Origin of the sequence: Kribbella sp. NBC_00889 (assembly GCF_045207705.1) — a bacterium.
GTDB lineage: Bacteria > Actinomycetota > Actinomycetes > Propionibacteriales > Kribbellaceae > Kribbella.
In genome coordinates this window covers 1,079,209-1,135,879 of record NZ_CP108783.1, presented here as the reverse complement: position 1 = coordinate 1,135,879, position 56,671 = coordinate 1,079,209, and the positions used below count along the sequence as shown (strand labels likewise).

The 56,671-nt window shown below is 68.8% G+C and carries 56 protein-coding genes (2 of these 56 running past the window's edge); 31 read left to right on the top strand and 25 right to left on the bottom strand.

Translation table 11 applies throughout. The features are described 5' to 3' along the window. Nucleotides 1-901: the 3' portion of an AI-2E family transporter gene (locus OG817_RS05615; protein ID WP_406052602.1), read on the top strand. The gene continues 506 nt to the left of window position 1, outside the view; 901 of the gene's 1,407 nt are visible here — the last part of the coding sequence; its start codon lies off the left edge, out of view; the stop codon is at nt 899-901. Here the strand turns inward: OG817_RS05615 and OG817_RS05610 are convergent. Then, entirely contained in the window at nt 898-1,818 is a 921-nt protein-coding gene (locus tag OG817_RS05610; RefSeq protein ID WP_406052600.1) for an alpha/beta fold hydrolase, read from the bottom strand. The genes OG817_RS05615 and OG817_RS05610 overlap by 4 nt on opposite strands. A 78-nt stretch (nt 1,819-1,896) precedes the next feature. Between OG817_RS05610 and OG817_RS05605 the strand changes: the two genes are divergently transcribed. From OG817_RS05605 to OG817_RS05595, 3 genes are read left to right on the top strand one after another with little or no spacing between them, the layout of a single operon-like run. Continuing rightward, nucleotides 1,897-2,415, top strand: a complete 519-nt coding sequence (locus OG817_RS05605) for a PadR family transcriptional regulator (protein ID WP_360440415.1) — start codon at nt 1,897-1,899, stop codon at nt 2,413-2,415. After that, nucleotides 2,412-3,143 (top strand): ABC transporter ATP-binding protein, encoded by a 732-nt coding sequence (locus tag OG817_RS05600; RefSeq protein WP_406052598.1) that lies wholly within the window; start codon nt 2,412-2,414, stop codon nt 3,141-3,143. Before OG817_RS05605 ends, OG817_RS05600 begins: the two co-directional genes overlap by 4 nt. Continuing rightward, complete coding sequence (locus tag OG817_RS05595) at nt 3,140-4,888, top strand: FtsX-like permease family protein (protein ID WP_406052596.1); 1,749 nt, start codon at nt 3,140-3,142, stop codon at nt 4,886-4,888. The genes OG817_RS05600 and OG817_RS05595 overlap by 4 nt, the downstream gene beginning before the upstream one ends. A 3-nt stretch (nt 4,889-4,891) precedes the next feature. Here the strand turns inward: OG817_RS05595 and OG817_RS05590 are convergent, their stop codons facing one another. The 10 genes from OG817_RS05590 to OG817_RS05545 form a co-directional block, all read right to left on the bottom strand. After that, nucleotides 4,892-5,623 (bottom strand): PIG-L deacetylase family protein, encoded by a 732-nt coding sequence (locus tag OG817_RS05590; protein ID WP_406052594.1) that lies wholly within the window; start codon nt 5,621-5,623, stop codon nt 4,892-4,894. A 10-nt stretch (nt 5,624-5,633) separates the two neighbouring features. Next, nucleotides 5,634-6,506, bottom strand: a complete 873-nt coding sequence (locus OG817_RS05585; protein WP_396393886.1) for a carbohydrate ABC transporter permease — start codon at nt 6,504-6,506, stop codon at nt 5,634-5,636. Then, a complete protein-coding gene (locus tag OG817_RS05580; protein ID WP_406052593.1) occupies nt 6,503-7,438 on the bottom strand; it encodes a carbohydrate ABC transporter permease in 936 nt (311 codons plus the stop codon). The genes OG817_RS05585 and OG817_RS05580 overlap by 4 nt, the downstream gene beginning before the upstream one ends. Further along, the gene (locus OG817_RS05575; RefSeq protein WP_406052591.1) at nt 7,435-8,712 is read right to left on the bottom strand and encodes an extracellular solute-binding protein; all 1,278 of its coding nucleotides are present in this window, start codon (nt 8,710-8,712) and stop codon (nt 7,435-7,437) included. The genes OG817_RS05580 and OG817_RS05575 overlap by 4 nt, the downstream gene beginning before the upstream one ends. Nucleotide 8,713: 1 nt before the next feature. After that, nucleotides 8,714-9,700, bottom strand: a complete 987-nt coding sequence (locus tag OG817_RS05570; protein ID WP_406052589.1) for a GNAT family N-acetyltransferase — start codon at nt 9,698-9,700, stop codon at nt 8,714-8,716. A gap of 106 nt (nt 9,701-9,806) precedes the next feature. Further along, entirely contained in the window at nt 9,807-10,934 is a 1,128-nt protein-coding gene (locus OG817_RS05565; RefSeq protein ID WP_406052588.1) for an exo-beta-N-acetylmuramidase NamZ domain-containing protein, read from the bottom strand. 96 nt (nt 10,935-11,030) lie between these two features. Next, complete coding sequence (locus OG817_RS05560) at nt 11,031-11,798, bottom strand: alpha/beta fold hydrolase (RefSeq protein ID WP_406052586.1); 768 nt, start codon at nt 11,796-11,798, stop codon at nt 11,031-11,033. A gap of 11 nt (nt 11,799-11,809) precedes the next feature. Next, the gene (locus OG817_RS05555; RefSeq protein WP_406052584.1) at nt 11,810-12,109 is read right to left on the bottom strand and encodes a hypothetical protein; all 300 of its coding nucleotides are present in this window, start codon (nt 12,107-12,109) and stop codon (nt 11,810-11,812) included. 50 nt (nt 12,110-12,159) lie between these two features. Continuing rightward, nucleotides 12,160-13,551: a M28 family metallopeptidase gene (locus tag OG817_RS05550; RefSeq protein ID WP_406052582.1), complete on the bottom strand. Its 1,392-nt coding sequence runs from the start codon at nt 13,549-13,551 to the stop codon at nt 12,160-12,162. A gap of 113 nt (nt 13,552-13,664) precedes the next feature. Then, nucleotides 13,665-14,696, bottom strand: a complete 1,032-nt coding sequence (locus tag OG817_RS05545; RefSeq protein ID WP_406052581.1) for a fatty acid desaturase family protein — start codon at nt 14,694-14,696, stop codon at nt 13,665-13,667. A 189-nt stretch (nt 14,697-14,885) separates the two neighbouring features. Here OG817_RS05545 and OG817_RS05540 point away from each other — a divergent pair, with 189 nt between their 5' ends. After that, nucleotides 14,886-16,181 carry a sensor histidine kinase gene (locus OG817_RS05540; protein ID WP_406052580.1) on the top strand — a complete coding sequence of 432 codons (1,296 nt, stop codon included), beginning with the start codon at nt 14,886-14,888 and terminating at the stop codon, nt 16,179-16,181. After that, a complete protein-coding gene (locus OG817_RS05535) occupies nt 16,133-16,780 on the top strand; it encodes a response regulator transcription factor (protein ID WP_131355762.1) in 648 nt (215 codons plus the stop codon). Before OG817_RS05540 ends, OG817_RS05535 begins: the two co-directional genes overlap by 49 nt. Here the strand turns inward: OG817_RS05535 and OG817_RS05530 are convergent. After that, on the bottom strand, nt 16,762-17,583 hold the full coding sequence (locus OG817_RS05530; protein ID WP_406052579.1) for a helix-turn-helix domain-containing protein: 822 nt from the start codon (nt 17,581-17,583) through the stop codon (nt 16,762-16,764). The two genes, OG817_RS05535 and OG817_RS05530, sit on opposite strands and share 19 nt — an antisense overlap. A gap of 50 nt (nt 17,584-17,633) precedes the next feature. Here OG817_RS05530 and OG817_RS05525 point away from each other — a divergent pair, with 50 nt between their 5' ends. The 3 genes from OG817_RS05525 to OG817_RS05515 all read left to right on the top strand — a co-directional run bounded on the left by OG817_RS05525 (nt 17,634) and on the right by OG817_RS05515 (nt 20,612). After that, complete coding sequence (locus OG817_RS05525; protein ID WP_406052577.1) at nt 17,634-18,422, top strand: phytanoyl-CoA dioxygenase family protein; 789 nt, start codon at nt 17,634-17,636, stop codon at nt 18,420-18,422. Between the two features lie 76 nt (nt 18,423-18,498). Then, nucleotides 18,499-19,701, top strand: a complete 1,203-nt coding sequence (locus OG817_RS05520; protein ID WP_406052575.1) for an NAD(P)/FAD-dependent oxidoreductase — start codon at nt 18,499-18,501, stop codon at nt 19,699-19,701. Between the two features lie 14 nt (nt 19,702-19,715). Further along, the gene (locus OG817_RS05515) at nt 19,716-20,612 is read left to right on the top strand and encodes an RNA polymerase sigma-70 factor (RefSeq protein WP_406052573.1); all 897 of its coding nucleotides are present in this window, start codon (nt 19,716-19,718) and stop codon (nt 20,610-20,612) included. Between the two features lie 498 nt (nt 20,613-21,110). On the opposite strand, the gene OG817_RS05510 is transcribed toward OG817_RS05515, so the two are convergent. From OG817_RS05510 to OG817_RS05495, 4 genes are all read right to left on the bottom strand, one after another. Next, the gene (locus OG817_RS05510) at nt 21,111-22,889 is read right to left on the bottom strand and encodes a 3-hydroxyacyl-CoA dehydrogenase family protein (protein WP_406052572.1); all 1,779 of its coding nucleotides are present in this window, start codon (nt 22,887-22,889) and stop codon (nt 21,111-21,113) included. Between the two features lie 64 nt (nt 22,890-22,953). Further along, entirely contained in the window at nt 22,954-23,406 is a 453-nt protein-coding gene (locus OG817_RS05505; protein WP_396393871.1) for an NUDIX domain-containing protein, read from the bottom strand. Next, entirely contained in the window at nt 23,403-24,239 is an 837-nt protein-coding gene (locus OG817_RS05500) for a class I SAM-dependent methyltransferase (RefSeq protein ID WP_406052570.1), read from the bottom strand. Before OG817_RS05500 ends, OG817_RS05505 begins: the two co-directional genes overlap by 4 nt. A gap of 116 nt (nt 24,240-24,355) precedes the next feature. Continuing rightward, complete coding sequence (locus OG817_RS05495) at nt 24,356-24,604, bottom strand: hypothetical protein (protein ID WP_406052569.1); 249 nt, start codon at nt 24,602-24,604, stop codon at nt 24,356-24,358. Nucleotides 24,605-24,677: 73 nt separating this feature from the next. Between OG817_RS05495 and nucS the strand changes: the two genes are divergently transcribed. The 12 genes from nucS to mmuM all read left to right on the top strand — a co-directional run bounded on the left by nucS (nt 24,678) and on the right by mmuM (nt 35,600). After that, the gene (nucS, locus tag OG817_RS05490; RefSeq protein ID WP_360440355.1) at nt 24,678-25,337 is read left to right on the top strand and encodes an endonuclease NucS; all 660 of its coding nucleotides are present in this window, start codon (nt 24,678-24,680) and stop codon (nt 25,335-25,337) included. A gap of 50 nt (nt 25,338-25,387) precedes the next feature. Then, a complete protein-coding gene (locus tag OG817_RS05485) occupies nt 25,388-25,717 on the top strand; it encodes a hypothetical protein (RefSeq protein ID WP_406052567.1) in 330 nt (109 codons plus the stop codon). Next, nucleotides 25,714-26,022: a metalloregulator ArsR/SmtB family transcription factor gene (locus OG817_RS05480; protein ID WP_396393866.1), complete on the top strand. Its 309-nt coding sequence runs from the start codon at nt 25,714-25,716 to the stop codon at nt 26,020-26,022. Before OG817_RS05485 ends, OG817_RS05480 begins: the two co-directional genes overlap by 4 nt. A 74-nt stretch (nt 26,023-26,096) precedes the next feature. Beyond that, the gene (locus OG817_RS05475) at nt 26,097-26,375 is read left to right on the top strand and encodes a hypothetical protein (protein WP_396394165.1); all 279 of its coding nucleotides are present in this window, start codon (nt 26,097-26,099) and stop codon (nt 26,373-26,375) included. 35 nt (nt 26,376-26,410) lie between these two features. After that, nucleotides 26,411-28,231, top strand: coding sequence for a glutamine--fructose-6-phosphate transaminase (isomerizing) (gene glmS, locus OG817_RS05470; protein WP_406052565.1), 1,821 nt, complete (start codon nt 26,411-26,413; stop codon nt 28,229-28,231). A gap of 22 nt (nt 28,232-28,253) precedes the next feature. Further along, complete coding sequence (locus OG817_RS05465; protein WP_406052563.1) at nt 28,254-29,381, top strand: mandelate racemase/muconate lactonizing enzyme family protein; 1,128 nt, start codon at nt 28,254-28,256, stop codon at nt 29,379-29,381. Between the two features lie 68 nt (nt 29,382-29,449). Continuing rightward, a complete protein-coding gene (locus tag OG817_RS05460) occupies nt 29,450-30,328 on the top strand; it encodes a LysR family transcriptional regulator (RefSeq protein WP_406052561.1) in 879 nt (292 codons plus the stop codon). 52 nt (nt 30,329-30,380) lie between these two features. Beyond that, complete coding sequence (kdgD, locus tag OG817_RS05455) at nt 30,381-31,286, top strand: 5-dehydro-4-deoxyglucarate dehydratase (RefSeq protein WP_406052559.1); 906 nt, start codon at nt 30,381-30,383, stop codon at nt 31,284-31,286. Further along, nucleotides 31,283-32,602 carry an enolase C-terminal domain-like protein gene (locus tag OG817_RS05450; protein ID WP_406052558.1) on the top strand — a complete coding sequence of 440 codons (1,320 nt, stop codon included), beginning with the start codon at nt 31,283-31,285 and terminating at the stop codon, nt 32,600-32,602. The genes kdgD and OG817_RS05450 overlap by 4 nt, the downstream gene beginning before the upstream one ends. Nucleotides 32,603-32,667: 65 nt before the next feature. Continuing rightward, nucleotides 32,668-33,762: an esterase-like activity of phytase family protein gene (locus OG817_RS05445; protein ID WP_406052557.1), complete on the top strand. Its 1,095-nt coding sequence runs from the start codon at nt 32,668-32,670 to the stop codon at nt 33,760-33,762. A 52-nt stretch (nt 33,763-33,814) separates the two neighbouring features. Beyond that, a complete protein-coding gene (locus OG817_RS05440; protein ID WP_406052555.1) occupies nt 33,815-34,738 on the top strand; it encodes an FAD-dependent oxidoreductase in 924 nt (307 codons plus the stop codon). Next, nucleotides 34,722-35,600 carry a homocysteine S-methyltransferase gene (mmuM, locus tag OG817_RS05435; protein ID WP_406052553.1) on the top strand — a complete coding sequence of 293 codons (879 nt, stop codon included), beginning with the start codon at nt 34,722-34,724 and terminating at the stop codon, nt 35,598-35,600. The genes OG817_RS05440 and mmuM overlap by 17 nt, the downstream gene beginning before the upstream one ends. On the opposite strand, the gene OG817_RS05430 is transcribed toward mmuM, so the two are convergent. Continuing rightward, nucleotides 35,589-36,965: a PLP-dependent aminotransferase family protein gene (locus OG817_RS05430; RefSeq protein WP_406052552.1), complete on the bottom strand. Its 1,377-nt coding sequence runs from the start codon at nt 36,963-36,965 to the stop codon at nt 35,589-35,591. The two genes, mmuM and OG817_RS05430, sit on opposite strands and share 12 nt — an antisense overlap. 145 nt (nt 36,966-37,110) lie before the next feature. Between OG817_RS05430 and OG817_RS05425 the strand changes: the two genes are divergently transcribed. From OG817_RS05425 to OG817_RS05415, 3 genes are read left to right on the top strand one after another with little or no spacing between them, the layout of a single operon-like run. Continuing rightward, complete coding sequence (locus OG817_RS05425) at nt 37,111-37,434, top strand: hypothetical protein (protein WP_406052551.1); 324 nt, start codon at nt 37,111-37,113, stop codon at nt 37,432-37,434. Then, entirely contained in the window at nt 37,431-39,686 is a 2,256-nt protein-coding gene (locus tag OG817_RS05420) for a TOMM precursor leader peptide-binding protein (protein WP_406052549.1), read from the top strand. The genes OG817_RS05425 and OG817_RS05420 overlap by 4 nt, the downstream gene beginning before the upstream one ends. A gap of 11 nt (nt 39,687-39,697) precedes the next feature. Then, on the top strand, nt 39,698-40,483 hold the full coding sequence (locus OG817_RS05415; RefSeq protein ID WP_406052548.1) for a SagB/ThcOx family dehydrogenase: 786 nt from the start codon (nt 39,698-39,700) through the stop codon (nt 40,481-40,483). On the opposite strand, the gene OG817_RS05410 is transcribed toward OG817_RS05415, so the two are convergent. The 3 genes from OG817_RS05410 to OG817_RS05400 form a co-directional block, all read right to left on the bottom strand. After that, nucleotides 40,480-43,467, bottom strand: coding sequence for an AAA family ATPase (locus tag OG817_RS05410; RefSeq protein ID WP_406052546.1), 2,988 nt, complete (start codon nt 43,465-43,467; stop codon nt 40,480-40,482). The genes OG817_RS05415 and OG817_RS05410 overlap by 4 nt on opposite strands. 86 nt (nt 43,468-43,553) lie before the next feature. Continuing rightward, entirely contained in the window at nt 43,554-43,913 is a 360-nt protein-coding gene (locus tag OG817_RS05405; RefSeq protein ID WP_360440306.1) for a hypothetical protein, read from the bottom strand. A 37-nt stretch (nt 43,914-43,950) separates the two neighbouring features. Beyond that, complete coding sequence (locus tag OG817_RS05400; protein ID WP_396393851.1) at nt 43,951-44,325, bottom strand: hypothetical protein; 375 nt, start codon at nt 44,323-44,325, stop codon at nt 43,951-43,953. Nucleotides 44,326-44,548: 223 nt separating this feature from the next. Here OG817_RS05400 and OG817_RS05395 point away from each other — a divergent pair, with 223 nt between their 5' ends. Together OG817_RS05395 and OG817_RS05390 are read left to right on the top strand one after the other, a co-directional pair. After that, the gene (locus OG817_RS05395) at nt 44,549-45,010 is read left to right on the top strand and encodes a carboxymuconolactone decarboxylase family protein (RefSeq protein WP_360440300.1); all 462 of its coding nucleotides are present in this window, start codon (nt 44,549-44,551) and stop codon (nt 45,008-45,010) included. An 8-nt stretch (nt 45,011-45,018) separates the two neighbouring features. Next, nucleotides 45,019-45,726: an isocitrate lyase/phosphoenolpyruvate mutase family protein gene (locus OG817_RS05390; RefSeq protein ID WP_406052544.1), complete on the top strand. Its 708-nt coding sequence runs from the start codon at nt 45,019-45,021 to the stop codon at nt 45,724-45,726. Here OG817_RS05390 and OG817_RS05385 read toward each other — a convergent pair. After that, nucleotides 45,715-47,598 (bottom strand): hypothetical protein, encoded by a 1,884-nt coding sequence (locus tag OG817_RS05385; protein WP_406052543.1) that lies wholly within the window; start codon nt 47,596-47,598, stop codon nt 45,715-45,717. The genes OG817_RS05390 and OG817_RS05385 overlap by 12 nt on opposite strands. Nucleotides 47,599-47,683: 85 nt before the next feature. Between OG817_RS05385 and OG817_RS05380 the strand changes: the two genes are divergently transcribed. Next, nucleotides 47,684-48,172, top strand: a complete 489-nt coding sequence (locus tag OG817_RS05380) for a pyridoxamine 5'-phosphate oxidase family protein (protein ID WP_360440291.1) — start codon at nt 47,684-47,686, stop codon at nt 48,170-48,172. Nucleotides 48,173-48,414: 242 nt separating this feature from the next. Here OG817_RS05380 and OG817_RS05375 read toward each other — a convergent pair whose 3' ends face one another. From OG817_RS05375 to OG817_RS05360, 4 genes are all read right to left on the bottom strand, one after another. Beyond that, a complete protein-coding gene (locus OG817_RS05375; RefSeq protein ID WP_406052541.1) occupies nt 48,415-49,233 on the bottom strand; it encodes a M55 family metallopeptidase in 819 nt (272 codons plus the stop codon). Nucleotides 49,234-49,242: 9 nt separating this feature from the next. Beyond that, nucleotides 49,243-50,067, bottom strand: a complete 825-nt coding sequence (locus OG817_RS05370) for an aldo/keto reductase (RefSeq protein WP_406052540.1) — start codon at nt 50,065-50,067, stop codon at nt 49,243-49,245. An 18-nt stretch (nt 50,068-50,085) separates the two neighbouring features. Further along, nucleotides 50,086-52,065, bottom strand: coding sequence for a protein meaA (locus OG817_RS05365; RefSeq protein ID WP_406052539.1), 1,980 nt, complete (start codon nt 52,063-52,065; stop codon nt 50,086-50,088). A gap of 75 nt (nt 52,066-52,140) precedes the next feature. Then, nucleotides 52,141-52,455 (bottom strand): STAS domain-containing protein, encoded by a 315-nt coding sequence (locus tag OG817_RS05360; RefSeq protein WP_360440276.1) that lies wholly within the window; start codon nt 52,453-52,455, stop codon nt 52,141-52,143. A gap of 133 nt (nt 52,456-52,588) precedes the next feature. Here OG817_RS05360 and OG817_RS05355 point away from each other — a divergent pair, with 133 nt between their 5' ends. The 4 genes from OG817_RS05355 to sppA all read left to right on the top strand — a co-directional run. Further along, a complete protein-coding gene (locus tag OG817_RS05355) occupies nt 52,589-52,921 on the top strand; it encodes a hypothetical protein (RefSeq protein WP_396393845.1) in 333 nt (110 codons plus the stop codon). Between the two features lie 152 nt (nt 52,922-53,073). Further along, nucleotides 53,074-53,703 (top strand): RNA polymerase sigma factor, encoded by a 630-nt coding sequence (locus tag OG817_RS05350; protein ID WP_406052536.1) that lies wholly within the window; start codon nt 53,074-53,076, stop codon nt 53,701-53,703. Beyond that, the gene (locus tag OG817_RS05345; RefSeq protein WP_406052534.1) at nt 53,703-54,815 is read left to right on the top strand and encodes a CU044_5270 family protein; all 1,113 of its coding nucleotides are present in this window, start codon (nt 53,703-53,705) and stop codon (nt 54,813-54,815) included. The genes OG817_RS05350 and OG817_RS05345 overlap by 1 nt, the downstream gene beginning before the upstream one ends. 205 nt (nt 54,816-55,020) lie before the next feature. Next, on the top strand, nt 55,021-56,671 hold the 5' portion of the coding sequence (gene sppA, locus OG817_RS05340; protein WP_396393842.1) for a signal peptide peptidase SppA. It continues 2 nt past the right edge of the window; only the first 1,651 of its 1,653 coding nucleotides appear in the window; the start codon lies at nt 55,021-55,023; its stop codon straddles the right edge of the window (only 1 of its three bases is visible, at nt 56,671).

The window sequence follows — 56,671 nt, the reverse complement described above, 5'->3', positions numbered from 1 at the left end:
CGCCGTCGGGCTGAACCCGCTGGTCGAGTGGTTCATGCGCCGCGGCCTGAAGCGCGGTCTGTCCGTCGCCGTCGTGTTCCTGCTGATGATCCTCGCGGTCGCCGGCGTCGGGTTCGCGATCGTGCCGGTGGTCACCGACCAGATCGACAGCCTGATCAGGAACGCACCCCAGTGGCTCGACCTGGTGCAGAAGTCGAAGACGCTGGACGAACTCGACAACCGCTACCACTACGTCCAGAAGGCCAAGGACTACATCCAGGACCCGGCCCTGGCGCAGCGCGCGTTCGGCGGCATCCTCGGTGTCGGCAAGGTGGTCGCGAACGCGCTGTTCAACACGTTCACGATCCTGATCCTGACGCTGTACTTCCTCGCCTCGCTCCCGTCGGTCAAGCGCGCGGCGTACAGCCTGGTCCCGCGGACCCGGCGTACTCGCGTCTCGATCCTCGGCGACGAGGTGCTGGCCCGGGTCGGCGGCTACGTCAGCGGCCAGTTCACGGTCGCCCTCTGCGCGGGCTTCTGCATGTTCGTGTTCCTGGAGATCGTCGGTCTGCGCGAGTACGCCGTGGCGCTGGCGATCGTGGTCATGTTCACCGCGTTCATCCCGATGGTCGGCGGCCTGATCGGCGTCGTCCTCGTCTCCCTGATCGGCTTCACCGACAGCCTGTGGACCGGCGTCGCCTGTCTCGCGTACGGGATCATCTACCAGCAGATCGAGAACTACGTCATCGCCCCGCGCATCATGCGCCGAGCCGTCGACATCCCCGGCGCCGTCACCGTCATCGCCGCCCTCATCGGCGGCGCCCTCCTAGGCGTAGTGGGCGCCCTCCTGGCCATCCCCTCCGCCGCCGCCATCCTCCTCATCATCCGAGAGGTCTGGGTCCGCAAGGCCGACGATTCCTAAGCGCCGGAGGTTACGTCTCTGACCGCCTGTACGACGAGGTCCGGGCGGTCGAGGTGAATGTAGTGGCCGGAGTCGGGGACCACGGTGTGGCGACCGTTGACTGCGGCAACCAGATCGTCCAGGACCGTGGTGACTTGCTCGGTGCTGTCCGGGGGTCTGCCCTTGGTGGCCGTGAGCACCACAACCGGTAGCTCCGGCCAGACACCCTGCATACGGCGGGCGGCCAGGTCGTCGACGTGGTCGAGGATCATCGGGAACTCGTCGAGGTACGTGAACAGCTGCTCGTCCGTCTCCAGGTAGGACAGGCACGCCTCGATCAGCAGACCCTGGAGGCGCTCATCGCCTCCGACGCTACGGGCGACGTCACTGGCCAGTTCGCGACCGAACTTCAGCACATCCGCACTGCGCGGATCCTCACTCACCGACACGGTCCGGCTCGGGTGCCGGCCTACCTCCGCGCGACCGTCTCCACCGAGGAGCTCCGACCAGAAGGTCTCGTGTGACGGGTCGAGCAGCACCAGGCCGCCGACCAGTTCGGGCCGCGCCCAGGTGGCCAGTTGTGCCAACAGACCACCCCAGCTGTGCCCGACGACAACGCCCGGGCCAACCGCCTCGAGCACGACCAGCAGATCACCAAGCTGCAGATCCAGGCTGAGCGGCGCCGGACCACTGGCGCCGTACCCGGCTCGGTCGTAGACGATCACCCGATAGTCAGGAGCGAGCGCGTTGAAGACCGCCGCGAACCCAGCTGCCGGCGACATCGCGCCGGCCTCGAACAAGACAGTCGGCCCGTCACCCGCCTCGAGCCACCGCAGCACCCGACCGCCCCGGTCGAGCTCACGCCGCTCACATTCCCCGTCGACGAGTGCCTCGAACGCAACCGCCACCTTGTCCGACGTACCCAACGATCCCTCCACAGCTCGATCAACCTGTCGGAATGTAGTCCACGAGCGGGGTCTGGACAGATAGGTAGCGGGTATATATTCTTGCTATCTATGCGGTCGTTGTTTCTTGCGTTGCTGGCTGACGAGAGCCGGTACGGGTACGAGATCAAGCAAGCCCTCGAGCAGGAGTTCGGGGAGCTGCTGCCCGCGCTGAACGCCGGGCAGATCTACTCGACGCTGGCGCGGCTCGAGCGGGATGGGCTGGTGGTCGGGCAGAGCATCGAAGGCGACAACCGGCGCAAGCGGGTGTACGAGCTCACCGCGGCCGGGCGGGCGGCGCTGACGGGATGGATCGAGACCCCGGTGCCGGGCACGCGGCTGAAGGACGAGTTCTTCATGAAGCTGGTGATTCTCGCGTCCGCGGGTCTGGCCGAGCCGAAGGCGCTGATCGCCGGGCAGCGGCGCGAGTACCTGCAGTCCCTGCGCGACCTCGACGCGATGGTGGCGGCCGACGGGTCCCGGCCCGCGGCCGAGCTCCTGGCCGAGGGCGCGATCCTGCACCTGAAGGCCGACCTGGAGTGGCTCGACCTGATCGAGCAGCGACTGCCGATGCAACGGGAGCCGGCATGACACCGGTGCTGGAGACACGAAGGCTCGCGAAGACGTACGACACCGGGGGCACCCAGGTCCTGGCCGTCCGCGGTATCGATCTCACGATCAGCAGCGGCGAGTTCGTCGCGATCGTGGGACCGAGTGGGTGCGGGAAGTCGACACTGCTCAACATGCTGGCCGGACTCGATCGGGTCACCGCCGGGGAGGTCTGGCTCGGCGGTGAGCGGATCGACCAGTTGAGCGAGACTGCGCTGGCGCGGATGCGCCGACAGAAGGTCGGATTCGTGTTCCAGTTCTTCAACCTGATGCCGACCCTGTCCGCCATCGAGAACGTCGAACTGCCCCTCCTCCTGGTCGGACGGCACCGGAAGGAAGCCCGAGACACCGCGAGCAGACTGCTCGACGACCTCGGCCTCGAGGACAAGTACGACGCCGCGCCGTCCCAGCTGTCCGGCGGAGAGCAACAGCGGGTCGCCCTCGCCCGTGCCTTGGCGAACACGCCGGACATCCTGCTCGGCGACGAGCCGACCGGGAACCTCGACTCGGTCTCGTCCCGCGAGGTGCTTGCCCTGCTCCGCGCCGCCCGCGACCGGGGCCAGACGCTGCTGCTGGTGACCCATGACACCCGCGTCGCCGCCGCCGCGGATCGGGTCATCACCCTTCGCGACGGGCTGGTGAACGACGACACCGAGCTGCAATCGGCCCGACCGGTTACGCTCCCCTTCGACGCCGGCGGACCGGTATGACGCTCACCCTGGTCAGGCTCGCGTTCGCGGGACTCCGCTCCCGGCTACTCGCGAGCGCGCTGACGATTCTGCTCTGCACCGCCGCGGCCGCGACCATCGTGCTCGCGCTCGAGGTCGGGTCGACTGTCCGCGATCCGTGGCAGCGGACCTTCGCCGAGGCCAACGGCGCCCACGTCCTCGCGAACGTCGCCTCGGAGGCGGATGCGGACAAGATCGCGAGCCTCCCCGGCGTCGCCGAACGAGACGAGCCCATCCCGAACGCCAACGCCGCCGTGCTTGGCACGACCGACCGATTGCAACTCGCCGGCCAGGCGTCCGCGCCACACGTGAACACAGCAATCCCGATCGACGGTGCAGGCCGACCCGCTGATGGGATCGTGCTCGAGCGCAGCTTCGCCGACGCCCTCGGTCTCACCGTCGGTACGACGTTGCGCCTGGCAACGACCGGTGACCCGGTAGCGCTGACCGTCGTCGGTACTGCGGTGTCGCCGAGCCAGCCGCGCTATCCCCGCCGGAATCCCGGGCTCGCCTGGGTATCACGCGCCACGCTGGAGCGGGTCCAGCCGGACACCGGTCGCTGGCGCTGGACCGAGGCCGTCCGTCTGTCCGATCCGGCTGCCGCACCGGACTTCGCCGTACGGGCTGCTGGAGCCGTGCCGCCGAGCACCGCCGCCTTCGAAACATGGCAGGACCAGCGCGACAGTGCATTGCAAGAGGCAGCGCCCACTCGGCTCGTGCTGACGACGTACACCATCGTCTTGCTCGCCGTGGTCTTCGCGGTGGTGGCGATCCTGGTTACGGCTCGCGCCGGCGCGCAGCACCGCGAGATCGGACTACTAAAGGCTGTCGGCGTCACTCCGCGCCAGATCACCGTGGTGTTCGCGCTCGAGTCCGCCGTACTCGGGCTGGTCGCGGTGGTGCTCGGCTTCGCGATCGGGGTACTGCTTGCGCCACGGCTGGCCGCGTCGAGTGTCGCGACAATGGTGGGGTCGCCAACGATCGCGATGAACCCGTGGCATCTCCTCGTCGCGGCCTGCCCTGTGCTGATCGTGCTGATCGGCAGCGCCGCCTCGTCGGCCCGGCGTGGCACAGGGTTCACTGTTCTGCAGGCGATCCAGTCCGGTTCGGCGGCACCGGCGTCGCGATCACGCCTCGGGCGTTTGGTCGGCCGGGCGACCCTTCCGGTCGTGTTGTCGCTCGGTCTCAAGGACCTTGTCACCAGGCGACACCGAGCCACGCGGCTGGCCGGTGCGATTGTCGTCACCGGCGCGGCCGTGGTCTTCGCGCTCTCGATGCAGGCGAACCTCGACGCCCGCGCCGCCGGCGAGGTCAGCGACGTACCGCGTGAGCTGCCCGTCCTCGTCTACACCCTCGACGCCGTACTCCTCCTGATCACCGTCACGACGCTGATCGCGGTCGCCCTCCTCTCGGTGCGCGAGCGCGTCCGCGAGTACGGCGTACTGAAGTCCGTCGGCCTGACACCCCGGCAGATCGCGTCGAGTCTGATCAGCGCCCACGTCGCGCTCGCCGTCGTCGCGGTCATCGTGTCGATCCCGGTGGGCATCGCGCTCTACATCACCGTGTACGGAATCGCCGGCGGAAGCAGCGAGGACCGGGTGATCGCCTCCTGGTGGTCACTCGCCCTCGTCCCGATCGGAACCATCCTCCTGGTCGCCCTCGCCACGAGCCTCCCCGCCAGCCTCGCCACCCGCATCCCCGCCGCCGAGGCCCTCCGCTACGAGTGACGTCTACGGGCCGGCGAGTTTGGTGATCTCCGGAGTGGGATTGGTGTGGAAGGCGCAGGCTCGGGGATAGCCGGCCAGGCAGCCTCGGGTGGTCATGAGCGCGGTGTAGTAGTCGATGTAGCGGAAGCCGTAGGTCTCGCCGCGGGCGAAGGCCTGATGGCGGATGGCGGAGACCCAGAGGTAGAAGGCCTCGTCGGGGATAGGGACGTACATCGACGGCTGGAAGCCTTCCATGTCCTCCCAGTTCTCTGCGTGCAGGACCGTGCGGACGCCGTGCCGCGGGAGCGCGGCGAGCTTGCCCACGGCGCCTTCCATGCCGTCGAGCTCCTGGTCCGACGGGAGGCCGGCCAGGAACCGGGCCCGTTCGGCCAGGCTCGACGCATGTTCGTGGTCGCGGTGGATGCTGTGTTTCCAGTGCGCGATGAGCGTGTCTGGCTGCCTGTCGCGGATGATCGTGGCGAGTTCGAGCGCGACGTCGTCGGAGTCGGGGAGGAAGCCGTCACTGTGGTCGAGGACCAGGAAGTCGGCGCCGATCGCGGCGGCGAAAGCCTCGCCCTCGGCGATCTTCTGCTTCTTGTACTCCGACGGGGTCATCCGCGGGTGACCGCGCTCCCCCGGGGTGAGCGCGACGATCGTAGCGCTCGCGCCCTCCAGGACCAGCTTCGCCAGGGTCGGACCGGCGGTCAGGTCCATGTCGCCGATGTGCGCCCCGACGGCGAGCACTGTTTTGGTCACAAGGGTCTCCTCACTTCAGGCCACTCAGTACGACGCCTCGCACGTAGTACTTCTGGAACAGCAGGAACACGACGAGCACCGGCAGGGTGCTGAGCACCAGGCCGGCCATCACGATCGGCATCGTGCGGTCGGGGTCGAGGAAGCTCTGCAGCAACTGGATCCCGACCGGGAGGGTCTGCAGGGACGGGTCGGACGACGAGATCAACAGCGTCCAGATGTACTCGTTCCACTGGCCGATGAACGTGATCAGGCCGAGCGTGATCGCGACCGGCTTGGTCTGCGGCAGCACGATCAGGCGCCAGGTCTGCCACTGGTTCGCCCCGTCGATCTTGGCCGCCTCGAGCATCTCGTCCGGCAGCGACACCATGAACTGGCGCATCAGGAAGATGCCGAACCCGCTCACCGTGAACGGCAGGATCAGCGCGATCAGGCTGGTGGTCAGACCGCCGTCGCCGCCGCGGCCGAGGAGGTCGTTGCCGCCGGCCAACGGCCAGTTCAGCATGATCAGGAACGTCGGGATCAGCAGCAGGAACGGCGGCAGCATCATCGTGGCCAGGATGAACCGGAAGATCACCGCGCGGCCGCGGAATCGCAACTTGGCCAGTGCGTAGCCCGCCATCGACGACGTGACCAGGACGCTCACGGTCACGCTGACCGTGACGATCACGCTGTTGCGGAACAGCCGCCCGAGCTCGAGCTGGTCGAACGCCGCTTGGTAGTTCTCCAGCCCGAAGGATTTGGGCAGGAACTGGTACGGGATCACGCCGTACTCCCCCGCACCCTTGAACGAGCTCATCAGCATGTCGAGGAACGGCATCACCATCGCGACGCCGCCCAGGATCACCACCAGGTACGAGAACCACGGGAACCGCCGGCGCCTCATGACGTCTCCTCCCCGCGCCGCCGGGCGATCCACAGCTGCACCAGCGTGATCACGAAGATGACCACGAACAGCACCATCGCCATCGCGCTCGCCGTCCCCCAGGCGCCGAACTTGAACGCCTGCTGGTACATCTCGAACGCCGCCACGTTGGTCGCATTGACCGGTCCACCGTCACCCGTCATGACAATGATCAATGCGAACGACTGCAGGCCGGCAATGAACTGTGTGATCAACACGAACAACAGTGAGGGCCGCAGCAACGGCAGCGTGATCTGCCAGAACATGTGCCAACTGTTCGCCCCGTCCACCTCGGCGGCCTCGTAGTACATGCCCGGGATCGCCTTCAGCCCCGCGGTGAGGATCAGTACGGCGCCCCCGATCGAGGCCCAGGCGTGGACGACCGTCACCGACGGCAACGCGTACGACGCGTCTGACAGGAAGCCGATGCTGTTGACGCCGAGCTTGTTCAGGATGCCGTTGATCAGACCGGCCGGCTGGTACATCATCTTCCACACGTTGCCGATGGCCACCACTGTCGCAACGACCGGCAGGAAGTACAGCACACGCCAGAACCCCTGGAAGCTGAGCCGGTCGATGCAGTAGGCAACCAGCACCGAGCCGACCGTGGCCATCACCACGGACCCGAAGGCGAACAGCAGCGTGTTCACCAGGATCGGCTTCACGAACGTGCCGTCGAAGCTCAGCACGTCGGAGAAGTTCTTGATCCCGGCGAACTTGATCGTGCCGAGGTCGAACCCGCCCCAGTCGGAGAACGCGAGCACGACGGCGAAGATGAACGGCAGGATCAGGAACACGCAGAAGAACAGCAGCGACGGCGCGAGGAACAGGTACGCCGCCCGTCCCTCGCGATGCAGGGCAGGTCGCTTGGCCACGGTCACCGTGGCCGTGCGGACCTGAACAGCGGTCGTCATTGCGGCTTGACTGCCTTGGCCGCCTGCGCCAGCGCCTCGTCAGGACTCTTGCCATTGGCAAGCACGGTCATGATCGCATTGTGCAAAGCGGTCTTCGCTTCGTAGGCACCAGCCTGGTTCGGCTCCGGCATCGCGTACTCCGCCGCCGCGTAGATCGGCTTGAAGTTCGGGTCGGTCAGAGTCTTCTGGTACGTCGTTGCGTCCGCGGCGCGCGGCGGGATCAGGCCCTGGTCGGCCAGCCACTTGCCCATCTCGGTGACGCCGCCCTCGGTCTGGTGCTCGTTCAGCCAGCTGAGGAACTTCCACGCCTCGTCGGAGTGCTTGCTGCGCTGGTTCACGCCCATGAAGAAGCCGTACGCGAGTGATCCCTTGCTGCCCGCGGTCGGTCCCGGGATCGGGGCGACACCGACGTCGGAGTACTTGTCCTTCATCTGGGTCTTCAGGCTGCCCAGCCACCAGCCGGCCTGGATCGCCATCGCGACGCCACCGCTGCGGAACTGCTTGGTCGGCGAGATCGACGGGTTGGTCGCCTTCGCCGCGGCCAGGTCGGCCTCGAGTTGCAGTGCGGACTTGCCGGCGTCGTCGTTGAACTGCGGTGAGCCGTCCTTGCCGAGGAACGTTCCGCCGGCCGAGTCGAGCAGGGACAGGAACGGGTGCGCCGACTTGTTGTCGCCGTCCTGGATCAGGCTGAGACCCTCGACCTGGACGTTGCCGTTGGCATCGCGCTTGACGACCTTCTTCGCCACGTCCTCGAGCTCGGCCCAGGTCGCCGGCGGCTTACTGACGCCGGCCGCGGCGAGGACCTTCTTGTTGTAGAACAGCGCGTACGTGTTGAACTCGGTCGGGTACCCCAGAAGCGTGTCCCCGGTCGTGACCGCGCCGAGGGCAGCCGGGCTGTAGCTCGCCTTGATCTTCTGGGCGATCTCGTCGGGCACCTTCGCCACCACGTTCGCCTTCTCCAACTGGCCGCCCCACAGCCCGTAGGCGCTGACGATGTCCGCACCGCGGCCGCCAGTCTGCCGGACCGTGAGCGTGGTCAGGAGATCGTCGAACTTGACCACCTCGGACTTCACCTGGATGTCCGGATTCTCCTTGTTCCACTGCGCGATCATCTTGTCCAGCCCACTCTTGGCCGGATCCGATGCGTAGTGGCTGAGCAGCGTGAGCTGCACCTTGCCACCACCGCCCGATCCGTCCCCGCCGCCGCAGGCAGCGCCGGTGGCCATGAGTCCGAGTGCCGCGATCAGGGCCGGGATGCCCTTTCTGATACGCATATCAGTCCTTCCCGTCGGACCGGACCAGACAAGCCCGGAGAATGGTGAACGTGCGGGTGATGGTGAAGCCGGTCTTCAGATAGAGCTGCCCGGCCGCGGACTTCTCGCCGGTCCACAGGAACCACGCGCTGTGCGCGCCGAGGCCGGCCATCCGCTCCAGCGTCAGATGCAGGAGCACCTTGCCGAGCCCGGTGCCACGGCTGTCCGGGAGTACGCCGAACGGCCCGAAGCGATCGATCACACCTTCGTAGGTGCCGTGCATCGCCCAGCCGAGGATCCCGCCACCGGGATCGCGCGCGACCACGATCCGGTCCAGCGGCATGCCCGCCACCACGGCCTCACGGATCGCTCGCGCCCAGTCCGGATTGAAATCAACCCCGGCAATGTTGATCAATGTGGTCAACTCATCACCGGTCGGCGTTCCGAACGTGTATCCATCATTGATCAACATGTTGATCCGGTCGCGGACCTCGGCGGGGATCTCGTACCCGACCAGGCTCCGGTCCATCGCGACCGCGTCGTACTGCCGCTCGAACCCGAGCGCCGCGGTCAGCCGCTGAGCGGCTGGATAGCGGGACACGTCGAGGCCGGGCAGGAAGTAGTTCGGGGTGTACGACGAGAAGAAGACCTCCGACCGCCCCTGGTCGCGCAGCCAGTCCATGGCCGCCGTCAGCAGCTCCCGGCCGAGACCCCGGCCCCGATGGTCCGGGTGCACGAAGAAGAACGGGATCCATCCGCTCGCCGGTTCGAGGTCGTCACCTGCCGCCGCGATCAGCCGCCGTACGGCGTAGGCCGCGCCGACCACCTGGTCGTTGTGCACGGCAACCTTGAGGCCGGCGGGGTCGAAGTTGCGGTCCAGCAGGAACTGGTCGAGGAACCGCGGGTAGCCGATCGGGTCCGCCGGCGCCGCGGCGGTCCACACAGAGGCGAGCGCCGGACCGTCACCGACTTCGAACGAGCGGATCATCAGGCCATCACCGACTTCCAACGAGCGATCATCAGGCCATCACCGACTTCCAACGAGCGATCATCAGGCCATCACCGACTTCCAACGAGCGATCATCAGGCCGTCACCGACTTCCAACGAGCGATCATCAGGTCGTCCCTTCGTAGAGCAGCGCATCCGGCCGCGCCCAGCTCAGAGTTGTCGAGGGCAGCAGGGCTACCGGGTCCGCTCCCGCCTCGAGCGACTTGCGCAGCGAGTCGGAGCCCCAGAGCTTGTCGAGCGAGGGCAGCAGACCGAAGTCGGTGGGGTAGAGCTCGTTCAAGACCCGGAGCATGGCCAGCGCGGTCCGCACCGGCTGGTACGCCGCCCGGTCCACGACATGCAACTGGACCCCAGGCACCGCCTGACCGGCGTACTTGCTGAAGACCGGTTCGAACCAGGTACGGCGGAACACGACGCCGGGCAGCTCGCACTCGCGCAACGCCGGGACGAACCGGGCGTCGACGAAGGGCGCGCCGATGGTCTCGAACGGCCGCGTGGTGCCGCGGCCCTCGCTGAGGTTCGTGCCCTCGAAGAGCCCGGTGCCGGGGTAGACGAGGGCGGTGTCGAGGGTCGGCATGTTCGGCGACGGCGGCACCCAGGTCATCCCGGTCCCCCACGAGTCGCGGCTCCAGCCGTCCATCGTGATGACTGTTGCCTCACCCAACTGACGGGCCAGCTCGCCGACGGTCAGGCCGTGCCGGAGCGGGATCGGGGCGCGGCCGACGAAGCTCTCGAAGCCCGGCTGGAGCGCTGGGCCCTCCACCTGCACGCCGCCGAGCGGGTTCGGCCGGTCGAGGACGACGAACGGCTTGCCCAGGCGTTCGGCCGCCTTCAGGCAGTCGTACATCGTCCAGATGTAGGTGTAGAACCGGGTGCCGATGTCCTGGATGTCGAACAGGAGCACGTCGACGCCGGAGAAGAGATCGTCCAAGGAACGACCGTGCCGGCGGTAGGTGTCGAAGACGGGCAGCCCGGTGTCCGGGTCGACGCCTTCCACCTCGCTCTCGCCGGCTTGCGCCGTACCGCGCAGACCGTGCTCGGGACCGAAGAGCGCGGTCAGGGGAAGACCGGCCTCCAGCAGCGCGACCGAGGTCGGTCGCAGATCCGGCAGCACGCCGGTGAAATTCGTGATCAATCCGAGGCGGCCGTCGTCCACCAGCCCCGGTTCCCCGGCCAGACGCTCCGCGCCGGTCCGGACCGCCATCGCCAACCACCAACCCAGATCGTGGATCATGCAGGAACTGGGTTGAAAACTTACCGATGCCTTCAGGTGAAGGTCAATAGATTACGGACAACCGTTTGCCTGAACACTACCGAGCATGCGGACTCCTCAGGGCAGGAAGGGTGTCAGCGCCGCGAGGAAGTCGTCCAGGCGCTCGGCGTGGACCCAGTGACCGGCCTCGGGAACCTCGGCGTACTGGACCTGGGGGAAGTACGACGCGATCGTCGCGCGGTGGTCGTGCTGGACGTACTCCGACCTGCCGCCGTAGATGAACAGCGTCGGGCCGTCGTAGTGCAGGCCCTCGACGTCAGCCGGCCAACCGGAGATCGCCGGCAGCGCCGCCTCGATCACCGGGAGGTTCGGCCGCCAGCGGGCACCGGCGTCGTCGAGGATCAGGTTCTGCAGCAGGAACGCGCGGGTCCCAGGAGTCGGTACGGCGTCCACCAACTGGGCGTCGACGTCAGCCCGGCGCTGGACGGACGAGAGATCGGCGTTGCGCATCGCCTGGGCGTACTCGACGAAGGCCGGCGGATAGGCGACCGGCGCGGCGTCGACCACGACCAGGCGCTCGACGACCTGGGGGTACCGCAGCGCGGTGAGCATCGCGGTCTTGCCACCCATCGAGTGCCCGACCAGCGCGACCGGCCCGGCCCCGAGGGACTCGATCGTCTCCCGGACGTCGTCGGCCATCTCCGGGTAGCTCATCGTGTCGGTGTGCGGTGAGGTGCCGTGGTTGCGCAGGTCGAACGCGAACACCCGGTGCGCACTCGCGAGGCGCCGAGCCGCGGTCATCCAGTTCCGGCCGGACCCGAACAGTCCGTGCATGACCACGACCGGCGTACCGGAGTCGCCGTACGACGCAACCGGAAGTTTCATGCAGGAGCCTTTCAGCGATGGCGCTGCCAGCAGGCGGTGTGCCAGTGGCGGCGTTCGTCGAGGGACTGGGCGCCGCCGATCGCGGCGAGCAGGCTGGGGTTCTCCGGCCACACCACGACGTGCGGCGTGCCGGGCGCGATCTGCTGGTCGCACCCCGGGCAGCGGTAGGACTTCCCGGACGTGGAACCGGACACCCGGCGGACGATCCACCCGCCGTCGGCGCGCTCTTCCCGGAGTTGGCTGCCACCGAGCAACGGCCGGTCGCTGACGGGCCGCTGCCACTTCGACGGTTTCCTGTTCCGGGGTGACATAGCCCTGCAAGGCTATCCGTATGAGCCACGTCACCCCGGCGCAGGCAGGCTCAGCTCCGGGCGACGGCGTATGCCGCGCAGCCGATCAGCTCCATCGAGACCTGGAGACGCTCGAGGCTGACGTTCTTCGCGATGGTGTCCTCGGGCGAGTGGTACGGCGGCTCGAGGAACGCCGGTGAGATCTCACCACGCCAGGAGAAGTTGGCGGCCGCGATCCCGACCTCCTGGAACGACTGGTGGTCGGACGCACCACGTTGCACCGGCCCGACCAGCTGCGGGTCGTACCCGAGCCGCTGACCGGCCGCCCGGACCGCGTCCGTCGCGGTGTTCGCCAGGCCGGTGAAGGACAGCAGCCAGTAGGTGATCGCCGGGTCCCAACTGGTCGCGACCATGTCGTTCTGGAACACCGCCCGATGCCGGTCGCGCTGATCCTGCGCCAGCTGCGCGACGTGGTACCGCGACCCGATCAGCCCTTGCTCCTCCGACCCCCACAGCGCGAACCGCAGCGTCGCGTTGGTGGAGATCCGGCTGAACACCTTGGCCAGCTCCATCGTGAGCACGGTCCCGGAGCCGTCGTCGTTGGCTCCCGGCGCACCGATCACGGAGTCGTAGTGACCGCAGACCATCACGATCGGCGAGTTCGCGCCACCGCGGCCACGGCGTTCACCGATCACGTTGTTCGACACCAAGCCACGATGGGCGGTCGTACTGATCCGCAGCGGCAGCGAGTTCACCACCGCGAGCGCTTCCCGGATCAGCCGCTTCTGCACCTGAGCCACCCCGAGCACCGGGATCGGCGCGTCGGTCAGACCGCTCGGCGAGAACGCCGACGCGCGACGCGGGAACACCTGGTCGGCGGGCAGCAGGATCACACCCACTGCTCCGCGTGCCGCCGCCTCCGCAACAAGAGCCGGACGCGCGGCCGTGGTGTCATCCGCGATCACGATCGACCCCGCAACGTCGGCCGGCCAGACCGGAGCCGTCGCAGCGCCGACGTCGCGGACCGGTCCTTCGACCGTGACGTCCAACTTGCCGCCGGGCGCTGCACCGGCCTGCCAGCTCAGGTCATCGGGCAGGATGCCCCGGACATCGAAGACCTGGGCGGTGAACTTGTCGGCGACCGGGAACGGCTCGAGCCGGGTCTGGTAGCCGAAGTCGTCGAGTTGGCCCGCGATGTAGTCGGCCGCGCGCTTCTCGCTCGTGGTCCCGCCGATCCGCGGGCCGATGTGTTCGGACAACACCTGCAGGTGGCGCAGCGCACGCTCCGAGGACAGGCCGGACACGATCTGACGGTCGTACTTGTCCAGCGTCGGGCGGTTCACCGCACCGGGTCGCTGGTCGTCCGCAGCCCAGGCGGGGGCGGCGGGAAGAGCCGTTGCGGCGGTGACTCCGGCGACGGCGCCGAGCAGGCCGCGACGACTCAAACCGGACGATTCGGTCATACAAGGTCTCCTCACAAGGTGGGCGGCCCCGAGACCAGTGACCGTAACCGATCTGCGACTGGGTCGCTCCCCCTCGTGACGGATTTTCTTGCAGGACAGGGAAATCCCGCGGGTCAGGCCTGCTGTTCGCGGAGTTCGCGGCCCACTTCGTGCAGATGGCGCAACCCCATCCGGTACGAATCGATCAGGCCTGTGCTCACGTACGGCATCCCGATGCGTTCGCAGTACTCCCGCACGATCGGCTGGGCGAAGCGGAGGTTGGCGCGCGGCATGCTCGGGAACAAGTGGTGCTCGATCTGGTAGTTCAGGCCGCCCATCATCCAGTCGGTCACCAGGCCGCCGTTGACATTGCGGGACGTCAGCACCTGCTTCTCCAGGTGGCCCCACTGGGTGTCGCCGTCAGGCATCTCCATGCCCTTGTGGTTCGGCGCGAACACGCTGCCGAGGTGCAGCCCGAACACCATGTGGTGGATCAGCGCGAACAGCACCGCCTGGCCGGGCGACATGATCAGGAACAGCGCGCCGAAGTACAGGACCAGGTGCGCGGCCATCAGGCCGAGCTCCAGCCGGGCCTCGCGGCGCGGGCGGCCGAGCAGGAAGCGGATGCTGGAGACCTTGAGGTTGAAGCCCTCCAGGGTCAGCAGCGGGAAGAAGATCAGCGCCTGGTTGCGGGACAGCCAGCCGTGCAGGCCGGTGCGGCCCTCGGCCTGCTCGAGCGTCCAGACCAGCACGCCCTCGCCGACATCGGGGTCCTTGTCGGTGTGGTTGGGATTCGCGTGGTGCCGGTTGTGCTTGTCGTTCCACCAGCCGTAGCTCATCCCGAGCAGCAGGTTGCCGTGCACCAGGCCGATCCAGTCGTGCAGCCGGCGGGATCCGGCGATCTGCTGATGCCCGGCGTCGTGCCCGAAGAACGCCGCCCGGGTGGTCACGATGCCCAGCGGAATCGCGAGCAGCAGCACCCACCAGGTGCTACCGAGAATCGCTGCTCCCGCCCAGATCAGGCCCATCAGCACCACGTTGATCCCGATCGCCATCGCGTACGCCGCGGTCCGGCGTTCGAGCAGGCCGGCCGACTTGATCTCGCGGAGCAGCGGGGAGAATTCACTGCCGCGGGTAGCAGGGGACAACGCGGTTGGCTGAGCCATTAGGTCCTCGTCTCGGAAGCGGGGGGAGGCCTAGGCGTACAGCCGCGGCCAGCGTACGTCATCAAGCCTCATCGCCCTAACGGCCGAGCACACGAGTGCTACGACCCGGATGCCCGGGGGAGGCAGCGCCAGCGCGGAAGTGGACCTAACACCCCTGAGCGGGCCCGCACGCTCAGTCATGATGGGTGCATGACCACCATCGCCACCCAGGCGCCGCCGATGCGGTACCCCAAGATCGCCCAGCCGTGGATCGCGCTGGCCCTGTCGATCCTGGCCGAGCTCGGGATCGCGTTGTTCGTGCTCAACGTGGTGGCCGTGCCGCTGATCGCGGTCTGGGTCGGGATCCCGCTGCTACTCGCGTTCGTGCCGGCCACGCGGTGGTTCGCGAACTGCCACCGCACGATGCTGGCGGGCTTCCTGGGTGAGCGCATCCCCCGCCCGTACAAGAAGCCCCCGATGCCCGGCATCCTGATGTGGCTGCGGACCACGCTGACCGACCCGGCCACCTGGCGCGACATCATCTGGCTGCTGGTGAACGCGGTGATCGGCTTCACTCTGTGTCTGCTCAGCGCCGTTCTGTTCCTGGCGTCGCTGTTCTACCTGGTCTACCCACTGCTCGTCGGCGTCACCCCCGAGGGCGTCTTCACCGAGCCGTTCGGCGGCCTGGTCACGGTCAACTTCTGGACCAGCTTCCTGGTGACGCCGGCCGCCCTGGTCGCCTTCATGATCTGGTACGCCGCCGGCGAGCGGCTGCTGAAGGCGAACGCGTTCATGGCCCGTTCCCTGCTCGGCCCGACCGAGAGCGCCAAGCTGGCCCTTCGGGTCCGGGAGCTGGCCGAGTCCCGGGCCGAGACCGTCGACACCCAGGCGGCCGAGCTGCGCCGGATCGAGCGGGACCTGCACGACGGCGCCCAGGCGCGGTTGGCCGCGCTCAGCATGAACCTGGGCATGGCCGAGGAGATGGTCGCCCGCGATCCGGCCCAGGCGGCGGCGCTGCTCACCGAGGCCCGGGAATCCGCCAGTACGGCGCTGTCCGAACTGCGCGACCTGGTGCGCGGGATCCACCCGCCGGTGCTGGCCGACCGTGGCCTGGACGGCGCGGTCAGGGCACTCGCCCTGTCCTGCCCGTTCAAGGTGGACGTCACCTTCGACGTCCCCGGCCGGCCGGCCGCGCCGGTCGAGTCGGCGGCGTACTTCGCGGTGGCCGAATGCCTCGCGAACGCGGTCAAGTACTCGGCCGCGACGACAGCCTGGATCCAGATCACGCACGAGGACGAGAAGCTGCACATGATCGTCGGTGACGACGGCGTCGGAGGTGCGGTGATCCGGCCCGGAGGTGGTCTGTACGGTATCGAACGGCGGCTGGCCGCCTTCGACGGTACGTTGACCGTGGTGAGCCCGAGCGCCGGGCCGACCACCGTGATCATGGAGCTGCCTTGCGAGTCCTCATCGCTGAAGACCACGCCCTCCTCCGGGACGGCCTGATCCGCCTGCTGGAGGCGCACGACTTCGAGGTCGTCGAGGCAGTCGACAACGGTCCGCGGCTTGTGCCCGCCCTGGTGGAGCACCGGCCGGACGTGGCCGTTGTCGACGTACGACTCCCACCCACCTTCACCGACGAGGGCCTGAAGGCCGCGATCGAAGCCCGCCGCCAGGTCCCCGGCTTGCCGATCCTGGTCCTGTCGCAGTACGTCGAGCAGCTGTACGCGCGGGAGCTGTTGACCGGCGGCGGAGGCGCGGTCGGCTACCTGCTCAAGGACCGGGTCTCGAACGTGGCCGAGTTCCTCGATTCGGTACGACGGGTGGCGGCCGGAGGGACCGCGATGGACCCGGACGTGATCGGGCAGCTGCTGGCCCGCAACACGCGCGACGAACCGATCGGCCGGCTGACGCCACGCGAGGCCGAGGTGCTCGGCCTGATGGCGGAGGGCCGCTCGAATGCCGCCATCGCCGGCGCCCTCTTCGTCACCGAGAAGGCCGTCAGCAAGCACACGAACAACATCTTCTCCAAGCTCGACCTCCCACCCTCGGAGGACGACAACCGCCGAGTGATGGCAGTCCTCACCTACCTGTCGTCGCGCTGACGGTACGTCGTAGGGCTGCTGCCGGTGTGGTGGCGGAAGCGGGTGGAGAAGTACAGGGGATCGAGATAGCCGACCTGCGCGGCCACCGAGGCGACCGACCGGCTGGTCAGCTCGAGGAGGTTGCGGGCCGCGTCGAGGCGGCGGTGTTCGACGAACTGCTGCGGGCTGACGCCGAGCTGCGCGCGGAACAGGTGCGCGAACCGGGACACCGAGAGATTCGCCGCGCGGGCCAGCCGGGGTACGTCGAGGTTCGCGGTCAGATCCTGGTCGATCAGCTCGATGGCGCGCAGGAGACGGTCGTCGATCTGCACCGCCGTCGGGTTCTGGGTGTCGCACCACAGCAGGGCGGCCTCGAGCGAGTTGGCGCTCAGCTGTTCGGCCTGTGGAAGGACGCTGCTCTGGTGCCGGACGGCGTCACGCAGGTGGTCCGCGATCCGGTCGGCGGTCGGCCCGGCGGGGCGGAGCTGAACGATGCCCGGGGCAACTTCCGGCCAGTCCAGCAGTGGGAGCCAGTCCGGTTTCGGGTTGAGGTGGGCGTAGAGGAAGTGCCACCGCTCCCCCACGGTGCCGTAGTCGTGCAGTGTGCCCGGGCGGACGAGGGTCACCGTGCCAGGGTCGGCCGCCACGTCGCCGGTCGGCGCGCCGAAGCGGCCCCGGCCGTCCAGCGTCTGCACCAACAGCCAGTCCGTCGTGCCACGCCTGCGGAAGGTCGCGTAGTCGGAATCCTCGTCGAACTCACCGGTGAGCAGTCGCCGGACGACAGGGGTCGGCGAATCCCGGATAGCAGGATCTCGAAGGTTCACAGCTCGATAGGCTATCGTCCCGGCTGCCCGTCGCCGCCGATCCTGGATGCATGACCGACGTATTGGCCGAGATCTATCGCGACGAGGGGATCGTCCAGGTCCCGCAGGTGCTCACCACCGCCGAGGTCGAGCGGATCAGGGCCGTGTTCATGGAGCAGGTTGCCGCCGACCACTCCCTCGCGATCGACGACGGCGTACCGGACGACGATCCGCTGGCGCAGTATCCGCGGTTCGTGCATCCGCACCGGCGACCGGATGCCGAAGCCGGCAAGATCTCGCTGGAGCTGATGCTGGACAGCCGGATCCTCGATGTCGTGACCACCCTGATCGGGCCCGCGCTTGGCGCCCAGTCGATGTTCTACTTCAAGCCGCCGGGTGCGCGCGGCCAGGCGATGCACCAGGACAACACGTTCCTGCGGGCCGATCCGGAGACCTGCCTGGCGGTCTGGATCGCGATCGACGACGTGGACGCGGACAACGGCGGGCTCGCGGTGGTCCCCGGTTCGCACAAGACCGAGCTGGTCTGTCCCGAGCCGGCCGACCTGGCGGAGTCGTTCACCAACGCGGAGGTCCCGATCCCGGAAGGTCTGCGGAAGGTGCAGACGAAGATGAAGGCCGGTGACGTGCTGTTCTTCCACGGCAGCGTCGTCCACGGCTCCCGCCCGAACTCGAGCGCGGACCGCTTCCGGCGCGCACTGATCTTCCACTACGTCCCGGAGGACAGCAGGGAGATCGCTGCCTTCTACAACCCGCTGGTCCGGCCGGACCGGCGTACGGCGGTCCTGCCCGAAGCCATCGGCGGCGGTCCCTGCGGCGACTACGCCGACGCCGAGCCCTGAGTGATCTGACTCGCTGGTGTCACATCCGCCGGGGGTGCGGTGTCTTTAAGGCCATCTCTGAGACGAAGGAGTGGCCATGACCGAGAAAACCGATGTCATCGTGATCGGCGGCGGATACGCCGGCGTGATGGCTGCCAACCGCCTGACGCAGCGTGACGACGTACACGTGACCCTGATCAACCCACGTCCGGCCTTTGTCGAACGGATCCGGCTGCACCAGCTCGTCGGTGGGTCGGACGACGCGCTGGTGGACTACCAGAGCATCCTGGCCGGCGGCGTCGAACTCGCGGTCGACACTGTCACCCAGATCGACGCGGCCGGACGCCGGGTGATCCTGGTGAGCGGCGGCGCCCTCGACTACGACTACCTGGTCTACGCGGTGGGCAGCGGCAGCGGGGACCCCAGCGTCAGCGGCGCGGCGGAGTACGCCTACCCGATCTCCACCCTGGAACAGGCACGGCGACTCCAGCCGGTCGTCGACGCCGCGCCGGCATCGGCCGCGCTGACGGTGGTGGGCGCCGGACCGACCGGCCTGGAAACTGCGTCCGAACTGGCGGAGCAGGGCCGTACAGTGACTCTGGTCTGCGGAAAGGTGCTCGGGCCGTACCTGCATCCGCGGGCCCGGCGCTCGGTCGCCCGGCGGCTCGCCAAGCTCGGTGTGACCGTGCTCGAAGGCGACGGCGCGACGGTGACGGGCGTGACAGCTGACGCGGTCCAGCTCAGCGACGGCCGCGAGCTGCACAGCGACGTGACGATCTGGACCGCGGGGTTCAGCGTGCCGGATCTGGCCACCCGCAGCGGGCTGAGCACGGATTCCCTCGGGCGGCTGCTCACCGACGAGACCCTCACCAGCGTGGACGACGTACGCATCATCGCGGCCGGGGACTCGGGAGCACCATCGGACCTGCCGGTGCGGATGAGTTGCCAGTCCGCGATGCAGCTTGGCCCGCAGGCCGCCGAGACGGTGCTGAACCGGATCGCCGGCCGGGAGCCCGCCGGCTTCGATGTCGGGTTCTTCGGCGAGTGCATCAGCCTGGGACGTCGCGCCGGTGTGGTCCAGTACGCGAAGCGGGACGACACCCCGACCGGCGTGTTCCATCTGGGCAACCGATCCATGGCGATGCTCAAGGAAGGTGTCTGCAAGAGCACCATCTGGCAGCTCAGGCAGGAGGCGCGCCGACCCGGCAAACTCGATCTGTGGTTCAAGGATCGCCGACGCCGGAAGGTACTGCAGGCCAAGGCCGCAAAGGCGCCCGCGGACGCAGGCCGCCCGGCCTGAGGAGAGCTGCCGAGATGAGCGACCTGTCCAGTGACCCCGCGACCGACGCCTTCGTCGCCCACCGGAACCTGCTGTTCACCGTCGCCTACGAGATCCTCGGATCGGCGGTCGACGCGGAGGACGTGCCGCAGGAGACCTGGCTGCGGTGGAGCAAGGTCGATCTGGATCAGGTCCGCGATCAGCGCGCCTACCTGATCCGGATCACCACCCGCCAGTCGCTCAACCGCCTACGCACGATGCAGCGGCGCCGGGAGGCGTACGTCGGTCCCTGGCTGCCCGAACCGCTGCTCACCGCTCCGGACGCGGCCGAGGACGTCGAGCTGGCCGAGAGCGTGTCGATGGCGATGATGCTGGTCCTGGAAACGCTGACTCCGACCGAGCGGGCCGTCTTCGTCTTGCGCGAGGCGTTCGGTGTCAGCTACGACGACATCGCGGCGGCCGTCGACAAGAACCCGGCGGCCGTCCGCCAGATCGCGCACCGCGCCCGGCAGCACGTCGAAGCCCGCCGCCCCCGCAGTGTGGTCTCCCCGAACGAAGGACGGGCGGCCTTCGAGGCCTTCCAGCGCGCGGTCGAGGCCAGCGACCTGAAGGCCCTGCTGGACGTCCTCGCGCCCGACGTGGTCCTGGTCAGCGACGGTGGCGGCCTCAAACTCACCGCACTGCGTCCGATCGTCGGCGCGGAGAAGGCGATCCGCATGTTCGTCGGCAGCGTGCAGAAGGTCGGCGGCACGCTCACCACCGAGCCGACCGTGGTCAACGGCAACCCGGCGCTGCTGTTCCGCTGCGACGGGAAGCTCGACGGCGTCGTCGCGCTGCGGATCGAGGACGCCCACGTCACCGGCATGCACTACGTCCGCAACCCCGACAAGCTGTCCCGCCTCGAGTCGGAAACCGCCCTCACCCTGCGCTGAGGCGGACACCAGGCACTCACCAACTGCGCACCACCGAGGCGGATCACGCTCGGTCGGTCGCTGGGCACCGGCGGCCGCGAGGGTTGGTGAGTGGTGCAGGTCCGGACCGCCACGCCATCACAATCGCGGCGCTCCGGCGTCGGCAGGCGGGGCCCGCAGCGGAGTCGTCGGTTGTGATGGCCTGGGCGTCCGCCATCTAGTTCCGGATGCGGCGGAGGAACTCCTGGGTGCGGGGCTGGCTTGGGTTGTCGAGGACGTCCGCGGGTGGGCCGCTCTCGACCAGGCGGCCGGGTGGTGGAGGAAGCAGACCTGGTCGGCGATCTCGCGGGCGAAGGCCATCTCGTGGGTGCAGATCAGTATCGTCATCCCCTCCGACCGCAGGTCGCGGAGCAGATCGAGAACCTCACCGACCAACTCGGGGTCGAGAGCCGAGGTGTGATCTCGTCGAGCAAACCGCCGTCACCGCATGAGATCTCATGCGCAAAGGCGTAGGGCACGTCAGTTGCTGTAGTCGCGGAATCCCCGGCCGGTCTTGCGGCCCAGGTAGCCGGCGGTGACCAGGTGCTCGAGCAGCGGGGCCGGGGCGAATCCGGGCTCGCGGAACTCGAGGTAGAGGGTCCGCTGGATGGCCAGCGAGACGTCCAGACCGACCACGTCCAGCAGCTCGAACGGACCCATCGGCAGCCGGCAGCCGAGCTTCATCGCGGCGTCGATGTCTTCGACCCCGGCGTAGTGCGCCTCGAGCATCCGGACCGAGTCGTTCAGGTACGGGAACAGCAGCGCGTTCACGATGAAGCCGGCCCGGTCGCCGCACCGGACCGGGTGCTTGCCGGCGGCAACAGCCAGCGCCGCGACCGTATCGGCCACATCCGGGGACGTGCTGACCGTGCTCACGACCTCGACCAGCTTCATCACCGGCGCCGGGTTGAAGAAGTGCACACCGACCACGTCGGCCGGCCGCTTGGTCGCCATCGCCAGATCGATCACCGGCAGACTCGAGGTGGTCGTTGCGAGGATCGCACCCGGCTTGCAGATCTCGTCGAAGGTCTCGAACAGCGCCTGCTTGACGCTCAGCTCCTCGACCACGGCCTCGACCACCAGGTCAACACTCGCGAGGTCGTCGAGCTTGGCCGTCCCGGTGATCCGGCGCAGTGTCGCGTCCCGCTCCTCCGACGACAGCTTGCCGCGCTGAACGCCCTTCTCCAGCGAGCGTTCGAGGCCGGCCCGGACCCGGTCCACCTTCTCAGTACCGCGGGCGACGTACAGAACGTCGTACCCGGCCCTGGCGCAGACCTCGATGATGCCGACGGCCATCGTCCCGGAGCCGACCACGCCGACCTGCTTGATCGGGCGTACGGCGATCCCCGCGCCGTCCGACGCCGGCGTGTGCTCGTCGTCGACCACGACCGGGGAGTCCGGCGCTTCGTAGGTGTAGAAGCCGCGGCCGGTCTTGCGGCCGAGCAGTCCGGCGGTGACCATCTGCTTGAGGATCGGGGCCGGCGCATGCAGCCGGTTGCGGCCCTGCTTGTACATCGTGTCGAGGATCTCGTACGCCGTGTCGAGGCCGATCAGATCGAGCAGCGCGAGCGGGCCCATCGGGTAGCCGCAGCCGAGCCGCATCGCCGCGTCCACGTCCTCGCGGGTCGCGTACCGCGACTCCACCATCGAGACCGCGTGGTTCAGGTAGCCGAACAGCAGGGCGTTCGCGATGAAGCCGGCCCGGTCGGCCGCCACCACCGGGACCTTGTCGAGGCGGCGGGCCAGCGCGAGCACGTCCTCGACCACGTCCGGCTCGGTGACCACGGTCCGGATCACCTCGACGAACTCCTGCACCGGCGCGGGGTTGAAGAAGTGCATGCCGACGACGCGGCGCGGGCGCTGGGTGGCGACCGAGATCTCGGTGACCGACAGGGACGAGGTGTTGGTGGCCAGGATCGCGTCGTCGCGGACGACCTTGTCCAGCGCCGAGAAGATCTCGCGCTTGAGCTCGAGCCGCTCGATCACGGCCTCGATCACCAGGTCGCAGTCCGCGAGCGCCTCGAGCGTGGTGGCGAAGGTGACCCGGTCGAACAGCGCCTGCTGGTCCTCGACCGACAGCTTGCCGCGCTTCACCGCCCGGTCGGTGGAGTGCTGGATGTGCCCGCGACCGCGCTCGGCCGCCTCCTCGTCACGCTCGACGCCGACCACGGTCAGGCCGTGGCGCGCGAACACCTCGGCGATCCCGGCACCCATCGTGCCCAGACCGACCACACCCACCGTCTTCAGTTCCCGAGCCATGGCCCGAACTATGCCAGTCCCACTACTGGTCCGCCCATGAGCTGAGTCACCCGGGAGGCCAACCTCACACCTCGTCGAACACCACCGGCGACTCCAGCCACGCGTCCAGCAGCCAGGCCGGATCCGGCGCACTGTCGAGCATGGACGCGACCGGTTTCGGCTTGAGCTCGCGCCCGAGAAGGTCCCCGACCGGCAGCCACACCGCCCGATAGCTCCCGGCCTCCGACTCCGCGGTACTTCCCATCTCCGGCCCTTCGCCGGCGCCGAACTCGCCACCGATCGACTCGGCCAGGAAGTAGTGCTGGGTGCTCGTGCCGAAGTTCACCACGGCGACCAGCCCGCGGATCTTCACCAGCACACCCAGTTCCTCGTGGGTCTCGCGCCGGGCCGCCTCCGCCAGGCTCTCGCCCTCCTCGACCTGGCCGCCCGGCAGGACGTGGTAGGTCCGTCCGTCGCGCACCCGCTCGATCGCGGCCACTCCGTGCCGGGAGAGCAGGACGATCCCCGCGCGGATCATGCGCGGCTCGCCAGGACGCTGAACCAGAACCCGATCCGCGACTCGCTGCGTCTGACCTGCTCGACGTTCCAGCCGTTCGCGGTGAGCAGTTCGCGCAACGGTTCCTCCTGCCACATGACGAAATGCCGGGGCAGGTCGAGGTTCCGGTTGGACCACTCCTCGCCCTTGCCCTCCCGCGTCGCGAACGCGAGCACCGGCGCGGCCCGCGCCGCCTTCCGGAGTACTCCGGCCAGCTGGGCACGGTCGAAGTGCAGGAACACCGCGTCGGCGAACACAGCGTCGTACGGGCCGCCGAAGTCGTCCGTGATCGCGTTCAGCCGATCGGCGTCGTACCCGCCGGCACGCATCATCTCGAGGAAGGCCTGGGTCGCGTCGGTACGCCGTACGACGAAACCGCGGCGCTCCAACTCGATCGCGTCGCGGCCGGTCCCGCTGCCGAGCTCCAGAATGCGGGCGCCGGGCGCGACCCCCTCGGCGAGCAGGTCGATGAGCAGCTCGTTGGGCTCCTTGGGGATCGATTCCCGGAACTTCGCCGACGCCTGCTCGTACGTCGCCAGCGTCACCTCGTTGTCCGTCTGCACCCGGGTCCACCCGTCGCCGATGTGCTCGACGATCGCCGGGAGCCTCAGCCCGAGGTCGACGCCGAGCACGACCACGGTCTCGCCGCGATGCAGGTCGGCGATCGCCTGCAGCTCCTCGTCAGGTCGCTGCGCGAGCTCGGGTACGACGGTCAGCCGGACGCCGAGGTGGTCGGCCAACCGGGTGCCGGCTGCCGCGTCGAACGGGCCGGCGTACACCTGGGCGATCCTGTCCCCGACCACTGGATCCTGCACATCCCCAGGCAACAGCAGAATCCGCGCGGGACACATGAGATTCATCCGGCGACGTACTCCAGTGCCTCGGCGGCGTAGTCCGGCCAGACCTCCGACTGTGCCAGCGGGATCACCACCTACTCCTTCATCGGACGACCCATGCCCGGGTCGAACGCCTCGACGCCTGGCACAGCGAGCGCCTTCTCCCGCGGCTCAGGCGGGAGCTTGAACGTCATGGCATCGCCGAACATCCCGGCGAGCACCTTCTTGCCGATCTTGAGACAGGGCATGCCGAACATGCTTCCCCGGACCACGCCGGCCGACTCCAATCCGGCCGCGACCGCGTCGTACTCGGCGATCGCCTGTTCGCTGACCTTCGGCATCATGTTCACCACCCTGCCACTCCGCACGGCCAGGCGACATGGGTTCCCGGCCGCTCGTGGACTACGGTGCTTTCTCGTGCGCTTGGTGATTGCTACGTGTTCTGTGGACTACTCCGGCCGGCTGACGGCTCATCTGCCGATGGCGCCGCGGTTGCTGATGGTGAAGGCGGACGGGTCGGTACTGATCCACGCCGACGGCGGCTCGTACAAGCCGCTCAACTGGATGTCGCCGCCGTGCAAGCTGACCGAGGACGGTGACGTGTGGAGCGTCACCAACAAGGCCGGCGAGGAGCTGCGGATCACCATCGAGGAGGTGCACAGCGACACCGCCTACGAGCTCGGCGTCGACCCCGGTCTGATCAAGGACGGCGTCGAGGCGCACCTGCAGGAACTGCTGGCCGAGCACGTGCACACCTTCGGCGAAGGCTGGACCCTGGTACGGCGCGAGTACCCGACCGCGATCGGCCCGGTCGACCTCCTCTGCCGGGACGCCGACGGCAAGCACGTCGCCGTCGAGATCAAGCGCCGCGGCGAGATCGACGGCGTCGAGCAGCTCACCCGGTACGTCGAACTCCTCAACCGCGACCCGATGCTGGCCCCGGTCCGCGGCATCTTCGCCGCCCAGCTCATCAAGCCCCAGGCCAAGGTCCTCGCCACCGACCGGGGCCTCGAATGCCTCACCGTCGACTACGACGCCCTCCGAGGCATGGAATCCGACGTACTGCGGTTGTTCTGAGCTCACCGAGGTGTTGACAGGGCGTCGGCCGCGGGCACTTACTTAGCGATATGGCTAAGGAAACGGTGATCTGTACTTATCGGGTCCGGGCGGCGGATGAGGATCGGTTCCGGGAGGTGCTCGGCGGGCATTGGGCGACGTTGCGGGGGCTCGGGTTCGTGACCGAGGAGCGGGCGACGGTGTTCCGGTCGGTGGACGAGCCGACGTACGTCGAGATCTTCACCTGGGTGGACGGTGGATTCGCGCGGGCGCACGAGCACCCGGACGTACTCACGCTCTGGGAGCGGATGGACCCGCTGCTCGAGGAGCGGGACGGACTGCCGAAGTGGGACTTCCCGCACTACCTGCTCCAGGATCTGGCACAGGATCTTCCGGCTTGACCGCCGGCTCCCGCGGCGGGCGGGACCTGGACGACCTCGACCGGGTGTTCACCGCCCTCGCGCACCACTCCCGCCGTACCATCCTGCTGGTCCTGCACCTGCGCGGCGGCGAGATGACCTCGGGCGAGATCGCGGGACGCTTCGACCATTCCTGGCCGACGATCACCCGACACCTGGGGGTCCTGGAGCAGGCCGGACTCGTCCATGTCACCCTGAGGGGCCGCGAGCGTGTCTATCGCCTGGACACCGGCCCACTGTTCGCCGTCGGCGTTCCCTGGCTGCACCGGTTCGAGACTTCCTCCTGACAAGTCAGCAAATTTGCCCGATTTCGGGCAGATCCTTTGCGCTGACCTCGAGAACGCTGCAAGGTGGACGGGTGATCAGTGAGGCGGCGGTGGGGCCCGTGGACGAGCTGGCCGAGCAGGTCAGCCGGACCACCGGGCTGTCGGCGGACGACGCGCGGCGCGTCGTCGCGGACGTACTGGCCTATTTCACCGAGACCACCGAGGACTACGTCCGGCGCCGGCACCGGGAGCTGCAGACCTACGGCGCCCGCAACGACGAGATCTTCGCCCGGCTCGGTACCGAGCTCCGGCACTGGCCGGTGCGCTCCCCCGAACTCTCAGCCCGGCAGCTGCGACGGATCGTCTACGGCTGAGCGGTGAGCAACCAACCTTCGAAAGGCACCAACACATGTGCGGAATCGTCGGGTACGTCGGCACCAAGCCGGCCGCGCCCATCCTGGTGGACGGACTGGCGCGGCTGGAGTACCGCGGCTACGACTCGGCAGGTGTCGCGGTCCTGGGGGCCAGCGAGCTGAAGGTGCACAAGGACGCCGGCCGCGTCCGTGAGCTGGAGGCGTCGCTGCCGAAGCGGTTCGGCGGCAAGCTCGGCATCGGCCACACCCGGTGGGCCACGCACGGCGGCCCGAGCAAGGACAACGCGCACCCGCACGCCAGCGGCAACGAGCGGATCGCCGTCGTCCACAACGGCATCTTCGACAATGCCGGCGCGCTGCGGGCCCAGCTGGAGGAAGCCGGCGTCAAGCTGCGCTCGGAGACCGACACCGAGGTGCTCGCGCACCTGATCGAACAGTCCGAGGGCGCCACCCTCGAGGACAAGGTGATGGCCGCCCTGCGCCGGATCGAGGGCACCTACGGCATCGCTGTCATCGACCTGGACTTCCCGGACCGGATCGTGGTCGCCCGCAACGGCAGCCCGCTGATCCTCGGCATCGGCGACGGCGAGATGCACGTCGCCTCCGACGCGGCCGCCCTGATCCGCTACACCCGTCAGGTCGTCTACTTGGACGACGGCGAGCTGGCCACCGTCCGCGCCGACGGCTACCGCACCTTCACCCAGGACGCCGCGCCCACCACCAAGACCGCCAAGACGGTCGAGTGGGAGGCCGACGAGTACGAGCGCGGCCTGCACGAGCACTTCATGATGAAGGAGATCCACGAGCAGCCGGACGCGGTCGGCCGGGCCATCCGCGGCCGTCTCGACGAGCGCTTCCACACCGTCCACCTCGGCGGCCTGAACATGGACGCCCGCGAGGCCAGGGAGATCAAGCGAGTCAAGATCCTCGGCTGCGGATCGGCGTACTACGCCGGCCAGATGGGCGCGCAGTTCATCGAAGAGGTCGCCCGGATCCCCGCCGACGCCGAGCCGGCCTCGGAGTTCCGCTACCGCAACCCGGTGGTCGAGCGCGACACCCTCTACATCGCGGTCAGCCAGTCCGGCGAGACGCTGGACACCCTGGTCGCCGTACAGGAGCTGAAGCGCAAGGGCGGTCGCGTGATCGGCCTGGTCAACGCGGTCGGCTCCAGCATCGCCCGTGAGGTCGACGGCGGTGTCTACCTGCACGCCGGCCCGGAGGTCTCGGTCGCCTCGACCAAGGCGCTGACCAACATGGCGGTCGCGTTCGCGATGCTCGGCATCCACCTGGGCCGGATCCGCGACGTCTCCCCCGCCGACGGCCGCCGGCTGATCGAGGGCCTGAAGAAGCTGCCCGAGCACATCCAGTCGATCGTGGCCCAGGAGGAGGAGCTGGCCAAGATCGCCGGCCGGCTCTCCCAGCACGAGAGCCTGTTCTTCGTCGGCCGGACCCGCGGCTACCCGGTCGCCCGCGAGGGTGCGCAGAAGCTGAAGGAGATCTCCTACCGGCACGCCGAGGCCTACCAGACGTCGGAGCTGAAGCACGGCCCGCTCGCGCTGATCTCGCCGGACGTGCCGAGCGTCGCGATCGTGCCGGACGACGAACTGGTCGACCGCAACATCGGCGCGCTGCACGAGATCGCCGCCCGATCCGGCCCGCTGTACGTCGTCACGCACCCGGGCGTCGACGTACCGGACGGTGTCGCCGCGAAGATCGTCGTACCGAAGAACGAGCCGGAGCTGGACCCGATCCTGCTCACCATCCCGCTGCAGATCCTCGCGTACTACGCGGCGGTCGCGCTCGGCCACGACGTCGACAAGCCGCGCAACCTGGCCAAGTCCGTCACGGTCGAGTAGTCCTTGACCCTACGATGAGGCGGTGCCGAGCGATCAGATCCGCCACGTCCGTCTCTCGTCCGTCGTTCTCCCGCTGGACCACCCGGTCAGTGATGCCAAAGTCCTGACCGGGCGGCAGGGGCCGATGACCGAGATCGTGTTCCTGTTCGCGGAGATCGCGACCGCGCAGGACCAGCACGGGATCGGGTTCAGCTACTCCAAGCGGGCCGGCGGACCCGCGCAGTACGCGCATGCCAAGGAGATAGCGGCGAACCTGATCGGTGGGGACCCGTCGGACATCGGCAAGGTGTACGACAAGTTGCTCTGGGCCGGCGCGTCGGTCGGGCGGTCCGGGGTGGCGACGCAGGCGATCGCGGCGATCGACATCGCGCTGTGGGACCTGAAGGCGAAGCGGGCCGGGCTTCCGCTGGCCAAGCTGCTGGGCGCCCACCGGGACTCGGTGCGCGCGTACAACACCTCCGGCGGGTTCCTGCACGCGCCGATCGAGGAGGTCACGGAGCGCGCCTCGAAGTCGCTGGCGGACGGGATCGGCGGGATCAAGATCAAGGTCGGGCAGCCGGACACCCGAATCGACCTCGAGCGGGTCCGCGCCGTCCGCGAGCACCTGGGCGACGGCGTACCGCTGATGGTGGACGCGAACCAGCAGTGGGACCGGCCGACGGCGCTGCGGTTCGGGCGGGTGCTCGAGCAGTTCGACCTGCTCTGGATCGAGGAGCCGCTCGACGCGTACGACGCCGAGGGACACGCTGAGTTGGCCGCAGCGCTGGACACGCCGATCGCGACCGGGGAGATGCTGTCGAGCGTGGGCGAACACGTCCGGCTGATCGAGGCCCGGGCCGCCGACATCATCCAGCCGGACGCGCCGCGGATCGGCGGCATCACACCGTTCCTGAAGCTGGCCGCGCTTGCGGATCACCACGGCCTCCAACTGGCGCCGCACTTCGCGATGGAAATCCACCTCCACCTGGCCGCCGCCTATCCGCGCGAGCCGTGGGTCGAGCACTTCGAGTGGCTGAACCCGTTGTTCAACGAGCGTCTCGAGACATTGGACGGCCGCATGCTCGTCCCGGATCGCCCCGGGCTCGGCTTCACCACCAGCGAGCAGTGCGCCGCGTGGACCGTCGACAGTTGCGAGTTCGGCACGCGATGAGCGGGCGGCACTGGTTGGCGATGCCCTCTCGGACCTGATCCTGCGCCGAGTGATACCTTCCGGGAATCATGTTCTCGCTCGACCAGCTGAGCGCTTTCGTCGCCGTCGCCGAGGAACTCCACTTCGGCCGCGCCGCCGAGCGGCTGAACATGACCCAGCCGCCGCTGAGCCGTCAGGTCCAGAAACTCGAGCGTGCCGTCGGGGTGCGGCTGCTCGAGCGGGACAACCGCCGGGTGGAGCTCACCGAGGCCGGGCAGGCGTTCCTGACCGAGGCTCGCCGGCTGCTGGCGCTGGTCGAGACCGCCGGCGATCTGGCCCGTCGGGTCGATCAGGGTGCGGCCGGCACGCTGCGCCTCGGTTTCACCGCGGTCTCGGCGATCCGCACGCTCGGCCCGTTCCTGCGCCGGATGTCGGAGGAACTGCCGGACGTCGACGTGATCCTGCACGAGCGCGTCACTCCGGCGCAGATCGACGGCCTGCTGCGCGGCGAGCTGGATCTCGGCCTCGGTCGGCCGCCGTTCGACACACGCCTGCTCGACTCCCGGGTCGTGTTCCGCGAACCAATGTGTGCCGTTGTACCGAGCAACCATCGGCTCGCGTCCCTGGACCGCCCGCTGACCCCGGCCGACTTCGCCGACGAGCCGGTGATCAGCTACTCCCCGACCCAGGCGCGCTACTTCCACGAACTGACGGTCCGATTCCTCGCCGACTCCCGTCCCCGGATCGAGCAGCGGGTCCAGCAGATCCTCACCGTCGTCCTCCTGGCCGCGGCCGGTCGCGGCGTTGCCCTGGTTCCCGCTTCGGCGCGCGGCCTCGGGGTCGAGGGCGTGACGTACTGCGAGGTCGGCGTACCGGGTGAGCCGGTCGAACTGCACGCGATCTGGAACCGCGACTCCACCAGCCCGGTACTGCAGCGAGTGCTCACGATGCTTCCAGAGCATCGATAGATCCAACATCGATCTTGGACAGGTATCCACACTGGTTCCTAGGCTGACCGGCATGAACCCTGCCGAACTCGCGGCTCAGCTCAAGACCGGGCTGCTGTCCTTCCCGGTGACGCACTTCAACCCGGATCTGAGCTTCAACGAGTCCGGCTATCGCGAGCATCTGTCCTGGCTCAGTCAGTACGACGTCGCCGGGTTGTTCGCCGCCGGCGGCACCGGTGAGGGCTTCTCGCTGACGCCCGCCGAGATCGACACGGTCGTCCGCGCGGCGGTGTCCGAGGTGAACGGGAAGCTCCCGGTGATCGCGCCCGCGACCGGCGGTACGGCGACCGCGATCGCACAAGCCCAAGCCGCGGAGGCCGCCGGTGCCGATGGGGTCCTGCTGCTGCCGCCGTACCTGACCGAGGCGGGTCAGCGTGGGTTGATCGACCATGTGTCGGCTGTCTGCCGCAGTACGAGTCTCGGCGTCACCGTCTACAGCCGGGCGAACGCGATCCTCACCGACGTCTCCGTCGCGGAGCTTGCCGACCGCAACGAAAACCTCGTCTGCCTGAAGGACGGCGTCGGCAACATCGAGATGATGACCCGCACCTACGCCCGGGTCGGCGACCGGCTCACCTACATCGGCGGTCTGCCGACGGCCGAGACGTTCGCGCTGCCGCTGCTGCAGCTCGGCGTCAGCACGTACTCCTCGGCGATCTTCAACTTCGTGCCCGAGTTCGCACTCGGCTTCTACGCCGACGTACTGGCGCAGGACCGCGAAAGCGTCTACCGCAAGCTGAACGAGTTCGTCCTCCCCTACCTGGACATCCGGGACCGGATGAAGGGGTACGCCGTCTCGATCGTCAAGGCCGGCGTGACCGCGATCGGCCGATCTGCCGGGCCGGTGCGTCCACCGCTCCAGGACCTCAGCGAGGACGAGCTGGCTCAGCTCACCGCGTTGATCGGCAGGATCAAGTGACGCCGACCATCGCCTCGGTCGAGGTCGTTCCGGTCGCCGGGTACGACAGCATGCTGTTGAATCTGAGCGGCGCGCACGGACCGTTCTTCACCCGGAACGTCGTGATCGTGACCGACAGCGCGGGCAACATCGGCCTCGGCGAGGTCCCGGGGGGCGACAAGATCGCGTCGACGATCCGTGCGGCCGCCGAGTTCGCACTCGGTCAGGAACTCGCGCAGTATCGCCAACTCCTCCGTCGGGTTGCCCGGACCTTCGCCGACCGAGATGCTGGTGGCCGGGGGCAACAGACCTTCGATCTCCGGACGACGGTCCACGCGGTGACCGGCCTTGAATCGGCACTGCTCGATCTGTTCGGGCAGCATCTCGGTGTGCCTGTGGCCGAGCTGCTGGGTGACGGGCAGCAACGCTCTGCCGTGCCGGTTCTTGGTTATCTCTTCTATGTCGGCGACGCCGGAGGAACTGACCTTCCGTACCTGACCGACGCTGGCGAGGATCGGTGGTCGAAGCTGCGGCGGCAGCCGGCGTTGACACCCGATGCGGTGGTGGCGTTGGCCGAGGCGGCGCAGGAGCGGTACGGGTTCGCGGACTTCAAGCTGAAGGGTGGCGTGTTCGACGGGCCTGTCGAGCTCGAGGCTGTGCGCGCGTTGACCGCACGGTTCCCGTCGGCCCGGATCACGATCGACCCGAACGGCGCTTGGCCCGTGCGGGACGCGATCGCATGGTGTTCGGGCCTGGACGACGTACTGGCGTATGTCGAGGATCCGGTCGGCGCGGAGCCGGGATTCTCGGGGCGCGAGACGATGGCGGAGTTCAAGCGCGCGACCGGGCTGCCGACGGCAACGAACATGATCGCGACCGACTGGCGCGAGCTCGCGCACGCCATCCGGGTCGATGCGGTCGACATTCCGCTGGCCGATCCGCACTTCTGGACGATGGCCGGGTCGGTGCGGGTCGCGCAGTTGTGCACGGACTTCGGGCTGACCTGGGGGTCGCACTCGAACAACCACTTCGACATCTCGCTGGCGATGTTCACCCAGGTCGGCGCTGCGGCACCGGGCGACATCACCGCTCTGGACACGCATTGGATCTGGCAGGACGGGCAGGCGCTGACCAGGGAACCGTTGCGGATCGAGAACGGGTCGATCGCCGTACCGACGAAGCCTGGGCTCGGCGTCGAGCTGGACCGCGATGCGCTTGCCGCCGCGCACGAGTTGTATCAACAGCAGGGGCTCGGTGCACGCGACGACGCGATCGCGATGCAGTACCTGGTCGAGGACTGGGTGTTCGACCCGAAGCGCCCCTGTCTGGTGCGGTGATGTTCACCTGATGTTGTGCGCGATAGGTTTCGATCGGTGCTGACGTCCCGATCAAGGAGCCTTGAATGCGCTGGCAGAAGCCGCTCGCCGCAGCAATCGTCCTGACCGCCCTGACCACGACGCTGACGGCGTCGGCGACGCCGGGCAAGCATCCCGGCGGTGGTGGTTCCTGCTCACCGGACGCGCAGTTCCTCGGCTTCAGTGATGCGCTGGACAAGACGACGTTCGACGGCCAGCCGGTCGCAGGGCTGTCGGCGCTGAACGTGACCGGCCCGCACAGCGCGACCGCTCTGGTGGACAACGTCGGGACCACACCGGCCCGGGTGTTCCAGCTCGAGACCAACAGCAAGCCGACGTCGGTCAGCGTCGACGGGATGACGATCCTGCGCCGCCCGGACGGTACGCCGTACACGGGCGCTGACTTCGACGGCGAGGGCCTGGTCGTCGAGCGGGGCGACCGGACCATCCTGGCTACCTCCGAGCGCGAACCGTCGATCCGCCGCTTCCGGCTGTCCGACGGCAAGGAGACCGCGTCGCTGCCGGTGCCGTCGCGCTTCCAGGTCGCGCCGGCCGGCGAGGCGACGAGCAACGCGACGTTCGAGTCGCTCGCGGTCAGCCGTGACGGGCTGTCGCTGTTCGCCGGCATGGAGGGCCCGCTCGCGTCCGACGGCACCGGCGCCGACGGCCGCACGCGCAACCGCATCCTTCGGTACGCCGGGTTCCCGGGCCATGCCTACCGGGTCGCCGCGCAGTACGCCTACAAGCCCGACCCGGGTCTCGCGCTGGTCGAGCTCGCCTGGGTGAACCGGGACGAACTGGTGTCGATGGAGCGCACGTTCACGCCCGGCGTGGGCAACACGATCCGGGTGTTCACCATCTCGTTGCGCCGGGCCGTCGACGTGTCGGGGCAGGCGTCGCTGGCGGATGCGCCGGAGGAGGTCTTCCTGCAGAAGAAGCTGCTGTTCGACCTGGTGAACTGCCCGCCGTCCGGCGCGGTCGCCAAGCAGCCGCAGCCGAACCCGCTGCTGGACAACGTCGAGGCGCTCGCCCTCGGCGGCTACCTGCCCGGCGGCAGGCGGCAGCTGTACCTGCTGTCCGACGACAACAACGGCGCCACCCAGATCACCCGGTTCTACTCACTGGCCGTCGATCTGCACTGACGTCACCCTGCATGACATGGCGTGATGCTTAGGCGCGCGTCACAATGTGTGAATGCGCGTGATCGTGGTGGGTGCGGGCGTGATCGGGCTGACCTGTGCCGTCCGGCTCGCCGAGGGTGGGTACGACGTGGCCGTGTTCGCCCGCGACCTGCCGCTGGAGACGACGTCGGCGGTGGCTGCGGCGATCTGGTACCCGTACCTGTCGGCTCCCGAGGACCGCGTCGCCGCTTGGTCCAGGACGGCGTACGAGGAATTCTCCAAGCTGGCGGAGCTCGAGCCGTCGGTGCGGATGCGGCGCGGGCGCGAGTTCCTGGTGGAGCAGAAGCCGGATCCGCGCTGGGCCGACGTCCTGCCTGACCTGACCCGGGTGTCGCCGCCGGCCGGATTCGAGGACGGCTGGTCGTTCACGACGGCGGTGATCGAGATGCCGGCGTACCTGCAGTCGCTCGTCAAGCGGCTGGATCAGGCCGGCGGGACGCTCACCCGCGCTGCGTTGCCGGCCTTGCCGACGACCGCCGATGTGGTCATCAACTGTGCCGGCCTCGGTGCCCGGCTGACCGCGAGCGACCCGACCGTGACGCCGGTGCGGGGGCAGGTGATGACGGTCGAGCAGTGCGGCCTGACCGAGTGGCTCGTGGCCGATCGGTCGCCTTCGGAGTTGACCTACGTCGTACCGCGGGAGCATGACGTGGTGGTCGGCGGGACCAGCCAACCGAACGACTGGAACCTCGCGGTCGATCAGTCGACCGCGGATCAGATGCTGGAGCGGGCGGCCGAGCTGGTCCCACAATTGCGCAAGGCAAAGATCATCCGGCATCGGGTCGGACTGCGGCCGGCCCGGCCGGCGATCCGGTGCGAGCTGGTCCGGACGCGGACGGGTGAGCCGGTGATCCACTGCTACGGACATGGTGGTTCCGGGGTCACGCTGTCCTGGGGTTGCGCGGACGAGGTCTTCGAGCTTGTCCAGGGAATCTGACCGGCCGATCATCCTCGACGGCGGTCTGTCGAACGCCCTGGAAGATCGTGGCCACGACCTGTCGGACGCGTTGTGGTCGGCGCGGCTGTTGAAGGACGCGCCGGCTGAGATCGCGGCGGTGCATCGGGCGTACTACGACGCCGGGGCGATGGTGGCTACGACGGCCAGCTATCAGGCCAGCGTGGTCGGGTTCGAGCGCGCCGGGGTGCCGCGATCCGAGGCCGAGCGGCTGATTGCGAGCAGTGTGCGGATCGCCCGCGATGTGCGCGACTCGTTCACCGACGGACGCCGCCGACTGGTTGCCGCGTCCGTCGGGCCGTACGGCGCGATGCTCGCGGACGGATCGGAGTACCGCGGCCGGTACGGCGTGAGTGCGACGACGCTCCGTGACTTCCACGCGCCGCGGATGGAGCTGCTGATCAGTGCTGAGCCTGACCTGCTGGCGGTCGAGACCATCCCGGACGCGGACGAAGCCGAGGTACTCGTCGGGCTGCTGGCCGAGCTGGACTTTCCGGCGTGGTTCTCCTACTCGATCTCCGGGACACACACGCGCGCCGGCCAACCTCTCACGGACGCCTTCGCGATCGCCGCGATCGACCAAGTGATTGCCGTCGGCATCAACTGCTGTGCACCCGATGAGGTCCGGCCCGCGGTCGAGACAGCCGTCGCGGTTACCGGTAAGCCGGCCGTCGCCTACCCCAACTCCGGCGAGTCCTGGGACGCCACCGCCCGGCACTGGACAGGCCACCGAACAACCCCTCTTGCCTCAGCATGGTTTGCCGCCGGGGCGGCGTACGTCGGTGGATGCTGCCGGGTCGGACCCGCCGACATCCGTGCGCTGGTGGACGCCCTAGACGCCTAGGACCTGGCAGAGGAGGTCGAGGGCGCCGGGGTAGGCGTGGTCGGGTGGGGTGCCGTAGCCGACGATGACTGCTTGGCGGGTCGCCGGGGTAGGGTTGAAGTGGTAGCTGCTCAGGGTGGTGAGACCCAGGCCCTGGCGGGCGGCTCGGGCGACTACGTCTTCCGCGTCGCCGGGGACCTCGAGGAGCACGTGCATGCCGGCCGAGATCCCGGCGACTTTGACGTTCGGGGCGCGGACGGCGAGCAGTTCGACCAGGCGATCCCTGCGCCGGCGGTAGTGCAGCCGGGACCGCCGGACGTGCCGGTCGTAGTGGCCGGAGGCAATGAATTCCGCGAGGGTGAGCTGCTCCAGGGTCGCGGTCTGGAAGTCGGCCGTCCGCTTGGCCGCGACCACCGGCTCGATCAACCGATGCGGCAACACCATCCACGCGAGCCGCAGTCCCGGTGCGAGGCTCTTGCTCGCCGTCCCCGTGTACACGACCCGCTCGGGGTCCAGCGCCTGCAGCGCCCCCACGGCCTGCCGGTCGTACCGGAACTCACCGTCGTAGTCGTCCTCGATCAGCACTCCCCCGGTGTCTCTGGCCCACTCGACTGCCGCAGTACGACGCTCAGGCGCAAGCGGCACGCCCGTCGGCATCTGGTGCGCCGGTGTCAGCAGTGCACCGTCACCAGTCAGCTGTGAGACCTGCGCACCAAGCTCGTCGACCGAGACCGGCACGGGCGTAAGGCCCCGCGACCGGATCACGTCCAGGTGCAGGGCGTACCCGAACTCCTCCACGGACACGGTCGTCCCGCCGAGGTTCCGCAGTACTTCGCTGAGCAGGCTCACGCCCTGCACGTAGCCGGAGCAGATCAGGACCCGTTCGGGATCGGCGCGGACGCCACGGGCGCGGGCGAGGTAGTCGGCGAGCATCCGGCGCAGTTCGATCCGGCCGCGCGGATCGCCGAGGCCGAAAGCCTCGTTGGGTGCCGCGGTCAACGCCTTCCGCGCGGCGGTCAGCCACTCACCGCGCGGGAACGTCGAGACATCAGGTGCGCCGGGAGTCAGGTCGTAGCGGTATGCCTTTGCTGAGGGCAACGACATGTCGGGAGCCGGCGGAGTGGTGGCACGGTTGGCGACAACTGTGCCGGAGCCTTGACGGGCGGTCAGCCAGCCCTCGGCAACGAGTTGACCGTAGGCGTCCGCAACGGTGTTGCGGGCAATGCCGAGATCCTTCGCCAACGACCGCGACGACGGCAGCCGCGTGCCGGCCGGCAACCGCCCGCTCCGGATCGATGCATGCAACGCTTGAACCAGATCGTTCCGGCCCCGTGACGCCGCCAGGTCCAGATGCAGGTCAGCACCGGCAGCCCCTCGATCCTCCATGCACTGGACCTTATGCTGCCGCCGGGACGATACTCCAAACATCGGCTGTGACCGGCCGATTCGTGGTGGGGTGCGCCGCAGACACAACGGGGCGCAGGGGGATCACGTGGCGTCACCTCGCCATCCATGCTTGGAGGGGGACGCGATGCCGGATCAGGACGAGTACGAGGAGCTCAAGGGCAGGGTCGTCCAGCTGGAGCAGCGGCTGGCGACGAGGTCCGTGCCGAAGATCGAGGACATCACCGCGGAGGAGTTCCGCACCTATATCAAGGTCCGCGACATCTTGCAGCAGATGATCGGCCCTGGCACCGGCTGCGCGCCGGGCGGGTTCGGCCGCGGCGACGACACCGGCGGCAGCGGCTGCGCCCCGGGCGCGATCAGCCCCGGCGACGACACCGGCGGCAGCGGCTGCGCCCCGGGCGGGTTCGGCGCCGGTGCCGTCAGGCGATTCGGAGACCTCGGCGGATGACCTCGAGGCGGCCAGGCCCGGAACCGTTCATCATGTCGGTCCCCGGCCTGGACGTCGTCGACGTCGACTCCTCGAGCGGGACGCGCGAGGAGGGTCGCGGTACCGGTGGCGACGTCGTACTCAGGACGCCGTCTGCGACGTTGCGCCTCGAGGGCGGGGTCGCGCGGGTGGTGCGGGACAGGATCCTGCCGGCGCTGCCACTCGGCCGTGCGGACCTGCTCGACGAGTTGTCCGATCTGCCTGTACTCGAGGTCGATCGACTGATCGGCTCGCTGCTCGATTCCGGCGTCTTGGTGGAGGAGAAGGGCGCGGTGCCGGACTGGCTGTACGCGGTGCCTTCGTCCGACTACGAACTGCTCGCCAGGCGGTTGGCCACGGTGCGAGTTGTTGTAGTCGGGCAGGTGGAGGTTCTTGCGGGAGCCGGGATCCCTGGCTTGATTCGAGCGCCGTACCCGACGCGGCGCGACGAACTGCCCGGCTTGATGGCAGGTGCGGATCTGGTCGTCGCGGCTGGTGATGGCTCGCTGCCGGTGCTGCATCAGTGGATCAACGCGGTCGGCCTGGAGCTCGGCGTACCGACGTTGCATGCGGAATCGCAGGGCGCCCGGGCGACGGTCGGTCCTCTGGTGCTGCCCGACGGCGGGCCTTGTTACATGTGCTGGCGGATGCGGGCGCTGTCCTGTGTGGACGACTTCGGTGCGGCGATGGCACTCGAGGAGGCGCTCGATGGTCGCCGGTTCGTGGAGGCTGGGGCGAGGCCAGTGCTCCCGGCACTTCTGCCCATGGTCACCGGAGCGCTGATGACCGAGGTGTTCGCGTTGACGCTGTCGATCGCGGCACCGCGGCTGACTGCCAACGTCCTCACACTCGATGCGCTCGCTGGCGGCGAGGAGTTGCATCCAGTCGTGTCGCACCCGGATTGCCCGGCATGCGCAAAGAAGGGACGTCAGCCGGCAGAGGTTGAGACAACGGACTTCGAGGGCATCGCCGGGCGCGTGGTCGACTCGCTCTGCGGTGTGGTCCGCAGGCTCGTTCCCTTCCCGAAGGACGTCGATGAGCCGGAGCGGCCGTACGTCGTCCAGGCCGAACTGGCGAACGCTCGCTTCCGCAGCAACCGCGATCCGTTTGTCGTCTGCTCCGGCAAGGGCTGGACCCGGCGGCAGGCGCGCGACAGCGCTCTCGGTGAGGCTCTCGAACGGCACGCCGCCATGACATGGCGACCTGAGCGCACGATCACTTCGACGTACGACGGGTTGGACCGGAGGGGCCTGCATCCGCGGGACCTGGTGCTGTTCGCGGATCATCAGTACGAGACAGTGCCGTTCCAGCCGTGGCGGCCGGAGACCGAACTCGAGTGGGTGCCTGCACAGTCGATGGTGACCGGCGATGAGGTCTGGATTCCCTTGCTGGCAACGCATCTGGGCTATCGGCCGCCGCCCGAGGCCGGGCTGTTCCCGACCACGTCGAACGGCTTCGCCGCCGGGCCGGACCGGGACGGCGCCACGCTGCGCGCGTTGCTCGAGGTGATCGAGCGGGACGCGTTCATGATCGCGTGGTCGCATCGGCTGCCCGGGCGCTGCGTGGCCGCAGCCGACGTACCGGACGAACCGACCCGTGGGATCGCCGCGACGCACGCGCGGCGTGGGATCGACATCGTGGTGCACCTGTTGCCGACCGACACGGTGGCGGCCGTCGCCCTTGCGGTCGCATGGTCGGAGCGGACTCCGGTCGCGGTTGTCGGACTCGGAGCAGGGATGGACCCGGTCGCCGCTGCCCGGTCCGCGGTGCTCGAAGTCGGGCAGGCGCGACCGCTACTGCGCGCCCGCCTCCGGCAACCGAAGGTCCGGGCGCGGATGGCCGAGTTGGTTGCCACGCCGGCGAAGGTCGCGAGTCTGGGCGACCACAGCCTGCTGTACGCCGACTTGGCCTGTGGTGGGATGCGCTTCCTCCGCGAGGCTCCGCGTCAGCCGTGGCCGGACGCCGCGCCACCCGAGTCTGCCGACCTGGCGGTGCTGATCGAGTCGCTGGCCGAGGTCGCGGGCGACGTACTCGCCGTGGATGTCACGACGCCGGACGTCGCCGCACTCGGGGTGCGGGTTGTGCGTGGGCTGGTGCCGGGGTTCGTGCCGATCTGGTTCGGTGCCAACCAGGCGCGGCTCGGTGGGCGGCGACTGCTGGAGATGCCGGGGCGGATCGGGCTGCGTCCGGCGCGGCTGGACGAACTGAACCTCGACCCGCATCCGATGGCGTGAGGACGAAGGCGATGACTCCTTTCCGCACCGCTCAGCCGCTGGCCTGGGCCTTCCACCGCGGTACTGCCCGCCGACGATCCGACAACCCGCAGGTGCTCCAGCCGCAGCCGGAGCCGGGGCGTGAGGACCCGTCGGCTCCGTGGATCCGGTTGCCGCCAAGCCTGCGGGTCGCCGCGCCGCTGACCGACCTGGTGCGCGGACGGGTGTCCTGCCGCGTGTTCCGCAACGAGCCGATCGGCTTCGCGGAACTGGCCACCCTGCTGCGGTCCGGGTACGGCGTCACTGGCGCGACCGACGACAGCACACTGCTTGACCGGGCGGTGCCGTCCGGCGGCGGGCTCTATCCGCTGGAGGTGAGCCTGCTGGTGCGGTCGGTGGACGGCCTACCGGCTGGGATCTACCACTACGTTCCCCTCGCGGACGGTCTGGAGCGGGTGCACGGTGAAGCGGTCCCCGCCCCGCTGGTCCGCTACCTGTTCCTGGGCCAGCCGTGGGCGGCCGAGGCCGCCGTCGTCCTTGTGTTCTCGGCCGTCTGCCGACGCAGCCTGGGCAAGTACGGCGACCGCGGCTACCGCTACCTGTTGCTGGAGGCAGGGCACGCGGCGCAGAACGTCGTGCTCACGGCGACCGGGCTCGGACTCGGCTCGGTCAACCTCGGCGGCTTCTTCGACGACGAACTGTCCGGGCTACTGCGTCTCGACGTCGAGTCCGAGATCGTCTTGTACGGAGCGGCCGTCGGCCACCCAGCGCCCGGCCACCGCAACGCCCGCCGAGGCCTCGACCGGCTGACGGGCTAGTCGTCGGCGTTGGTCGACGATTCACGAAGTCGGATGGCGAGGGCAGCCACCTCGCGACGTGACGTCGTTCCGGTCTTGTGCAGCAGGTTCGACACATGCACGCTGACCGTCTTCTCGCTGATGAACAGCGATTGCGCGATCTCGGCGTACGTCCGGTTGGCCACCAGGTGGGCGAGCACCTCCTGCTCCCGCTTGGTCAGGGATCGGAAGGGTGCCGCAGGTTCGTCGTCCGTCGGCGCCGATGGCTCGCCGAGCTGGATCTTGCCGAGGCCGGCCAGCGTCTCCACCTGCTGCCGCAGGGGAATCGCGCCGACTTCGACGGCGAAGCGGTGCGCCGACCTCAGCGGTACGGCGACGACGGCCCGCGCAGCCCTCTCGGCGAGCAAGGCCTGTGCCCACCGCCAGGACGCGACGGCTTCCTCCCACCGAAGTCCCGCGACACCGCAGCGGCGTGCGGCGTCCTCCCAGGCACCTGAGGTCGGCGTCTTCGCCGTGCATCGTGCCACCTCGGCGGTGAACAGCGCCCGCATCGCCGGTTGGATCAGATCCTCGGAGGTGATGACCTCGAACGGCGGCGGCGACAGCCGTGCGCGCAAGGCCACAAGGTCATCGAGCTGTGCGCGCGTCTTCCGGAGGCTTCTGCCGTCACGCCGGTCTCGAGCGGACTCCGCCAGATCGGCAGCCGCGCGCGCACCCCACATCAGCATCTCGTCCGCGTCGCGGGGATCGGCGATGTGGGTGATCAGCGTGCGCGACAGCAGGTCGAGAGCCGCCTCCGCGTGACCCGTCGCGAGCAGGTACTCGGCCAGGACGGGCGGCGCAACCAGCCCGAGACGCTCCTCCAGTGCCGGGATCAGCTCGTTGGCCCGTTGCAGGTGCATGCCCGCAACGTCCAGGTTCCCCTGGCGGATCGACAACGACGCCGCGCTCAGCCGAACCATCGCGCTGGGGCTCGGCAGACAAGCCAAGGCAAGCCCCTGCCGGGTGACGTCGCTGCTCTCGGCGAAGCGTCCGAGGATCAACAGGTCCTTCGCCAGGACTCCGGCCGCGAAGACTGCCGACGACAGCGCCCCGACATCGAGCGCGAACCGGAGGAACTCCGTTGCCGGCTCGACGCATTCCGCGACACCACCGCGTTGGAGCAAGTAGTTGCGCCGGGCCACGAGGGTCCGCCACAGCACATCCGGATCGCCGGTCTTCCAGGCCGAGCGCAACGCCGTCGCAGTGTCCGCATCGGAACGCTCGTTGCGCAGATCCGCGCATCCGCGGGCCGCGTAGGCGAGGCTGAGTGCCGCACTGGATCCGACGCGCTCCGCAGCCAGGACCGCCTCCTCGGCATGTTTCCGCGCCGGCTCGGCCTCGTTGTTCCAGGCTTGCCGCCAACTGAGGCCGGCCAGGGCTTCGGCGTACTCCGCGCTGTCGGGATACGGCCGGCTCAGCTCGACCGCTCGCGTGGCCTCGGCGATCGCCTCGTCGCTCAGCCTGCCGGTTGCCCAGGCCGAGTCGGCCCATCGCCGCCGCAGCCTGCTGGCGCGAAGCGGGTCGGTCCGCTCGTCCACGAGTTCGAGTGCGCGGCTCCACGCCGCGAAGCTCGCCTCGCCTTCGCCGACCAGTTCGTTGGCTCGCGCGACGCGCTCCAGCAGGTCGCCTTCATCCGCCCGGCCGGCTGAGTCGGGGCCGTGCACCGTCGACCACAGGCGGGCCGCGCGGCGGAGATGGATCGCCTCCTCGCGTCGCGAAACGATGCCGTTCGCGAGGTCGGCCGCACGCAGCGACGCCTCGAGACAGGATTCCAGGTCGTGCGCGCCCTCGTAGTGCAGAGCCAGGTCGCCTTGCCGCTGGACCTCGTCGGGACCGGTGGCGGTGCGGGACTCGAGCGTCTTGGCCCAGGCGGCGTGCACGGATTCCGCCTCGCCCGGCACGAAGGTCGCGTACAGCACCTCCGCCAGCAGCGGATGCCGGAACCAGCACATGTCCGTACCCTGCGCCACGCTGATCCCGGTGTCGACTGCCTCGACCAGCGCGTTCGTCAGGGCCTCGGGGCCGATCCCTCGCGTCGCCGCGACCTCCCGCAGGTTGTCGATCGATGTCGGCCGTCCGGCCACCGCGAGCGCCCGCATGACTTCACGACCCGGCGCCGACAGCCGATGCCAGGCAGCAAGCAGGGCCGCCCTCAGCTCCGCCGGCAGATCGGCGGGCAACTCCTCGTCGCCCACGGTGATCCCCTCCAGGAGCAGTTCACTGAGATACGGATTGCCGTCGGACCGTAGTACGACGTCGTCCACCAGGCGATGGTGCGGGTGATCGCCCAGCAACAGCGCGAGCTGCTGCTCGGTCTCGTCCCAGGTCATCCGGTCCAGCCGCAGGCCGGTCACCGACGGCATCCGCCGGAGGTCCGCCAGCCAGCTGTGGATCGGATCACCGGTGCCGAGCTCCTCATCCCGGTAGGTGGTCAGAATCGCGAGCTGTTGGCTACGGAACCCGGCGATCAGATACGAGAGCGCATCGCGGGACGCAAGGTCGGCCCATTGCACGTCGTCGATTACGAGAACCGCCGGTCGATGCGAAGCGATCGCCATCACGAGTGCATCGACCACGGACAGGAGCCGGATCGCACTGCTGGAGGTGTACGCGTTCAGTGATGGCACGAGCCCGCCTGCGGCTGGGACATCGGCGAGTACGTCGGCCAGCTCGCGGGGATCGGCCGACTCCGCCCAGCCTTCCAGTGCGCTGATCAGCGGACCGTACGGCGAGTCCACCGCGCCGAAGCGAACGCACCGGCCCCAGAGGACCGCCACGCCGCGGGCCGCGGCCTCGTCAGCGGCGACTCGGACCAGGCGAGTCTTGCCCACGCCCGCCTCTCCGTGTACGAACACCGCACACGGCCGTCCTTCGGCAGCCGCCCGGATCGCCGCTCCGAGCATCCTTCGTTCCTCGGCCCGACCGGCGATTCGGGGTGAGCGTAAGACCCCCGCCCCTCCCACAACCCCCAGTCTGCGCCCGCGACGCCGGGCTGTCGCTGTATATACCTGTGCGCACGATCAACGTGGATCAATATGTGTGCACACGATCACTGCGACTGCCCGGCCGGGTTCGGCGTTCTCCGGGTCTCCGGATGCAGGTCGAAGACCACCCGCGCCGGTGCCACCGGGTCGTACTTGATCGGGACCCGCTGACCGGCGTACGGGACCTGGCCCGGCAGCGGGTACCGAACATCGTTGCGAATCAGTGAGGTTCCCACCGGGAAGCGGACCAGTAAGAACGTGCGGTGGCCGGCCCGCAGTACCGAAAGCACCTCGGCGTCCACCTGGCGCCAGTTCGCGGACTCGAGTTCGAGGTCGTCGAGCCCGGGGTCGGGCTGGCTGATCAGGGCCAGAAGCCCTGCCCCCACAACCAGCCCGACGCTTGTCAGCACTGCGATCGTCCACATCGACTGTGCCTCGTCCCGCGGAATCCGGACGGCCTGGTCAGCCGGCCAGTGCGTGGCGACGCCGGTACAGCCACATGCCGCCGAAGGCGACGGCCGCACCACCGAGTGCGGAGGCACCAGACTGCAGGGCCTCGACACCGTTGTCGTCCGACAGACTCTGGGCCGCCACGGTCTTCACGGCAGGCACTTCGTAGGCCGGGTCGTAATTCGGGTAGTTGTACTCCGGAACAGTGGTCTCGGTTCCCGGGTAGCCGGTGCCTTCGTCCGGCCAGTCGGGCGGTGCCCCTGGGCCGGCCTGAGACACCGACGCGGCGGCGGGCTCCTTCGGCAGGGCGGATGCCTGAGGCGTGGTGAGAACGACTGCGCCCATCGCGACCGCGGACAGTGCGAGGACGGTGTACTTGCGGTTCATGATTCCTCCGTGAATTCGGCGGCGGCGGGGATCGCCGCTCTTCCTTCACAGTCGGCCTCAGCAGCCCCCGGCCACATCGGGGGTAACCCCTCAGAAATGCAGTGCTACCCCTCAGATTCGGCCAAGCCGCGGACCGCTGTTCTGAGGATCGGCAGAAGTGGCTCCTGGATCCGGTGTGGAAGTGGACCAGCGACCTGGGCCGATCCGCGCCTAGGTTGGTGACATGAGCACAACGACGCGGCGGGTGAAGCTCGCCAACCTGGTCCCGGACTTCTACCAGGCGATGATCGCGCTGGACGCGGTCTCCGACGCCGGCATCGATCCGAAGCTGGCGAACCTGATCCGGATCCGTGCCTCCCAGCTGAACGGGTGCTCCTACTGCACCGACATGCACTCGCTCGACCTCCTGCACCTCGGTGACGACCAGCAGCGGATCTCGCTGCTGCCGGTCTGGCGGGAGGCGCGCAAGTTCTACACCGAGGAGGAGCAGGCCGCGCTGGCGCTGACCGAGGCGATCACGCTGATCAGCGTCGACCACGTCCCGGACGAGGTCTACGACCTGGCAGCGAACGTGTTCGGCGAGAAGGACTTGGCACAGTTGATCGCCTTGATCATCACGATCAACATGTGGACCCGGGTCGGGGTGACCGGAAGGATGGAGCCCGGCCACTACAAGCCGAGCTGAGCCGCGAGATGACATCGGGAGCGGAGAGGTTCCGGGCCTTGCATCACGGCGGTACGCCGCTGATCCTGCCGAACGCCTGGGATCCGGTCAGTGCCAGGATCATGGCCGAGGCAGGCTTCCCCGCGGTCGCGACCAGTAGCGGCGCGGTCGCTCGCGTCCTCGGGTACGACGATGGTCAGCTGACCCCACCGGCGGAGATGTTCACCGCGGTCGCCCGGATCGCGCGGGCGGTCGACATACCGGTGACTGCTGATCTGGAGGCCGGCTATGGCCTGGCGCCGAAGGAGTTCGCCGAGCGCGTGCTCGACACCGGTGCGGTCGGCTGCAACCTGGAGGACTCGGTGGACCGCGTGCTCACCGACCCGGCCCGGCAGGCCGACTACCTGGCCGAGGTCCGCGCCGCCGCGGGAGCGGACCTGGTGATCAACGCACGGGTCGACGTGTTCATCCGTGGCGGTGGAGTGGCCGACGGCATCGCCCGCGGCCGGGCGTACCGCCGCGCCGGCGCCGACTGCGTCTACCCGATCATGGCGCCGACCGACGTCCTGGCCGAGGTCGTCGAGGGCATCGGCGGCCCGATCAACGCGCACGCCGCCGTCGGCGGGCCCACTCCTGCCGAGTTGATCGCCGCCGGCGCGCACCGGATCTCCTACGGCACCAGCATCCACACCCACCTGATGAACAGCCTGCGCGAACTGCTCCCCTCACTCATGTAGGGCCCTGAGTGCGTAGACCAAGGCCCAGTCCTGGTCGTTGGCCAAGGGGTCCGCGACATGGGCGGGCTGTCCGTTGACGCAGCTCGGGTACACGAAGGCGCAGGTCGCCGAACCGTCCGCTGAGAAGTTGACCAGGTTCGCGCGCAGGATCGAGTCCGTCGCGGCGTCCAGCCAGGCCGCCGTCGACGGCTCGACCAGTTCCCGCGGCCAAGCGGCGTACACGGCCGCACTGAGCACCGACCAGTAGTGCGGGAAGACGTCGCCCCACAACCGCAGCCGGCCGAACCAGTACCCGTCCCAGTGCCGGATCGCCACCTGCCGCAGGCGTACGTCGGGCTGATCGGCGGCGAACGCGGTCAGCCAGGGCAACCGGCGGTTCAGCTCCGCGCCGTCGATCTCGTCCGGCGCCATCCGGTACGCCGCTACGAGTAGCTCGAGCAGGGGCGCGACCATGGACTGCTCGTAGTTGACCTCGTGCGGCGGCAGCTCATCGCCGTACTCGATGAACTGCCGTGCATGCCGGATGAGGTGATCCCGCATCCCGAGTTCGCTCAGCAGCGGACCCAGGTCGAAGGCGAGGAAGTGATCCCCGCCGAGTTCGTAGTACCGGTCGAGAATGCGCGCGGCACCGGTCCGATCACCCTGCCCGAGCAGGAACCTCGCGAACCATGGGAAGTTGTACAGCCGCACGCGATCCTGGTGGAAGCTGTCGTCCTGGACCGTGCCGTTCTCGTCCACCACATGCTCGCGGACAAAGCGCTCGTACCCCGCCAATGCGTCGTCCAACTCGGCCCGATCACCCCAACCGCGGTCACGGACCTCCTGCAGCAGGAGTGCCATCCCGATCCGTTCGCGCGCATCGGACCAGTCCGCCCACGCACCTGACAACACAGTGAGCCCACTGTCGTTGTCGTACGGCACGAAGGCGTACTGCCGACTGTCCGCGAGCTCCGGCCGACGCTGCCGCTCGAGGATGAACCCGACCCGCCGCTCGGCGATCTCGCGCAGCGGCTGATGGAACAGTACGGCGATCCGCGCGGTCCGCTTGCCGTCCGTCGCCTCGACATGCACCAGACCGGGCTCGTCGCTCGTGACCTCACTCGGGCCGTCTCCGGTGAGCTGGATCGCCTCCCCCACCTCGGCGGCCAGCCGGTCCGCGCCGATGAGCGGCTGCCGATCCGCATGGAATCCGGGCAGGTCGTCGTACCAGGCCAGCTGCCAGGTCCACCGGTACGACGCTCCCGGGGCGAGCGTGATCGGCGGCTGACCGCCCATCGCGTGCGGCGCGCGAGCGTGGTCGGTCGGGTGGAGGTAGATGTGGCCGCGAAGGTTGCTGCTCGTGCCCGGCTCGCGTGACTCCACCGAGTAGGCCCACAGCTCGCCCTCCTTCAGCTGCAGACCGAGCCCGGGACCGCTGCCGTCCATCGGCACCGCCCACACCCACGCATCGGCGCCACCGGTCCACACATGCGCATGCACAGCCCCCGTCAGGCTTTCCTGGCTCGAGCGATAGATGTCGCGGTACGGCGTACTGATCGCGATCGACCCGACCGTCGTCGGCTCGGCCCCGGCGTTGCGGAGCTCGTAGGTCTCCGTCCACTGGTCACCGAATCGGCGGCCGACGCGCAGTTCCAGCTCACCCAACTGGTAGAGCAGGTCGAGCCCGGTCTGCCGCCAGCGCACGAGCGCCGGGTTGTCGAAGCGGTGGCTGCCACGGTCCGTGATCACGAAGCCCTTGCCCCACGCGTGCAGCGTGTCGTGCACGGGGCCGGGATCGAGCAGGACCCGCCGACCGTCCGGGTGAACGACCTGCTCGACCGCCCCGTCGTCGCCGACCTGGACCATGCCCGCACCGAATCCGAAGATTTCCACGATTCGCCACGCTACCGATGTCGAGAAGCGTCCGGCGGCTTCGTCCCCCTGATGACAGCACCTCCTCAGTGGAAGGATCACCATCATGACCAAGGACGAGATCGCCGCGATTCTGGCCAAGCCCTACGCGCAGGAACTGATCACCGGCCCCGAGCCGGCCCGGTTCGCGTACGACGGACTCGATGGCGACCCCAGAGTGATTCCGATCGGCTTCTGGGTCGAGGGCGACAAGATCCTGATGGCCACCGTGCCGAAGTCGGCGAAGGTCGCTGCCCTGCGGAAGAATCCCAAGGTCGCGCTCACCATCGACACCGGAGCCTTCCCGCCGAAGGTCCTGCTGATCCGCGGCAGCGCCGAGGTCGAGCTGGTGCCCGGCGTCCCGGAGGGCTACCTGCTGGCCGGGCACAAGGTGACGACCGACGAGCAGTACCCGGACTGGGAGGCCGGAGTGAAGGCTCTGTACGACGAGATGGTCGTCATCACCGTCACCCCGACCTGGGCCAAGCTCCTCGACTTCGAGACCACCATCCCCAAGGCAGTGGAAGACCTCATCAAGGAAAAGTCGAAGAGCTAGCGACGTGGCAGCTGCAGCCTCGACGCCGTCGCCTTCATGATCGTAGGTCAGTGCCAGAACCACCAGAACGACGAGCACGCCCCGCCACACCGATCGCGCAAGCACGCGATCATCGGACCCGCCTTTCTGCACCAGATCCGTACGCCGGGGCCGCCGCCGAACGGATCTCGTGCACAGAGTGACCAACCCCGCAGACGCGTGGGCGCCGGGCCGCTGGGCTGGTGGCCGGGGAGGGCCGGCGGTTAGTCGGTGACTGCGCGGCTGAGGAAGACCGTGGCGATGAAGGTGCGGAAGAGGTGGAGCGGGTCGTCGTTGCGGATGGCAACGACTCGCTCGTCCACCTTCTCCACGTCACGGAGGGCACAGGCCAGGTCTGCGAAGGCCTGGTTGTGGAAGCGGACGGTCAGCTCGGCCGGCAGCGTGATGGTCGGCAGCGTGAAGCCGGCCAACCGGCGCAGTGCGCGCTGTGCGCCGTCCCGGATCAGCTCCCGTGCCGTCTCCGGATGCACCGACCGGGCGGCGTTGTGCGAGACCGACTCCTTGACGACGACCGACTCGATACCGGGGCAGAACGGTTGCGCCTCGTCGATCGTCACCCGGTCGCCCGAGATGAGTACGACCGGAACCCCGTACGCCAGCGCCACCAGAGCGTTGACCCCGGCCTCGCCGGTGAGAGTGCCGTTCAGCCGTACTTCGGCGATCGCCCGCGGGTTGTAGGTGTGGAACAGCACCGAGGACGTCGAGCTCGCCGACCCGTGGTACGAGATGAACAAGGCCGCGTCGAAGGAGTCGTCGAGGCCTTCCATCATGTACAGCGGCTTGTGCCGCCCGGACAGGTAGCCGGCCCGGCCGTGGAGCTCGTCCGGGCGGAGATTCTGCATCGTCGAATGCGAGTCGTTGACCAGGAACTCGGTCGCGCCGGCGGCCAGGGCGCCGTCGATCGCGGCGTTGACCTCCGCCTGAAGCTGTCCGCGGTAGTACTCGTACTCCTGAGCAGGACCGCGGACCTGACCCCAGTCGACGACCCCGGCGGTACCTTCCATGTCAGTGGAAAGGAACACCTTCAAGGGTCAGGACCACCACTTCTGGCCGAGCGCCTCGTCGGTCCGGCCGGTGGTGTCGAGGGCGTCCAGCGCGGAGACGGCCTCGTCGTCGAGTTCGAAGTCGAAGACGGCGAAGTTCTCCTCGATACGCTCCCGATGGGTGGACTTGGGGATGACCGACAGGCCCTTCTGGACTGCCCACCTGATCAGGACCTGTGCCGGTGTGTGGCCGGTGGCAGCCGCGATCCGCGCGACCACCGGGTCGCCGAGGTGGCGGCCGGTTCCCAGCGGGCTGTACGCCTGGGCGACGATACCTGCGTCCTCGCACGCCGCAAGCAGGGCAGCGCGGTACTCGAACGGGCTGAACTGGATCTGGTTCACGGCCGGCTGGATCTGGCTCGTCTTCAGGAGCTCCTGGATCTCCGCGGCGCTGAAGTTCGAGATCCCGATGCCCTTGGTCAGGCCGGCTTCCACGGCCGCTTCCATCCCGGGCCAGGCCCACGTCGGCCCGCTCTGCGGCCAGTGGATCAGGTAGAGGTCGAGGTAGTCGGTGCCGAGCCGCTCCAGGCTCTTCTCCGCCTCGGCACGCGGGTCCTTGCTGCCCGGGTAGAACTTCGTGGTGAGGAAGATTTCCTCCCGCGGGATCCCGCTGCTGCGGATCGCCCGCCCCACACTCGCTTCGTTCCGGTACGCCTGAGCCGTGTCGATCAGCCGGTAGCCCATCTCGAGGGCCCACTCGACCGCCCGCTCCGTCTCGGGCCCGTCCGCCGCCTGCCAAACCCCCAGCCCGAACACCGGAATCGCCGTACCGTTCGAGAGCGTGAGAGTCGCCTGAGCACTGTTCGCCGTCATGTACTCCTTCTACCACGCCTACAGTTTGTGGGCGTGCCGGATCACCTCGACGACATCGGCCATCATGCCGGTGAGGTCGTAGTCCTTGGGGGTGTAGACGGCGGCTACGCCGGCGGACCGGAGTTCCCGGGCGTCGGCGTCGGGGACGATGCCACCGACAACGACCGGTACGTCGTCCAGGCCTGCCGCGCGCAGGCCGGACACGACCGCCGGGACGAGTTCCATGTGTGAGCCGGACAGGATCGAGAGGCCGACGCAGTGGACGTCCTCGGCGACCGCGGCGGCGACGATCTGCTCGGGCGTCAGCCGGATGCCCTGGTAGATGACCTCGAAGCCGACGTCGCGGGCGCGGACGGCGACCTGTTCGGCGCCGTTCGAGTGGCCGTCCAGGCCGGGCTTCCCGACCAGGAATCGCAGGCGGCCGCCGAGCTCCTCCGACGTGGCGGCGACGTTCTCGCGTACGGCGGCGATCGCTTCACCGCCACCGGAGACGCCGACCGATCCGGTGACCCCGGTCGGAGCGCGGTACTCGCCGTACATCTCCCGGAGAACCCCGGCCCACTCCCCCGTGGTCACGCCCGCGCGAGCGCACTCGAGCGTGACGGGCATGAGGTTGTCGGTGGTCTTCGCGACCGCGCGCAGCTTGGTCAGCGCAGACTCGACTGCAGCCGCGTCGCGGTTGGCGCGCCACTCGCGCAAGGACGACAGCGCTGCGCTCTCAGCGGCGGGATCGACGGTTTGGATCGCGGTGTCCAGGTCCGCAGTCAGCGGTGACGGTTCGGTGTTCTCGAACTTGTTCACCCCGACGACGACCTGTTCGCCCGACTCGATCCGCTGCCAGCGTTCGGCGTGCGATGCGACCAGGGCCTGCTTCAGGTAGCCGCTCTCGACCGCGGCGACCGCACCACCCATCGCCTGCACGCGATCGATCTCCTCGCGAGCACCGTCGACCAGCTCGGAGACCTTCGCCTCGATCACGTGCGATCCGTCGAAGATGTCGTCGTACTCCAGCAGGTCGGACTCGTACGCCAGTACCTGCTGCATCCGCAGCGACCACTGCTGGTCCCACGGCCGCGGCAGACCGAGCGCCTCGTTCCAGGCCGGCAACTGGACCGCACGGGCGCGGGCGTTCTTCGACAGCGTGACGCCGAGCATCTCGAGCACGATCCGCTGGACGTTGTTCTCCGGCTGCGCCTCGGTCAGGCCGAGCGAGTTCACCTGGACGCCGTACCGCAACCGCCTGGCCTTCGCGTCCGTCACGCCGTACCGGTGCAGCGTCAGGTCGTCCCAGAGCCGGACGAACGCGCGCATCTTGCAGGTCTCCTCGATGAACCGCACCCCGGCGTTCACGAAGAACGAGATCCGCTGGACCACGTCGCCGAACCGCTCCGGCGGCACCTGGCCCGCGTCCCGGACCCGATCCAGTACGGCGATCGCGGTCGACAACGCGAACGCGAGCTCTTGCACCGGCGTCGCGCCGGCCTCCTGCAGGTGATAGCTGCAGATGTTGATCGGATTCCACTTCGGGATGCTGGCGACCGTGTAGGCGATCACGTCGGTGGTCAGCCGCAGCGACGCCTCCGGCGGGAACGCGTACGTGCCACGGGACAGGTACTCCTTGACGATGTCGTTCTGCGTAGTCCCGGTCAGCTCATCGGGCAGCGCGCCCTGCTCCTGGGCAGCCACCTGGTACAGCGCGAGCAACCACATCGCCGGCGCGTTGATCGTCATCGAGGTGTTCATCTGCGCGAGCGGGATCTGGTCGAACAACGCCCGTACGTCGCCCAGGTGCGCGATCGGTACGCCGACCTTGCCCACCTCACCCTTGGCCAGCGGGTGATCCGCGTCGTACCCGGTCTGGGTCGGGAGGTCGAACGCGACCGACAGACCGGTCTGGCCCTTGGCCAGGTTCCGCCGGAACAACGCGTTCGACTCAGCGGCGGACGAGTGGCCAGCGTACGTCCGCATCACCCACGGTCGATCCTTCTCGGTCGCCATGTACCCGAGAGTAGGACTCTGTTCCCTTGTGAGTCGCGACCTCGTGACCGGTGTCACCAGGCGGTTAGGTCACATTCACGCGCCGATGGGAAGCGGACTCCGCTCGACCCGCAGGACCCGGTGCAGCCGGGTGACCGCGAGGATCCGGATGACCGAGGGCATCGGGTGCCACAGGACCAATTGCCGCCCGAGCGACTGCGTCCGGCGGTGGGTGGCGACGAGCAGGCCGAGACCGGTGGCGTCGACCGCGTCCACCCGTTCGAGGTCGACGATGACGTCGCCCACCGAGGTGTCGATGACGGTGTTCAGGGTCTGACGGACGTCGCCGACGGTGCGGACGTCCAGGATGCCGGTCAGTTGTACGACGTTGTTCGGGGTCGGTGCGAGCATGTCCGTGCCCTCCGCTCTTCCGGCGGCCCCCGAGTCATCGGCCGCGTGGCAGCGTGTCCAGCTTGTGATCGTAAAGACTCCCTGGGGACACGGAAGGTTGCCAAGACCTCGCGACCTTTTATTTCGCGAGACAATGGTGTCCGTGTTCGGTGAGGAGTACTTCGTCTTTCCGGTCGTGGCCATGGCCCTGGCCGGGCTGATGGTACTGCTTTGCCGCTGGGCTTTCTCGAAGGCCAAGGGCGGGTCGCTGGTTCGGCGGGTCGATTCCCGTCCCGCCGAGCGCGACGCGTTCGGGTTGCTGATCGACGTCCGGACCGTGCGGACCTACAACGAGGCGCGGGTCAAGGTCTCCATGCTGAAGGACTTCGGCATCAAGGCGACCGCGGCCCGGACCAAGGACGGCTGGACCGTCTACGTGTGGCCGAACGACGAGGCCGCCGCCCGCGGGCTGCTCGACACCCACTGACCTTTCTCCCGCACGCGTGTCCTCCGGAGAGCGCTCTCGCGCGTCTATCCGCGGGGGTCAGGAGATCGAGGCGGGGTCGCGAGAAGGGGTCTGGGGACATCGGGCAAGAAGTGGGTGAACCGACCGGAGACACATCAGACGCGAGGAGTTCGATGACGCCCGACGTGGCCCTGGCCACCCTTGCGTTCCCCAGTCGGCTGCCGGCTGCCGCCGTACCTGCGGAAGCGGACGAGGACGGGTGGCTGCTGGAGGTGTCGGTGGGGGAGCCGGACCGGTTCACGCTGATCTTCGACAAGTACTTCCCGCAGGTGCACGGGTACGTCGCCCGCCGGCTCGGCCCCGATGTCGCGGACGACCTGGCGGCGGAGACGTTCCTGATCGCGTTCCGGCAACGGGACCGGTTCGACCGGGGCAGCGGGGTGGTGCGGGCGTGGTTGTACGGCATCGCGACCAATCTGATCCGCCGGCACCGGCGCGACGAGGTCCGCGCGTGGCGGGCGCTGGCGAAACTCCCACCGCCACTTCCGGTGACAGGAGCCGAGGAGCGAATCGCCGCGCAGGTCACCGCCCAAGGTACGAGGCGCGAACTGGCCGCCGCGCTGGCGAAGGTCTCGGCCAAGGACCGCGAGGTGCTGCTGCTCGTCGCCCTGGGCCAGCTCACGTACCACGAGGTGGCCGCGGCGCTCGGGATCGCGTATGGCACGGTCTGCTCACGCCTGTCCCGGGCCCGCCGCATCGTCCGGGACTCACTCGGCCACAACCCCACTGGAGGTGACGCCTGATGAACGAGCTCGAATCGGTCCGCAAGGCGTTCCCCTCGGCTGATGCGCCGTCCGCGGAAGCCACCGGCACCGCACGACAGCAGCTCGAAGGCCTGATCCGCGAGGAGCCGAGGCCCAAGCGGTGGCTGCTGGCCGCTCGGGCCGGCTGGGTGGGAACTGCCCTCACCGCTGCGACCGCGGTAATCGCTGTCGTCGCACTGGGTACTCCGCTGGTGCGTGGCACCGGGGACGACGCCGGAGTGGCGCCGGCGACGATCAATCCGACACCGCCCCGGTTGGCGAGTGCCGGCGAGGCGCTGCTGGCGGCGGCGGTGCAGCAGGAGAAGGACGAGAAGCTGTCGGGCCGGTTCTACCGGGTACGCAGCCTGCAGATCGGGCCGCCCGTACGGGTGGGGAACCCGAAATACACGGTGCAGGGGCGGTCGATCATCGAAGGCTGGATGCCGATGAAGCCCAGGACCGAGTCTTGGTTCGGATGGGCTGGACTCGGTTACCGCCCGGTCACCGCGACCGACACGGCCAAGTGGCGCGCGCAGGGATCACCGACGAGCTGGCAGCTGCAGGGCGGCGACACCGTCGAGATGCACGCGATGGCACCGATGGTCGACGAGAGATCGTTCCAGGACGTCCCCCAGGGCTACTACCTGACCGGTACCGAGCCGCTCAGCGCTCAACAGATCGCGGCGCTGCCGACCGATCCGGTCAAGCTGCGCGCACTGCTCGCCAGTGGCGCCGACCGGCGATCGAGTCCGGCGGAGCGGAACTACACCGTGTTCGCCGCGGCCGGACAGCTCCTGTTCGAGACCCCGTCACCGCCGAAGCTCCGCGGCGCGGCACTTCGGGTGCTGGCCACCCTGCCCGGCACCCGGATCCGCACCGGCGTCAAGGATCCGATCGGTCGCACCGGCACGGAGATCACCATCGACGTGAAGGGGCAACCGAGCGGCAGCGCGACGATCATGGCGCGCGGGCGTACGGCGTACATCATCGACACCGCCACCGGCCGGCTGCTCAGCTCGAGCATGGAAGGCCTGAAGGTCGGGTCCACCGTCGTCCTCCAGTCCGGCTGGACTGATCAGAAGCCCGTAGCGCCGTCCCCGGTCGTGCGCTGACCGGTCTGTACCGCCGGCCAGTGCGCGGTCACGGAACATATGCGTTGTAACGCCGAGTGCTGCCACTGGAGACCTTCAAGCTCTTCAACGTCCAGGGGGCCGCGCCGCACTCGTTCCTGTACGGGCTGCACTCCAACCGGCTCCCTGTACCGGTACACGGTCGGCGAGTGAAGTAGGGGTTGCGGGCGGCGTCTAATGTCGGGGTATGGGGATTCTGCTGGAGCTGGATCTGACCCGGGGTGTACTCGAGACGCCGCCTGCTTCGCCGGTGGCCGCGTTCCGCGCGCGGCATCTGCCGACACTGCGTGAGCTGGTGGCGGCGTTGCGGAAGGGCGCGCGAGACGACGAAGTCGTCGGCCTGGTCGCGCACCTGGGCGGGCATCGGTTGTCGCTCGCCCAGGTGCAGGACCTGCGCGAGGCGGTCGCCGACTTCCGGACGTCGGGCAAGACCGCCCTGGCCTGGACGGAGTCGTTCGGCGAGGTCGGCGGCGGCACCGTCCCGTACTACCTGGCGACCGCGTTCGACGAGATCTGGGTGCAGCCGTCCGGTGACCTCGGCATCACCGGCGTCTCCGTGCAGGCGGTCTTCGTCCGCGGGGCGCTGGACAAGGCCGGAGTGATTCCGCAGTTCGGCAAGCGGCGTGAGTACAAGACCGCCGCCGACACCTTCACCGAGAAGGAGATGACCGCTCCGGCGCGAGAGATGGCGTCCCGGCTGGCCGAGTCCGCGTTCGAGCAGATCGTCGAGGGCATCGCCGTACGACGACGGCTGGACACGGCTCGAGTGCGGGAGCTCGTGAACACCGCACCGCTGTCCGGACAGGCCGGACTGGACGCCGGACTGGTGGACCGCCTCGGCTACCGGTCCGACGTGTACGACGCTTTGGAGAAGGGGCTCGGCGAAACCACCAGACTGCTCGCCGAGCGGTACATCCGCCGCGGCCCACGCACGCTGGAGGAGCTCCGCAAGGTCCTCCCCTGGCCGCAGAAGCCGATGGTCGCTGTCGTGCGCGTCTCCGGCGGCATCAACGTCGGCCGCAACTCCGGCAGCCCGCTCGGCGGTCCCAGCTCCGGTTCCGACACGGTCGGCGCCGCGCTGCGTGCCGTGGCCGAAGAGGACAAGGTGAGGGCCGTCATCCTGCGAGTCGACAGCCCGGGCGGCTCGTACGTCGCCTCGGACGCGATCCGCAACGAGGTACTGCGGCTGCGGTCCACCGGGAAGCCCGTGATCGCATCGATGGGCACAGTAGCCGCGTCCGGCGGGTACTTCGTCGCGATGCCGGCCGACGTGATCGTCGCGCAACCCGGCACGATCACCGGATCGATCGGCGTACTGACCGGCAAAGGCGTCGTACGGGACGCGCTGGGCCGGATCGGGATCACGCAGGAGGCCGTGTCGGAGGGTGAGAACGCGCGGATGTACTCGGCGCAGGAGGAGTTCACCGACGAGCAGTGGGCCCGGTTGGAGGAGACGCTCGACCGCATCTACAAGGACTTCGTCGCCAAGGCCGCCCTGGACCGTGGTCTCCCCGAGGAGCAGTTGGAGTCCCTGGCTCGGGGTCGGGTCTGGACCGGCGCCGACGCTCACGACCGCAAACTGGTCGACGAGCTCGGTGGCTTCCAGCACGCGCTCACTCTGGCCTGCGACCGCGCCGGTCTGGACCGCGACGAGGTCGCCCTGGCGACCGTCCCCCATCGCAACCTGCTGGAACGCCTACGCCCGCCGACAACCACGGACGACCTCGCTGTGACCGCGCAACCGCTGACTCTCGACGGGCTGACCACCAGTCTCTACAGCGCTCTGGGCCTGCCGCCCGCCGGTCTGCTGCGGATGCCGCTCAACTGGCAGCTGGGGT

Bases quoted from the DNA above. Each gene is read 5' to 3' on its own strand.
- OG817_RS05605 (WP_360440415.1), top strand. From the start codon at position 1,897: ATGCGGTCGTTGTTTCTTGCGTTGCTGGCTGACGAGAGCCGGTACGGG.
- OG817_RS05600 (WP_406052598.1), top strand. From the start codon at position 2,412: ATGACACCGGTGCTGGAGACACGAAGGCTCGCGAAGACGTACGACACC.
- OG817_RS05595 (WP_406052596.1), top strand. From the start codon at position 3,140: ATGACGCTCACCCTGGTCAGGCTCGCGTTCGCGGGACTCCGCTCCCGG.
- OG817_RS05585 (WP_396393886.1), bottom strand. From the start codon at position 6,506: ATGAGGCGCCGGCGGTTCCCGTGGTTCTCGTACCTGGTGGTGATCCTG.
- OG817_RS05580 (WP_406052593.1), bottom strand. From the start codon at position 7,438: ATGACGACCGCTGTTCAGGTCCGCACGGCCACGGTGACCGTGGCCAAG.
- OG817_RS05575 (WP_406052591.1), bottom strand. From the start codon at position 8,712: ATGCGTATCAGAAAGGGCATCCCGGCCCTGATCGCGGCACTCGGACTC.
- OG817_RS05565 (WP_406052588.1), bottom strand. From the start codon at position 10,934: ATGATCCACGATCTGGGTTGGTGGTTGGCGATGGCGGTCCGGACCGGC.
- OG817_RS05560 (WP_406052586.1), bottom strand. From the start codon at position 11,798: ATGAAACTTCCGGTTGCGTCGTACGGCGACTCCGGTACGCCGGTCGTG.
- OG817_RS05555 (WP_406052584.1), bottom strand. From the start codon at position 12,109: ATGTCACCCCGGAACAGGAAACCGTCGAAGTGGCAGCGGCCCGTCAGC.
- OG817_RS05550 (WP_406052582.1), bottom strand. From the start codon at position 13,551: ATGACCGAATCGTCCGGTTTGAGTCGTCGCGGCCTGCTCGGCGCCGTC.
- OG817_RS05545 (WP_406052581.1), bottom strand. From the start codon at position 14,696: ATGGCTCAGCCAACCGCGTTGTCCCCTGCTACCCGCGGCAGTGAATTC.
- OG817_RS05540 (WP_406052580.1), top strand. From the start codon at position 14,886: ATGACCACCATCGCCACCCAGGCGCCGCCGATGCGGTACCCCAAGATC.
- OG817_RS05525 (WP_406052577.1), top strand. From the start codon at position 17,634: ATGACCGACGTATTGGCCGAGATCTATCGCGACGAGGGGATCGTCCAG.
- OG817_RS05520 (WP_406052575.1), top strand. From the start codon at position 18,499: ATGACCGAGAAAACCGATGTCATCGTGATCGGCGGCGGATACGCCGGC.
- OG817_RS05515 (WP_406052573.1), top strand. From the start codon at position 19,716: ATGAGCGACCTGTCCAGTGACCCCGCGACCGACGCCTTCGTCGCCCAC.
- OG817_RS05510 (WP_406052572.1), bottom strand. From the start codon at position 22,889: ATGGCTCGGGAACTGAAGACGGTGGGTGTGGTCGGTCTGGGCACGATG.
- OG817_RS05505 (WP_396393871.1), bottom strand. From the start codon at position 23,406: ATGATCCGCGCGGGGATCGTCCTGCTCTCCCGGCACGGAGTGGCCGCG.
- OG817_RS05495 (WP_406052569.1), bottom strand. From the start codon at position 24,604: ATGATGCCGAAGGTCAGCGAACAGGCGATCGCCGAGTACGACGCGGTC.
- OG817_RS05485 (WP_406052567.1), top strand. From the start codon at position 25,388: ATGGCTAAGGAAACGGTGATCTGTACTTATCGGGTCCGGGCGGCGGAT.
- glmS (WP_406052565.1), top strand. From the start codon at position 26,411: ATGTGCGGAATCGTCGGGTACGTCGGCACCAAGCCGGCCGCGCCCATC.
- OG817_RS05460 (WP_406052561.1), top strand. From the start codon at position 29,450: ATGTTCTCGCTCGACCAGCTGAGCGCTTTCGTCGCCGTCGCCGAGGAA.
- kdgD (WP_406052559.1), top strand. From the start codon at position 30,381: ATGAACCCTGCCGAACTCGCGGCTCAGCTCAAGACCGGGCTGCTGTCC.
- OG817_RS05445 (WP_406052557.1), top strand. From the start codon at position 32,668: ATGCGCTGGCAGAAGCCGCTCGCCGCAGCAATCGTCCTGACCGCCCTG.
- OG817_RS05440 (WP_406052555.1), top strand. From the start codon at position 33,815: ATGCGCGTGATCGTGGTGGGTGCGGGCGTGATCGGGCTGACCTGTGCC.
- OG817_RS05430 (WP_406052552.1), bottom strand. From the start codon at position 36,965: ATGGAGGATCGAGGGGCTGCCGGTGCTGACCTGCATCTGGACCTGGCG.
- OG817_RS05425 (WP_406052551.1), top strand. From the start codon at position 37,111: ATGCCGGATCAGGACGAGTACGAGGAGCTCAAGGGCAGGGTCGTCCAG.
- OG817_RS05420 (WP_406052549.1), top strand. From the start codon at position 37,431: ATGACCTCGAGGCGGCCAGGCCCGGAACCGTTCATCATGTCGGTCCCC.
- OG817_RS05415 (WP_406052548.1), top strand. From the start codon at position 39,698: ATGACTCCTTTCCGCACCGCTCAGCCGCTGGCCTGGGCCTTCCACCGC.
- OG817_RS05405 (WP_360440306.1), bottom strand. From the start codon at position 43,913: ATGTGGACGATCGCAGTGCTGACAAGCGTCGGGCTGGTTGTGGGGGCA.
- OG817_RS05400 (WP_396393851.1), bottom strand. From the start codon at position 44,325: ATGAACCGCAAGTACACCGTCCTCGCACTGTCCGCGGTCGCGATGGGC.
- OG817_RS05395 (WP_360440300.1), top strand. From the start codon at position 44,549: ATGAGCACAACGACGCGGCGGGTGAAGCTCGCCAACCTGGTCCCGGAC.
- OG817_RS05390 (WP_406052544.1), top strand. From the start codon at position 45,019: ATGACATCGGGAGCGGAGAGGTTCCGGGCCTTGCATCACGGCGGTACG.
- OG817_RS05380 (WP_360440291.1), top strand. From the start codon at position 47,684: ATGACCAAGGACGAGATCGCCGCGATTCTGGCCAAGCCCTACGCGCAG.
- OG817_RS05370 (WP_406052540.1), bottom strand. From the start codon at position 50,067: ATGACGGCGAACAGTGCTCAGGCGACTCTCACGCTCTCGAACGGTACG.
- OG817_RS05365 (WP_406052539.1), bottom strand. From the start codon at position 52,065: ATGGCGACCGAGAAGGATCGACCGTGGGTGATGCGGACGTACGCTGGC.
- OG817_RS05360 (WP_360440276.1), bottom strand. From the start codon at position 52,455: ATGCTCGCACCGACCCCGAACAACGTCGTACAACTGACCGGCATCCTG.
- OG817_RS05355 (WP_396393845.1), top strand. From the start codon at position 52,589: ATGGTGTCCGTGTTCGGTGAGGAGTACTTCGTCTTTCCGGTCGTGGCC.
- OG817_RS05350 (WP_406052536.1), top strand. From the start codon at position 53,074: ATGACGCCCGACGTGGCCCTGGCCACCCTTGCGTTCCCCAGTCGGCTG.
- OG817_RS05345 (WP_406052534.1), top strand. From the start codon at position 53,703: ATGAACGAGCTCGAATCGGTCCGCAAGGCGTTCCCCTCGGCTGATGCG.